Below are 57072 nucleotides of genomic sequence, written 5' to 3' on the forward strand. Positions count from 1 at the left end.
GCTGAGTGCAGAGCACTAGACTGGAAGCGGCCGCGTTCCGATTCTGCGACGGGGACGTTCTCACGCCGACCACGCGGTTCAGCTCTGACGACGCTCAAGGAGGATTCGTCGTGGATATCACCCCGATCATCGACAAACTGGGCACCGGGCTATTCATCGGCGGCAGTTGGCGTGAGGCCGAAGGCGGCAAGACCATCGACGTCCGCAATCCCGCAACCGGTGAGGTCATCACCACCGTGGCCGACGGTTCCACTGCCGATGCCCAAGAGGCCATCACGGTCGCCGGTGAGGCACAGGCCGGCTGGGCGGCCACGTCGCCGCGCGAGCGGTCCGAGATCCTGCGCCGGACCTTCGAACTGCTGCTCCATCGTGCCGACGACATCGCCGCTGTGATGACCGCTGAGATGGGCAAGCCCTTCGCCGAGTCCAAGGGTGAGGTCACCTATGGCGCCGAATTCTTCCGTTGGTTCTCCGAAGAGGCGGTGCGCATCGAAGGCGACTATTCCCAGTCGCCGGACGGCAAGAACCGCATGCTCATCTCTCGCGAACCCGTCGGGCCCTGCATTCTCATCACCCCGTGGAACTTCCCGCTGGCCATGGGCGCGCGCAAGATCGGTCCCGCCATCGCCGCCGGCTGCACCATGGTGTTCAAACCTGCGAAGCTGACCCCGCTGACGTCACTCATGCTCGTCGACGTCCTCGTCGAAGCCGGCCTTCCTGCCGGTGCGCTCAACCTCGTCACCTCCGAGTCCGCGCGCCGCGTCGTCACTCCGTGGATGGAGTCCGGCATCGCCCGCAAGGTCACGTTCACCGGGTCCACCGAAGTCGGAGTGGGACTGCTCAAGCAGGCCGCCGACAATGTCATGAAGACGTCGATGGAGCTCGGCGGCAATGCCCCATTCGTCGTCTTCGCCGATGCCGACATCGACAAGGCCGTCGAGGGTGCGGTTATCGCGAAGATGCGAAACGGCGGTGAGGCCTGCACCGCAGCGAACCGCTTCTTCGTCCATTCCTCGCTGGCCGAGGAATTCTCCTCGCGGCTGGCCGTGCGCATCGGTGCGATGAAGGTCGGCAACGGCCTCGACGAGGGCACCGAAATGGGTCCGCTCGTCGATCAGGATTCCCTCGACAAGGTCGCCGGCCTCGTCGATGAGGCCGTCGCCAAGGGGGCGAACATTCTCACCGGAGGTTCCCGGATCGACGGCGACGGCTTCTTCTACACCCCGACGGTGATGACCGACATACCCGATGACGCCGAGATCCGGACGACGGAGATCTTCGGACCCGTGGCTCCGATCGTCACCTTCGACACAGACGAAGACGGCATCGCCTTGGCCAATGAGACCGAGTTCGGACTCGTCGGCTACCTGTTCAGCGAGAACGTCGAACGCGCCCTCAGTCTGGCCGACGAACTGGAGGTCGGCATGGTCGGCCTCAACACCGGACTGGTCTCGAATCCGGCGGCACCCTTCGGCGGAGTGAAGATGTCCGGCCTCGGCAGGGAGGGCGGCAGCGTCGGCATCGACGAGTTCCTCGAGATCAAATATGTGGCCATGCCCCGCAGCTGATGTGAAATCGGGGTTCGGTCAACCCCGCAGATCCACCCACTGCTTGACCCCGGGCCGATGACCGGCATCGACGCCGAGGAGTTCGGGCGCGTCGTCGAGTGGGCGTCCCGGCCCGACGATCGCCTCGGTCGGAAGCGTCCCCAGCATCGCGACCGCGGTCGCCATGTCCTGCGGGTGTTCGTAGATGAATGAGCCCCGAATGCTCAGCTGCCGCTGGACGATGTCGAAGCTCGACGCGCCGAGGCGGTCCTGGTCCTCCCCGACGACCGTGACCTTTGCGAACGGAGCGAGGTGGTCGACGACGACGGCGAGTCCCTCCGGGACGCCTACCGCGTCGATGACGATCCGAGGTGCCGGGCCGGCGCCGGGGACGAAGGCGCGGGCTCCGAGTTCGACAGCCAATCGCAGCCGAGCCTCGTTCGGCTCGCTCATCCAGGGACGGTAACCGAGATCGACGAGGACGAGGGTCGCCAACAGGCCCTGGGCTCCAGCACCGACGACGAGGACCTCCTCCCCGCCCTCCAGTTCGGTCCGGCGGATCGCCGAGGCGGCCACGGTCAGCGGTTCGGCGCACACCGCGCGCTCCACAGGTATCCCGGTCGGCAGGCGGTGGCAGAATCCGCCGGGATGGTCGACCGCCTCGGCGAGGAATCCGGGCTGGGTAAGCACGCCGGCACTCAGTCGCGAGGCACATGCCGAGGTCACGCCTCGGCGACAGTACTCGCATTGCCCACAGGTGATGTTCGGTTCGAGCGCGACCCGGTCACCGATCGCCCATTCCCCGACCCCGGGTCCCACCTCGGTGATCTCTCCGACGCCTTCGTGCCCGAGCCGCCACGGAAGCTCGGGAGGCGTCCGCGAACCGGACGCCAGGCTGAGGTCGGTGCCGCAGATTCCCACCGCGAGCATCCGCACCCGCACATGCCCCGCCGAGGGGCGGCCCTGCGGACCCGGGCGGGTGACGACCTCGACGCGACCGGGCGCGGTGATCTCGACCGAACGGACCGATCCGATTGCGCCATGGGTCTCAGAGGTCGGCATGGCGGCGGCGAAGGAGGGGCGGCGAACCATCAGGCGGACACGACCTGTGCGGATTCGCCGGTGGAGCGTTCGGCACGGCGGCCGATCTGCCACTTGCGTACGAGGTGCATGGCGATCGAGATCGAGATGAGGCAGCCGCCGCCGAGGTAAGCGGCCACGAGGTACCAGGTCCCGTTGCCGAGTCCGACGAGGAACGTCGCGATGAACGGGGTGAAGCCGCCGGCGATGGCGCTGGCCAGCTGGTATCCGACGCCGGCTCCGCTGTAGCGGAATTCGGGGCTGAACATCTCAGCAAACAGCGGCTGCTGGACGCTGACGACGGCATCGTGGGCGATGTTGATAAGCAGCACGGCGAAGATGACGATGCCGACGATGTTGCCGGCTTCGAGGAAGAGGAAGAACGGCACGGAGCTGACGAGGCCGATGACCCCGCCGGTCAGATAGACGCGCAGTCGTCCGTAGCGGTCGGAGAGATAGGCGAAGGCTGGGATCGTGATGATGCCGAGACCGCCGACGAGGAGGGTGATGTTGAGCATGATCTGCCGGTCGAGACCGAGCTGCTCGGTCGAATACGACAGGGCGAACGTGGTGACGATGTACATGGTCAGCAGCTCGATGAAGCGCAGACCGACGATCTGGAAGATCTGCGCGGGATAGCGCTTGAAGGCTTCGAGAATCGGCAGCTTCGCGGTCTTGTCGGTCTTCGCGTTCTTCACGCGCTCGACGTACTCTTCGGATTCCTCGACGCCCGCGCGGATCCACAGTCCGACGAGGACGAGAACGGCGCTGAAGAAGAACGGAATGCGCCAACCCCAGGCGAGGAAATCCTCGGCGGAGAAGTTGCTGCTGAGCAGGGCCACGAGCCCGGTGGCCAGCAGCAGCCCGAAGGAATAGCCGATCTGGACTCCGCTGGAGAAGAAGGCCCGCAGCTTCGGCGGTGCGCTTTCGACGGCCATGAGGGCGGCACCTCCCCATTCGCCGCCGACGGCAATGCCCTGGATGCAGCGCAGCAGCACCAGCAGTGCGGGAGCGAGCCAGCCGACGGTCTGGTAGGTCGGCAGGAATCCGATGAGGGCGGTGGCCACACCCATGATCGTCATCGTCCACACGAGCATGGACTTCCGGCCGAGGCGGTCGCCGAAGTGCCCGAAGATGATGCCGCCGAGGGGGCGGAAGATGAAACCGACGCCGAAGGTCGCGAACGCGGCCAACGTTCCGGCGTGGGAGCTGTAGTCGGGGAAGAAGAGCTCCCCGAAGACGAGTGCGGCGACGATTCCGTAGAGGAGGAAGTCGTACCATTCGACGACTGCGCCGATGAACGATCCGATTGCCGCACGGCGGGCGCGCCGTGCCCCTCCCGGTTCGACTGTCGCCTGGTCTTCGATTCGGGCCATCGGATTCTCCCCTGAACTCGTCTTCAGCCTTCTGTCCACCGCCCTCCCGGGGTCGACGCAGAGCAATCTAGCACGGTCGAATACCGCCGAGTCGCCCATGTCCACCAGAGAATACGCACGCGCCAGCCGAATTCCGGGCAAGGACATCGGTGAGTTCAAGACAGACAGCTCCAGACAGGCGCGGCCCTGAATCGAACACTAGAATCGACAACTGTGAATGCCCGATTGCGCCACTATCTGCAGCTGCCGTCCGCAGCCGGTCGATTCCGATGATCCTGCCGGAGGTCCGTGATCCTCGCCTGATCACGATTCGCCGAGGCGGCTCCCTCACTGATCCCGACCACCATCTGCTTGCGCTGTGGGCCGCCGACTGCGCCGAACACGTTCTGCCGTTCTTCGAATCCGTCTGCCCCGAGGATGAGCGCCCCCGCGACGCCATTGCCGCCGCCCGCGCGTGGGCGGCCGGTGAGAGGCCGATGATGGAGGCCCGTGTCCTCGGCGGTCATGCCATGGGTGCCGCACGGCCGCTGCGTGGACCCGCCCGGTTCGCCGCCTATGCGGCGGGTCAGGCAGCCTGCGTCGGACACGTCGCCGAGCACGATCTCGGGGCGGCGGCCTACGCGATCAAAGCCGCTCGCGGAGCCGCCGGGAAGGACATTGCGGCCGGTCGTGCCGAACGCGACTGGCAACGCGACCGTGTGCCGCCCGGCGTCCGCGACCTCGTACTGGAGGACCAGGCACGCCGCGATGCGATCTGCTGGTTCGTCTTCAGCGCTTGATCGACGGCGGCCCACTCCACGACAGATAGCCCATGTTTGAACCCGTGCTATCTGTCGTGGAGTGGGCCGCTGGCAACTCACCTCTCGCAGAAACCGTCGCCCGGACGCGCAGAAGCCCCGCACGTCTTGTGCGGGGCTTCTGCGTCTGCGTTGCGAAGGCCGAGTGGACCTCGAGTCAGCTGCTGCGGGGCATCAGGCGCGGCGGCGTGCGAGGACGTCGTTGACGGCGCCGAGGTCGGCGGCCTTCGTCGTCCGGATCGCCTTGCGCCCGTGGCCGAGCGGACCTTCCTCGCGGGCGGAATCGCTGAGCTCCGGACGGTAGCCGAGTTCTTCGGCGAACTGAGCCGCGATGTCCTCACGGCTGCGGGCCTCGGTCTCGTACGAGCTGGCATCGGCCGCAGTCGCTGCGGGCACCGAGTGTTCGGCTTCGGGTGCATCAACGTAGCTGGGCACCGGCAGCGGAGTCGGCGACCAGCCGTCACGCGACTTCAGTCGCTGCATGAACGGATCGTCGACCTTGCTGGCCGAGGCGTCCAGCGCAGCGCGCACATCCGCATCGGCGTGCTCCCGATCGGTTGACTCCGTGTCGGTCTCAGCCACGAGATCGGCTCCGAGCGAGACCGGAGCCTGAGTGGATGCGGTCTGGGTCTTCTCCGCAGGCTCGGTCTTCTCTGCTGACTTCGCAGAATCGGCCGAAGCGTCGACCTCACGTTCGTTCGAGGTGCCCTTCGACTCGAGCCGCGTCTCAGCCGTCTGCGCCGAAGCCGCTGTGTCAGCGGTGTTCGTGGTCGATGCGCCCTCGGAGTCGGCGGTCGCCTCGGCGGCGGAGCCACCGTCTGCGGCGGCGTTCTCCTTCACGACCGGGATCGGTCCGGTGAGGAGGACCTGACGCGTGGTGTGGCCCTCGGCGGTTTCCTTGCGGATGCGCACGAGTGGGATCTCACCGGTGTCGGCCTCTTCGCGGGACTTCTTCGCCTCGGCGGAGCGGTTCATCGCGGCGCGTGCCTGGGCGGCCTTCGCCGCTGCGCTCGTGCCCTGTGCCGCCGCGGCGATCCGTGCAGCGGTTCCGCTCGAGGTCGGTGCAGGTGCCGTGCGCGGCTGCTGCTTGACCGGAACGGTCTGCGACTTCGTACCCACCCGAGCCGTTGACCGTGCTTCGGCTGCAGGCGCAGCGCTCGTCTTCGAACTGGTTGTGGCGGCAGGTGTGGCCGCTGTCGCCGACCGTTCGGTCGGCGCAGGCTTGGCAGCACGTTCCGGCTGAGTGACTCGCTCAGGCTTGGCAGCAGATTCAGGCTTCGCCGCTGACCGTGACCGCGTGGTCTCCTGCAGTCCTCGCAGCTTCTTCTTCGTGTCCCGCTTACGCAGGTTGAGCGTGCGCACGAGGAACAGAGTGACCACGGCGAGTCCGAGGAAGACGCCGGCCAGGGCGATGTGCACGACCGAGAAGGCCGCGAGCACGCTGGACACAAGAATGCCGAGGACCGAGGCGAGGAAGACCAGGGAGAAGCCCCTGACCATAGTGTTCAGCGACTTCAGTGACTCCCGCAGGGTCGTGGCTTGCTCAGTCATCGCATGTTCCTCATCGGTTCCGATGGTCGGATTGGAATTCTTCTGGTTGTGTCCGTCTGTGGTGGGCATCCCTTCGCCGAGGCGGCCGCCGCGTCCCGTCCGGGACTGGCCCTCGCGTGGTCCGCCTCCTTGAGGGGCTGGACCAGCGCTGCTCGAAGCTGTCCGGGTCATCGACGCGCTGCGGCCGGTGCCGTTCGCGTGCGGCGGGTGCGCCTGAGGCAGACGGCCCTGTCGGTCCGCCTGCCCGGCGGAGCGGCCGCTGTCGTTGAAGACGGCGTGGACCGCGGGGTGGAGCGGCCGCACATTGTCGATGACGGCGCCTGCTCGCACGCCCGTGTCAGTGCCGACTCCTACGCTGGATCCGACGACGCTGCGGCCGGCAGCCGCATGGTCGCTGGACAGGGAGGAGTGTGTTTCACCGACCGCAATGGGAAGGACGTTGAGCTGTGCGTGGTCGGCAGCCTCGGTGATGGTGGGCGATTCGGCGTGACCGTCGATGACGGCGAACTCGGGAGTGGAGGCCGAGAGACTCAGCTTCGGGGCCTCGGCTTCCTGTGAGATGTTCGGGGTCGGCACCGACGGTGCCTTCCGGGGTTTGTCGTGGAAGACCTGGATGCGCTCCGAATGGTCGTGCCCGGGGATGGCTGTCTCGGCGGAGACGACAGCGGCCTTGTCCGGAACCGTGTCGATTTCGACGCGCGAGAGATCCGTCGCGGACTTCCGAATCATTGCGGGCACAGCAACGGCGAAGACCACGACGATGGCGATGACGACGATGATGCTGGTGTCCACAATGCCACCCTAAGTTGCGGCCATCGGGGAAGACGTGAAGGCGCAAGGTGTGTCGGTCAGTTAGGGACGAAGTTCACCGAATTCCCAGGTGGTGGCTGAGCCTCCCGGACTGTCGCGCCTACCCCGCGCTGGTGCCATGTCGGTATGCGGCGAGCAGACCCTGCGGCACCTCGTCGGCGAGCAGGGCGAACGTGCGGTGGTCGCACCACTGCCCGTCGATATGCATGTACTTCTCGCGCAGCCCCTCGTCGCGCAGCCCGAGCTTCTCGACCACGCGCAGGCTCGCTGTGTTCTCAGGGCGGATGTTGATCTCGACGCGGTGCAGTCCGAGACCGAAGAAGCAGTGGTCGGCGGCCATGGCCACGGCAATGGGGGTGATTCCTCGCCCGGCCACGCGCGAATCGATCCAGTACCCGATCTGTCCGGACAGGATCGAGCCCCAGCTCAGTCCCGATACGGTGATCTGGCCGCGGAAATTCCCGTCGACCTCGATGGCGAACGGCACGGTCTGTCCGCGTTTGGCCTGCTTGTCCTGCATCCGCACCATCGTGCGGAACCCCGGCAGCTCCTGGCCAGGCGCAGGCAGAGTCGCATCCCATGGTCGCAGCCAGTCGCGGTTGAATCGGCGGACTTCTCGCCAGGCCTCTTCGTCGCGGCGGCGCAGCGGTCGCAGCACGATATCGGACTGTCGATCAGTCAGGATGACAGGCCACACGCGGCTGCCCTCGCTCTCGGGTTCAAGATCGGTCCGCCCTGACGGGCTGAATCGATGAGGTCAGCTCAGTCCAGCGTCGGCACGAAGTCGCGCAGCCACGCCTTGAGATCGTCGCCGAGGTCGTCGCGGTCGCACGCAATCTGCACGACCGCTTTGAGGTAGTCGAGCTTGTCACCCGTGTCGTAGCGGGCGCCCTTGAACACGACTCCGTACACCCCGTGGCCGTCGTCGTCTCCGGCGAGTTCCTGCAGGGCGTCGGTGAGCTGGATTTCGTTGCCGCGTCCCGGGTCGGTGGTCTCGAGAACGTCGAAGATCTCCGGAGCCAGCACATAGCGGCCGATCACGGCGAAGTTCGAGGGAGCATCCTCGGTGGCGGGCTTTTCGACGAGGTCGGTGATCTTGACGACTTCGTCATCCGCTGTGGTCTCGACGGCCGCGCACCCGTAGAGGTGGATCGCCTCGGGCGGGACCTCCATGAGCGCGACGACGCTGCCGCCGGTGTTCTCCGCAACCTCGATCATCTTCGGCAGGATCGGGCTGCGCTCATCGATGAGGTCATCGCCGAGGAGGACGGCGAACGGTTCGTTGCCCACATGCTGACGCCCCTTGAGCACGGCGTGCCCAAGTCCCTTGGGATCACCCTGGCGCACGTAGTGGATATCGGCCAGTTCCGAGGGATGGCGCACAGCGGCGAGCTTCTTGTCGTCGCCCTTCTGCGCGAGCGCTGCCTCAAGCCCGTCGACTCGGTCGAAATGATCCTCCAGCGGCCGCTTGTTCCGGCCGGTGATCATGAGGACGTCCTGCAGGCCGGCATCGACGGCTTCCTCGATGACGTACTGGATCGCCGGCTTGTCGACGACGGGGAGCATCTCTTTCGGGGTGGCCTTCGTTGCGGGGAGGAACCGAGTTCCGAGACCGGCGACGGGGATCACGGCCTTGCGAACGGTGCGCTGCGCTTCATCACTCATGAAGTCATCTTAACGAATCCGCCGACCCCGGTTAGTCTGAATTGCGTGGACCCACAATCTTCGAAGGCGCAGCTGCGGTCCCGCATCCGCGCCGCGCGCACAGACCGCTCCCTCGCCGCGGCGACTCCCGCCTCACCGTCGTCCGTGACGTCAGCATCACCGCAGGTCACCCCCACCGAGGCGACCTCGACCACTGCCTCGCGCGTGGACCCCGCAGAGTCCGAGGGCTCCGTGGCTGCCGCCGCGTGGGACCTCATCTGTCAGACGCCGGTTCGCTCCCTCCTCGCCTATGCGGCGCTGCCCGGAGAGCCGGACCTCGATCCTGCGTTGGACCGGTTCCTCGCAGCCGGCGGCACCGTCTACCTGCCGGTCGTCACGACGGTGGGTCAGCCCCTTATGTTCGGTCAGGTCACCGGTTCGATGGCCAGCCTGACGCCGCAGGGCAGATGGGGAATCCGCGAACCGGCCCAGGATGACGACCTGCTCACCGCTGCCCAGCTGCTCTCCCCCACGGTCGGCCTCGACCTCATCTTCGTCCCCGCACTGGGGTTCGGCGCCGATGGCGCCCGCCTGGGCAACGGCGGCGGCTTCTATGACCGAACCTTCGGCCCGCACGGGGCGCAGCCTCTCGGCTCGGGATCTCGAGAGTCGGGGCCCCAAGGCTCAGGGCACCGTGCAGCGGAGCCGCGGGTCGTCGGGGTGTGCTTCGCCCAGGAACTCGGTCTGAGCGGCCTCGTCGCCGAGGACTGGGATCTGCGCATTCCCGCGGCCGTCACCGAGAACGGAACTCACACCTTCACCAACTGACTCAGGCCGTCTTCGCGGGCCGGCTCACTTCTTCACTGACTGTTCATCGGGAATCGGCACGCACTCGCGCGTGTTGATATGTGGATAACCTTGTGCATATCGCGGACCGGTGCTCCGGGGAGGTTCCGGTGTGCACTATAATCTTGTCGTCGAAGAAAGGTCTCGAATGCCCGTCTACTCCTACGCCTGCAAGAGCTGTGGTCATGCCTTTGATATTCATCAGGACTTCAGCGATGACTCACTCACCGTCTGCCCGGAATGCCAGGGCCGCCTGAAGAAGGTATTCGGCGCTGTGGGCATCAGCTTCAAGGGATCCGGCTTCTACGCCACCGACTCCCGCTCGAGCAAGTCGAGCACCGTCAGCTCCTCGAGTTCTGACTCCTCTTCGAAGGAATCCTCGAGTTCGTCGGCGAAGGAAACCTCAAGCACCTCCTCGTCGAATTCGTCATCGAGCACCTCCTCGGCGGCGAGCACTCCAGCCGCCAGCTGATCGATTCGGTTCCCCGAACCGGCTCTCTTCACTCAGACACTGATCGCCTGTGGACGACACGAATCGTCCACAGGCGGCTTTCGCGACCTTGCTGCCGGCCATGCAGCGCCGCAAGCTCGGCACATGGGCATCTTCCACCGCATTCGAACCTCGTCTCCGAGCTGGGCACGACCGTCTCGCATTCGGCCTCAGCGCATCCTCGCTGCCATCTGCCTTGCCTGCGCCTGTGCTCTCGCCGTCTGGATGCTCACGCCGAGCAGTGCGGGAACGGCGATCGTCGTCGCGAAGTCGGACCTGGCGCCTGGAACCGAGCTCACGGCACAGGACCTCACGCTCACTCAGTTCCCTCCCGATCTGGTTCCCGACAAGGCGTTCAGGTCGGTTGATGAGGTGACGGGTCGGGCCACCTCGGCGGGGCTGTCGAAGGGGTCACCGCTGACCTCGTCGATCGTCCTCGACCAGCAGGCGCTGCCGAAGGGCAGCCGTGATCTGCTCATGCCGATCCGCTTGGCCGATGATGCCTCGGCGGCGCTTCTCCAACCGGGGCAGAAGATCCGTCTCTTCTCATCCCTCCCAGACGGAGGGTCTGAAGTCGTGGTCGAAAAGGTGACGATCGCCCGCCTTGTCGACAAACCCGAAGGAATAGCTTCGGAGTCAGGACAACTTGTATCCGTGATCCTCTCCGCAGCGGATGCCGAGCATGTCGCCGAATTCGCCGGACTTCCGATCAGCTTTGCGATCCTCCCTCAATAACCTCTCTGCCAACGGCGGGTCATCAGACCAGCTGAACGGCTGTGGGCGGAGATTCTTGCGCTCACAGAGCCTGCTTTCTACATTGCTTTTCGGCACTGCGGATCATCAATACCATGGTCAGACTCGCAGAACATTTCTGCTGACAATGTGGTAGCCATGTGTACTATTGGAACGTAATTGAACAATTCGATAACAGCATTTCAGTGAACACACACCGAAAGGGTCTCTCTAATGCTTAAGGGATTCAGAGACTTCATTCTCCAGGGGAATGTCGTCGAACTGGCAACAGCGGTCATCATCGGCGGCGCATTCACCGCCATCGTCACCGCCTTCTCCGACAAGATCATCAACCCGCTCATCGCCGCCGTCGGTGGCGCTGAGGGCCCGGCCCTGCAGATCCCGCTCAAGGAAGGTGTCCCTGAGGCAACCCTTGATATCGGTGCAGTCATCACTGCGGCCATCAACTTCCTCATCGTTGCCGCCATCGTCTACTTCATCATCATCGTGCCGATGAACAAGCTCAATGAGCTGCGCAAGCGCGGAGTTCCCGAGGAAGAAGTTCCTCCGACCACCGAGGATCTGCTCGGCGACATCCGCGAAATCCTGCGCAACCAGACCGCTTCGGCTGCTGGTCCTGCTCAGGGTCCCGCTACCGACGGACCAGTCGATCCGAATCAGCCTCCGCGGCACTGATCTTCAGCCGATCGCACAGAAGGCCCGCTCTCATCTGAGAGCGGGCCTTCTTCGTATCTCGAACCCGTCGAGCGCTGGGAACAGCTGGATCAGCAGCTGCAACAAGATATGTCGGATTCTCGAACCGGGGCGGGTCCTATGACCAGTGCGGGGGTTTCTGAGAACGGTAGTAGTCTTCGCTGAAGCCACCGCCACCGATCTCGGCTTCATTGCGCAGAGTGGCGCGGTATCGACGTTTCGCCGCTTCGATCCGGGCTTTCCGAGCCTCCTCGGACTCGTCGGCGCCTTGCGCCGGTCCGTCTGGATCAGTGCCAGGCTCGCCAGTACTGGGCTTGCCGGCCCCTCCCTCGTCAGGACCGACCGCCTCGCGGTCCTGGTCGGCATCCTCGGCGTCGGACGGCCGCTCAGGCATCGTCGTTCTTCGACCCCGACTTCGCCGAGGCGGTCCCGCCCGACTCGGTCTCAGCCGAATCCGTGTCGACCGTAGATTCCGTCCCGGCCGAACCATTGACAGCCGAATCCGTGCCGGCCGTGGAATCCGTGCCTGCCGAACCCGCGCCAATCGAGTCCTCACCGACTGAAACGGCGGTGCCCGAGTCCTCACCGACCGCGTCGGCGCCGGCGGAGTCGTCGTCCGCCTCGGCGACCTGATCGTTGCTTGCGGTCTGGACGAGGCCGGCGGACCGGAGCTCATCGGCGCGGATCTTGCCGGTGTCGAAGGTCGGAAGGATGTCGTCTTCGACTGGCCCGGCGGAGTTAGACCGTGGGATGAACACCTCGGAGCCCGTGACCTTCTTCGCCTGTGCATGGCGTTCGCGGTAACGGTCCACGGCCGCCTGCAGCTGGGAATCGCCCCGGCTCGAACTGCCCTTCTGCGCCAGCGCGGTGCGCAGCAGATCCTTGATCTCACCATCGCCGCGCACCACCGCATCCGACTGGATCCAGTCGATCATCTGGTCGAGGCCTTCGGCAGAGTACTTGTGCATCGGCAGACCGGGCACGAGCTTCGGGCGGCTGCCGGTGCGACCGACGACCACGGAGGCGGCACGCGCCGCGTTGAGCACGGCCTGAGGGCTCATCGTCTCCACGGTGGCGCGCCAGGCTTCGAAGATCTTCTCGGTCTCGGTCTGCGGGTCGACGAACGCATCCGTCGACCATACGCGCATGAACTTCCAACCACGACGGCTCAGCTGTTCGGGCAGCACCCGATCGCGCTGGCGCAGGCTGCGCATGGACGCGTATTCGGGTCCGTCGCCGGCGACGGCGATGATCATTCCGTGCTCGTCCTCGGTCGAGTTCGCCACGGCCAGATCGATGCCGTTGTAATGCTCGTGGGCGACGACGCCGAGCTGCAGCAGTCGGTCGGCGATGTCGCCCATCAGCGGATCGTAGATCTCACCGTGCGGTCCGGGCTGGTGGACTCCCCCGGTCGCGACCTCTTCGAGCAGGCGCGGCAGCATGACCGCTCCCCCGTTGAGTTTGCTCCGGTCGAAGTCCTCGGCCTCGATGCTCGAGACCAGGGTCAGCCGCTTCCGGGCCCGCGTCATCGTGGCGGCGAGAATACGGCGCCCGTCCGGGCCGGACAGCGGACCGAAATCGTGGATGACGCGACCGTGGACGGTGCGGCCAAAGCCGAGGGTGAAGATCACGGCGTCGCGCGACATGCCCTGGACGCGTTCGGCGTCGGTGACGACGAACGGCTCCTTCGACGAATCGCTGAAGAACGCGGCCACATACGGCAGATCCTTCATCGCCCGCGAGATCGCGGTGGCCACCCGCTGAGCGTGATGCGGGGTGAGCGTGACGACGGCCAGCGACTCCCGCGACCGGTTCCGCGCGTGCTTGAGCACCAAGTCGACGACCCGTTTGACCTCGGCGTCGGGGCTTTCGACCCGACCGGTGCCGATGTCCGTGGGGCCTCTGCCGTCGGCGACATAGGAGAATTCGAGACCGCTGCCCTCACCCGTGTGGGCGGTCGGCAGCGTCGAGATCGTCGAATCGTAGAAGTGCCGGTTGGCCAGGTCGATGAGCCCGACCGGGGACAGCCGGTAGGAGTTCGACAGCCGCATCCGCGGCAGGAACTCGCCGAGGCGGTCCTGCACCGATCGCGGATGTTTCCCGTCGTCCATGCCGAAGCGATCGACGGCGATCGAGAACGGGCGCGGACCGAGCAGTCGCGAGTCGCCGAGCGAGATGACCTGCCGGGCGCGGGTGATGCCGGGAACGACATCGGCGACCGAAAGTCGTCCGGCATCGGCGATGACGACCGCGTCGAAGAGCGGCAGGGCCGAGAAGAGTTCGGGCACCGTGTACGGGCTGCCCATCCACACAGGGGCCAGAGTCGTCAGCAGTTCGGGGGCCTGAGTGGAGATCCGCTTCGTCGAGGTGTGCTTCGACAGAAGCTCCTGTTTGATCACCCCGGCGGCAATCGGGTCGGAGTCGATTCCGCGCTTCCATGCCTGCGCGTGGTTGTAACGCAGGCGGGAGGCACCGGCGGCGACGAAGGCGCGATCGTTCTCGCGGAAGCCTTCGGCGACCTGGTGGAGAGCGGCACCGTCGTGACGGCCGATCGCCGGATCTTCGCCGGCCATGGTCTGCAGCACGGAGGCCCAATAGGCGAGGTCGAATTCGGGGCCGACGAGTGATTCGTCGACCTTGCGGCGACGCAGGTCGGCCATGAGGTCGCCGAGGCCCTCACCGTCGAGTTCACGCTGCAGGCGGGAGCGTTCGGGCAGTTCGGCGAGGTTCTCGGAGTCGCTGCCCATCGCTTCGGTGCGTGCCTGGAGTTCCTCGATGAGCATCGATCCGAGGTCACCGCCGTCCGGGGTGGTCTCGAGGATCGGCTTGAGCTTGGCGATGTCGGCTTCGACGCTCTGGAGGATCTCGTCGGATTCGAGGACGCCGCGCGGAATCTGCGGGCGGCCGTCGTGTCCGGCAAGGTCCGCGAGGATAACGCGCTGGGCGCGGACGTCGATGAGGGCGTCGTGGAGGTCGGTCACCTCGGCGCCGGGGCGGAGGAATTCCGCGGCCGACTTCTTCAGGCGACGGCGCTGCATCATGCCCATCTCGACTCCGACATCGGCCCGGTACTCGGGTGTGCCGGTGGCGGCGATGAGGTCGTCGAGTCGGTGGTCGTAGATGTCGGGCGCGAAATTGTCGAGTGTCTTGCGCACGCGCAGGAGCACGCGGATGGCGCGGGACCAATCGTCGATATTGCGACGCGGGTTGAGCTTCGCCTTCTGCAGCACCGGTTCGGTCGCAGAGACGAGGTCGGGGATCATCCGACCGATGCGCTCGGCCACCGTGCGTGCAGCTTCGGCTTCCTCGACGGATTTGAGGTCGGCCCCGAACCAGACGGTGTCTTCGACATCGAGGGTGAAGGCGCCGAGTCGAGCGAGTTCGCCGAGCTTGCCGCGCAGGATGTTCCGGCGGTCTTCGCTGGCGCCGAGGATGTCGTCATCGAAGCGCACCGGAGTCTGCGGGGAGTTGTCGCCGGAGGTGAGTTCGGCGAGGTGCTGCATGGTTTCGTAGACAGAGACGTCCCACGGCTTGCGCCTGCGGTGCAGGGACGAGACGTGATCGGCCAGGGTCGCGCGCTGTTCGTTGAGTTCGGTCAGCAGGCGGGAGAGGTCCGGGCGTTCGGATTTCTCTGCCGAAGCGATGAGACCGATGAGCTGCTTGCGGATGTCTTCCGAGCCGGCCCGGGTGTCGACGGCGAAGTCGGAGAGTCCCACCTCGCCGAGACGTGCGGAGAAATCGTCGAGGGCATCGGAGGTCTGCGCAAGGAAGAGCACGCTCTTGCCGGTGTGTGCCAGGGTGGTGGCCACTGCGACGGCGACCTGGGTGGCGCCGGTTCCGGGCGGGGTGTCAACGACGACGGAGTGACCGGACACGGCGGCGTCGACGACGGCCTGCTGGTCACCGTCGACATCGATGACGAGGAATTCTTCCTGCGGCTTCCGGTCGGGAAGCGGCGTGATCGGTTCCTGGAGAGCAGCGGGAACGACGTCGTCACCGTCGGCTTCAGCCGCGGGTGCTGTCTTCTCAGACGTGGTCGCCGATCCGGCTTCGGCATCGGTCGACGTCTTCTCGTCGTCGGTGGTCGTCTCGACGACGGACTCGGCGGCAGTGACCGGCTCTGCGGCATCGAGTGGTTCGTCGGTGATCGGCACGGTCGGCTGACCGTAGTCCTCATCGGCATCGGCATCCGCTGCATCAGCGGAACCGGCAGCTGCCTTCGACGAAGCATTCTCGGCCGCAGGCTTCTCGGACGCAGCCTTCTCATCGGTCTTCTCGCCGCTGGTTGCCGACTCATCAGCGGACTCAGCAGCATCCTCGGCGGGGTCGCCTTCTGCCGTTTCCGCAGTCTTCGTCTCAGCTCCGGACTTCGCTGCGTCCGCGGAGGTCGCTTCCGGCGCTGACCTTTCATCGCCTGCGGGTTCGGTGTCCTTGTCTGCGGATTCGGCGGCGGCGACACCGGCGACTCTCTTAGCTTCAGCACGCTTCTGCTCGGCTTCGGCTTTCTCTGCCGCTGCGATCTTCTCATCCGGGAGCACTCCCGGCTGCGGAACATAGGAAGGACCGCCGAGCGAGGCGCGCACGTCTTCGTCGCCGGCCAACGCCCGCAGCACAGGGTGCTGGGTGGGCAGGTAGTCGGTCGAGAACGGGCGCGCGATATTCGCGAACGTCGAGATGATCAGGCGGTGATTGATCCGCAGGCCGGGTACGCTCTGCCCCAGATCGCGCAGACGGTCGAGAGCCGGACCCGGGTCGAAGCCGTGCGGGCCGCCGGTTGAGTCGACCCATTCGTCGACAGGCACGTCGAGGTCGTATTCCTCACGGAGGTGCTGGACGAGTGCCGGGTTGATCGTGATCTCGTTGTCGAGCACGATCTCGTAGTCTTCGACGCGGGATCCGCGAGGCACCAGCGTGATGTGGCGCATGACGACGGGGGCGTTGAACTTGAACTTCGAATCCTTCTCCGTCCACGAGGCGAAACCGATCGCCAGGTGGGCGGTGCGGATGCCGCGTTCATTGTCGAGCTGCTCGGCCTTCGACCGGATGGATTTCGCTCGACGGCGCGCATCGGCGAGGATGTCGTGGTCGCGGATCAGGCTGGAGAGTCGGGTGGCGCGACCGGCCAGCAGCTGTGCCAGGCCGGAGGGGTGGGCGCCGGAGAGGTCGATGCTGCCGTCACGGGAGTCCCGGAAATGAAGCATGGTGTCGCGACCGCCCAGATGGGCAGCCTGCCTTTTCCACTCGGCGAAGACATCTCCGAGTTCTGGGAACTGTTCGTCTCTAACGGAATCCGACACAATTCGACCCTAACGAGAAACTGTCCATAATAGGTGCTGGCACACCGTGGAACAGTGAGGTTTCTTCTACGCTACACTGGGTGATCGTGGTTGAGGACGACCACCTGGCCCCCGTAGCTCAGGGGATAGAGCACCGCTCTCCTAAAGCGGGTGTCGGCAGTTCGAATCTGCCCGGGGGCGCCAGAACCACTTATCCGAGCAAGATCCACTTGCCGACGTCGCACCGACCCACCATCACCGAGGCGGCCGATCGATTCGATCGGCCGCCTCGGTGATGGTCTTCCGGCCCGAAGGAATGATTCGAGCCGTGGGCCCGGGAGTCCCGGGCTCAGTCGGGGTCTAGAGCCCTGGTTCCGCCGGAGCCTCGTTCTGCTTGCGGCGACCGTGATCTCGGGCGACGCGGACGACCATCGTCGGGCACTGCGAGTACGGCAGCACCGACTGCGACGTCGAACCGAGCAGCAGACCGGCGAATCCGCCGCGTCCGCGCGAACCGATGACGAGCACTTCGGCCGTGTCAGAGGCTCTGACGAGCACCTCAGCAGGCTGACCGTCGAAGAGCGTCCAGGTGACGTCGAGGTCCGGGAACTCCTCGGCCAGGCGCTGCTTGGCGACGACGAGCTTGTCCGCTCCCTCGTTGACGAGCCGCTCGAGATCGGCGGTGCTCGGCAGCCATTCGGGTCCGATGACCGTCGTGGTGATCACGGCGACGATGTGCAGCGGTGAACCACGGCGCACGGCCAATCGGGCCGCCTTCCACAGCGCCGGGGAGTCCGCACCGAGTGAGTCGACGCCGACGACGACCTTGCCGTCGAAGCGCAGACCTTCGATCGACTCGGCATTGGGATCAGGGGTTTCGACTTCGACACCGTCCTGTCGGATCGGCCGTGATGAGGTCGGGTGCGCGGGACGCTCGGCCTGGTTGTCCCAGCACGCGGGGACGACGACCGTCGGGCATGCGGAGTGCGCCGGCAGAGCACTCGACACCGTTCCGAGGAGGCGACCGGCGAAGCCGCCGCGACCGCGGGATCCGACGACGGTGAGGCTGCCGGACTTCGATTCGTCGATGAGCACGCCGGCGGCGTCACCGATTTCGATGACGGCTTCGACGGGGACTCCGGCCGCTTTGACCTCGGCAGCTGCTTCCTTGAGCGTGTTCGTCACGGCCGCGCGGATCGAGCTGTCGTCGATCGGCACATAGGACACGTCGATGGCGGCGGCTGCCACGCTCGGGATCGTGTAGGCGCCGACCAGGCGGATCGGACGGTCCAGGGAGCGCGCTTCTTGGATTGCCCAGGCCAGGGCGTTGCGGCTCGGCGGCGAACCGTCGATTCCGACGATGACGGCTTCGGCCTCACCGGCCGGGGCCGGGTCGGCGTTCTGGGGGCGATCCTGCTCACTCATGGCAAGCTCCTCGGGTCGAAGAGAACTTCTGTTTCGTCCACCCTAAATCACATTGCCGGTGAGAACTTCACCTATGTCACATCGTTATCCGAATTGCACCAACATTCGGACAACACCGTCCCCTATCTGGGACGATGCCGAATCTCGGCCGTGGAAACCGGAGTCCGGAACCGCCTCGGCGATCAGGCGGCGCTGGAGTATTCGAGGAACGGGCGCCACTTCTCGACGGGCTTGTCGATCCCGCGCATCCACAGTTGTCCCAGACGGGGCTCCTGCGGGAGGAAGCTGAGCTTCCATCCGAGTTCGCTGAGGGTGCGGCTGCCTTTGCGGTTGTTGCATTCGCGGCAGCAGGCGACGAGGTTCTCCCAGGTGTTCGCTCCCCCGCGAGAGCGTGGGACGACGTGGTCGACGGTGTACGCCGGCTTGGAGCAGTAGGCGCAGCGGTGTCCGTCCCGGCGCAGGACTCCCCGACGGGAGAGCGAGACGCGGCGGTTGCTCGGCGGGCGCACATAGCGGGTGAGCAGGATGACGGAGGGCTGATCGAGACTCATGTGCTCGGATCTCACCGGAATGTCCTCTGCGGCCAGGACTGTCGCCTTCCCGGTCAGCACGAGCACCACGGCCCGTGTGAACGGAACGATCGACAGCGGTTCGTAACCGGCGTTCAGCACGAGAGTCTTCATATCTCGCCCCTCATCTTCTTCTCTTCTGGGCCGAAACCGGCTGCCCCGGCCCCAGGGAACACAAAAGGCGCCGTGCTCATGGGCACGACGCCTGGGAAAGAGGGCACGGAGACAGATATGTACTCCGCACCAGAGACTGGAGCGGCTATTCGAATTATTCGACTATGCCCCATCTGCTTCCCTTCGAATCAGAGGTCGACGCCACCTGGCGCCAACCGTTCATGGAACTCAATCCTCTCCAGAGTAACGCCGCGCGCGCCCGTGACCCAATTCATACGGCTCGCGTCATGGAAACTTCGGCTTGCGTTCACCGAATCAGGTATCCGCGGGCGGACGCGCGGGTGGGGTGGGCCGCATCGGCGAGGTTACGGGGCCGCCAGGCACTGTCGAGGGCCGCCACGATACTTTCGGGCCTACAAAAAGCTCCCCGTGCGACTCGAGGACCGTCGAGTCGTGCGGGGAGCTTTTCGGTGAAGAAGATCAGAGAACGCGGATGAAGGTGACGTCGCCCATCCAGCTGTAGCTGCGCTTCGAGGTTCCGGATCCGGGCGATCCGGCGTCGTACATCTGTCCGCCACCGGCGTAGATGCCGACGTGGCCGGGGTGCCAGACGAGGTCACCGGGCTTGGCTTCGGACTGCGAGACGACCTGGCCTGCGGCCTTCTGAGCACCGGAGGTGCGGGGCAGGCTCACGCCGACATGGTCGTAGACCCACGAGGTGTAGCCGGAGCAGTCCCAGCCGCTCTGACTGGTGCCGCCGTAGACATAGGGAGTGCCGACGCCCTTGGCTGCCCAGGCGAGGACCTGCTCGGCCTTGGATCCGTCGATGGATCCCGAGTCCTTGGAGTCGGACTCACCCGAGTCGGACGATCCGCTGTTGGCGGTGTCATCGGAGGTTCCGGCCGGCTCGTCGGAGTCAGCGGAGGAGGTTTCGGCCGGCTCAGGCCTGGGCTCGGGCTTCGGAGCAGCCTCAGCAGTGATGGTCTGGTTCTCGACGCTGAAGGAGTCGGACTTCTTGTCGTCCTTCTTGCTGTTCGAGTCGTCGCCGATGGTGACGGTCTGGTTCTCGAAGTCGACCTTCTGGGTGGTCTCGGCTTCTGCGGAGACCTTGCTCTGGTCGTCGGCTCCCTGGCCGGCGGCCGGCATCACTGCGGCGGTCAGCAGACCACCGCTGGCAGCCACAACTGCTGCACGACGGCCGAAGACGCCCGAGTTGGCGTTCAGAAGTTCAGTGAGTTCGGTCAGTGGAGTCTTGACCTTGGCATCGGCGGCGCGGCGGCCATGCTGCTTAGTTGCCACGTTTTCCCTCTCGTTCCTATTGGCAACTCTGTGCCAACCGCCGCTATCGGTCCTTGGTATCTCACAGCGAGCGCGGCGCTCGGATCTCGTTGTGAAGTCGTCTTTTCGTGAACGACCTCAATAACTGTAACCAATCGGTGACTGATTGTCACGTTTTTGTCACAACCACCGGAGGGAAACCGTGATGTTTTCCATAAAGACCCAGGTCAGAGGCTCAGAATGGCTTGAAATCTTCGTAACATTTTCTCGTTATACGACGTGACCCAGGGGGTGGACAGCCACTCCCTGGGTCAGAGATCACAGCGATTTGTAACGAATCGGGGTTCAGGCACCCGCTCTTTCGTTACCGCTGCTCGGCCTTGCCGTTACCAAGCCATAGCCCCGCCGTTATCGAGCCACAGCCGGTTCGTTACTGAGCGGAGACTCTTCGTCGTGACCGAGCGGAGACTTCTGCGCGTCTCAGGCTCGATAAGCGAAGACGTGCGAGGCGGTCTCGATCGGCAGATCGAGCACGTCCTGTGCGCCGGGCACCTGCACGGTGATGTATTCGCCGTTGCGCGAGATCTCGACGTCGCTGCCCGGCAGGACGCCGGCGACCTGGAACTGCTGAAGCAGATGGATATCGACCTGCAGCGGTTCGGCCAGCCAGGCGATCGTCAGCTTCTTCGCGCCGTCCCGGCCGACTGCCGTGGCGAGGTCGATGACGTCGGCGGTCTTCGAGGCTTCGCCGCCGATGACGTCGAGTCCGGGGATCGGGTTGCCGTAGGGCCCGGTGGAGGTTTCGGAGAGCAGCGTCACGAGCTTGCGTTCGACCTGCTCGCTCATCACGTGCTCCCAGCGGCAGGCTTCGTCGTGGACGAGTTCCCATTCGAGTCCGACGACATCGGAGAGGAGACGCTCGGCAAGACGATGCTTGCGCATCACGTCGGTGGCGATCCGTCGGCCCTCCGGAGTGAGCTCGAGATGGCGGTCGTTGCCGACGTGGAGCAGTCCGTCGCGCTCCATCCGCGCCACCGTCTGTGACACGGTGGGGCCGGAGTGATCCAGGCGCTCGGCGATGCGGGCACGCAATGGCACGATCGACTGTTCCTCGAGTTCGATGATCGATTTGAGGTACATCTCGGTTGTATCAATGAGGTCGTTCACTTCTGACCAGCCACTCCACTCTTCGTCTTCAGGTCGTTTCGACCGTTACAGGCGTTGTCACCATTTCGGGTCGTTCCGACCCTGCCCCGCCCCGCACAGGCGAACCCGTTCGCGGCCGTTGCGATCTGCCCCAATCCTATCGTGCGTTCAGCAATTCCCGTGATTCGAGGATTCGCCCCGTCCCGGAGGAGACCTCGGTCAGCGCCCGACGGCTCGACCGGGGTGTGCATCTGCCCGCTCGGGAGGAATTCGCACCGCCCGGCTCAGCCCGCGTTCGTGTAGGTCGTCTTGTGCACTGTGAAGAACTCGCGTGCCGCCCGAGCCTGTTCGCGGGGACCATAGCTCGACCCTTTCCGTCCGCCGAAGGACACGTGATAGTCCACTCCTGCCGTCGGAGCATTGACCATGACCATCCCGGAATCGGCGTAACGCTTGAAGTGGGTCGAATATTTCAGGGAGGTCGTGAAGATGCCCGCGGACAGTCCGAACTCGGTGTCATTGGCCACGGCCAACGCTTCGTCGTAGTCGGCGACCTCGATCACCGAGGCGACCGGCCCGAAGACCTCTTTGACGTTGATTGTGTCGCCCGGTTTCGTGCCCGTGATGAGTGCGGGGGCGAGGAAGTACCCGTCCGTGTCCGAGTCGATGAGCTCACCGCCGGTGACCTCCCCGCCTTCGGTTCGGGCCTTGGCGATGTAATCGAGGTCCTGGTCAAGCTGGGTCCGGGAGACCACGGGTCCGATGGCGACGCCCTCGGCGCGGGCGTCTCCGACGGTCAGCGCCGCCATCTTCTCCTTGAGCAGCGCGACGAATTCGTCGTGGACATCGGAGGTGACGATGAGGCGGGAGGACGCGGTGCAGCGCTGGCCGGTGGAGAAGAAGGCTCCGTTGATCGCGGCCTCGGCGGCCGCTTCGAGGTCGGCGTCGCCGAGCACGACGAGCGGATTCTTCCCGCCCATTTCGCACTGCACTCTGATCTGGTGGGCCGCAGCCGATGCGATGACGGACCGTCCGACGGCGACGGATCCGGTGAAGGTCACGGCGTCGACCTTCGCCGAGGTGGTCAGTGCGTCCCCGACCACGGAGCCCGGCCCCATGACGAGGTTGAGGACCCCATCGGGCAGTCCCGCCTCGGCGAGGATATCGACCAGTGCGTACGCACTGGCGGGGACGAGTTCGGCAGGTTTGAACACGATCGTGTTGCCGAAGGCCAGAGCCGGGGCGATCTTCCAGGCCGGGATGGCGATCGGAAAGTTCCACGGGGTGATGATGCCGATGACGCCGATGGGCTCGTGCGTCATCTCGGCGATGAGCCCGGGGCGGACCGAGTCGACGACCTCACCGGTGTTGCGGATGGTCTCGCCGGCGAAGAACTTGAAGATCTGGGAGGCGCGCAGCACCTCGCCCTTGGCTTCGGCGAGCTGTTTGCCCTCTTCCCGGGCGAGCAGATCGCCGAGTTCGTCGGCGCGTTCGGCGATGAGGCTGCCGGCCTTGTCGAGGATCGCGAATCGGTGCTGTGAGCCGAGGTCCACCCAGGCCGGGGCGGCAGCGCGGGCGGCATCGATCGCCGAGGCGACCGTGGCGGCATCCGCGCGGGCGTAGCGGCCGATCACATCGGAAGGATCGGACGGGTTCGTATTCGTCGACCGATCATCGCTGGGCTCCCGTGCGCCGCCGATGAGGTTGTCGAACACTGCGTCAGGTCCGTACTGGATACTGGAAGTGGTCATGGGTGCTCCTTTGCATCGTCTGCGCCCGGATGCGGCGCGCATGTTGTGACCATTCTGCTGGGTGGCCGGCACCCTGTGCTGATTCGTTCTGCAACACGGAAGGTCAGTGCCCTGGCGCAGAACCTCAGGAGTGGGGCAGTGCCTCAGGGGTAGAGGCGGACGACCCCCCAGGCAGAGGCATCGTCGAGGTCGGCCGTTTCGTGGCTGCCGTCGGCGCGGCGGAAAACCCAGCGGTCGTGGAACCGGTTCTGCTGGCCCTGCCAGAATTCGATCTCGAAGACGCGCACGCGGAACCCGCCCCAATGATCGGGCCGCGGCACGTCCCGACCCTCGAATTCGGCGGCTGCGGCATCGTATTCGCTCTGCATCTGCTCCCGGCTGGTCACCGGTTGGGATTGCTTGGACACGGTCGCCCCGATCTGCGATCCACGGGGGCGCACGGCGAAGTACGCGTCCGAGTCCTCGGGGGCGGCCGCCTCGGCGAGGCCGCGGATGCGGACCTGTCGTTCCATGTCCTGCCAGGGGAAGTTCACGGCGATGCGGGGGTCGGCCTGCAGCTGGCGGCCCTTCGCGGAGTCGTAGTCGGTGAAGAAGAGGAGTCCGCGTTCGTCGAGGCCTTTGAGCAGGACGATCCGCGAGCTCGGGCCCCACTCGTCCAGGGTCGAGACGGTCATCGCATTCGGTTCGCGGACATGCTCGGCCGCCTCGTCGTACCACTGGCGCAGCAGGTCCAGGGGTGCGGTGTCCGGATGTTCGAAGACGGCAGAATCATAGGACTTCCGGGTCTGCGGGAGGCGATCGACGGGCTCACTCATGCCTTCACTCTACGACGCGGCACGGACGTAGAGAATGTGAGAGACGGGTTTCGGTGTGGCCCAGGCACTGACTGCCCCACCCAGGTGGTGTCTTTCTCGTGATCAGTCCATTGGGAACTCTGTCACCTACCGAAGAGAACCAGCCGGTGGGGACATGACCTCATAGGAGCGTGACTCCGTAGCAGCGGAGTCTCGTCTACGTCCTGTCTGCCCGACCGACTGGCCCTCGCCCCACCAGTCCAATGGAAGAAGCAGACACCCTCATGACAGCACCAGGACCGAATGTGTACGCCGGCATCGACACTCATCAGAACACAAACCACGTCGGCATCAGCAACGAAGTCGGCAAGAAACTCGGTGACAAAGAATTCCCCACCACGAGCACCGGCTACAAAGCACTATTGGACTTCGTCCTCGGCTTCGGGACGATCATTGCTATCGGCATCGAAGGCACCGCCTCCTAGGGTGCTGGGATCACCGCCTACCTGCGCACCCAGAGAGTGCTCGTCAAGGAAGTCATCCGACCGAACCGGCAGACCCGTCGCGGTGGGAAGTCCGACCCCATCGACGCCTGCTCAGCTGCCAAGACCGTCGCCGCCGACACTGATGACCTCCCAGTCCCGAAGCTCCTCGGCGAAGAGCATCGGCCCGATCTCCGCCGCGAAGCTACTCGTCACCGCGGGAGAGAACCCGGAACGGATCACGTCGAAGGCCGCGTTCGCGGCCCTGTGTGGGCCCAGTCCACTGCAGGCATCGTCAGGGAAAACGAATCGCCACAGACTCAACCGGGGCGGTGACAGGCAGGCCAACAGCGCGCTGTGCGACATCGCGAAGTCCAGAATGAGCTATGACCGACGCACGAAGGAATATGTGGCTCGTCGGACAGCAGAGGGGAAGTCCAAGAAAGAGATCATGCGTTGCCTGAAACGGTACGTCGCCGACGAGGTGTATTCGCTGATCACCAATCCACCGGCCGTGCCGTCCATCGACGATCTCAGGCCATTTCGGAAGTCGTTGAAGATGACGCTCAAGACCGCAGCTGAGCATTTCAGTACCTGGGAGACTACGATCTCACGACTCGAGCGCGGGCTGACTCGTAATGACGAACTCGCTGATGAGTACCGCAAATATCTACTCGAAGCCGCTTGACACCTATAGGCGCATCACGAGTCAGCCGCGTGCTTCCGTCACATGACGGACCGGTCCCGGACGCCGATAGGGCCCGCCGTAGAATATCGAGCGTGACTGCGACGAATATTGAGATCCCGAACGACCTTCTGCCCGCCGACGGACGCTTCGGCTCCGGCCCGGCCCGCATCCGCCCCGCCCAGATCGAGGCGCTGACCTCGGCCGCGACCGAGGTGCTCGGCACCAGCCACCGCCAGGCGCCGGTGAAGAACCTCGTCGGCCGCATCCGCTCCGGACTGGCCGAGCTGTTCAGCCTGCCCGAGGGCTACGAAGTGGTGCTCGGCAACGGCGGGTCCACCGTGTTCTGGGACGTCGCGGCCTTCGGCCTCGTCCGCGAGCGGGCCGCGCACGCGACCTTCGGCGAGTTCGGTCAGAAGTTCGCGAAGGCCACCGACACTGCCCCGCATCTGGCTTCCTCCCTTATCCTCAATGCCGAACCGGGCACGGCTGCGATCCCCACTCCGGAGGCCCTGGCTGCCGCTGGTCTCGTCTCCTCCCCCGCCGGGGCGACCACCGGCGCTTCCGCCGCCGACGTCTTCGCATGGCCCCACAATGAGACGTCGACCGGCGTCGCCACCCAGATCACACGTCCGGCCGGGATCGCCGAGGATGCCCTCGTTGTCATCGACGCTACCTCCGGTGCCGGCGGGCTGGCTGTCGACATCGCCGAGACCGACGTCTATTACTTCGCCCCGCAGAAGAACATGGGCTCCGACGGCGGCCTGTGGGTGGCGATTATGTCGCCGCGCGCGATCGCCCGCGCGCAGGAGATCAAGGACTCAGGGCGCTGGATCCCGACCTCGCTCGATCTGGTCACCGCGATCGAGAACTCGGCCAAGGACCAGACCTACAACACCCCGGCCGTGGCGACCCTGCTGCTGCTCGCCGAACAGATCGAGTGGATCAACGGCAACGGCGGCCTGTCGTGGGCGGCCGAGCGGACCGCGGAGTCCTCCGGGCTCGTCTACGACTGGGTTGAATCCGCCGAGGCGGCACACCCCTATGTCGCCGAGCCGGCCGACCGCTCATCGGTCGTCGCCACCGTCGACTTCGATGAGTCGGTCGACGCGGCGGCCGTGGCCAAGGTGCTGCGAGCCAATGGCGTCGTCGACGTCGAGCCCTACCGCAAGCTCGGCCGCAATCAGCTGCGCATCGCGACCTTCGTCTCCGTCGACCCCGACGATGTGCGGGCCCTGCTGGCCTGCATCGACTTCGTCATCGACGCACTCAAGTAACGCGACCGACATGCCTGCACACACCGTCGACAGTTCCGCCCGCGTCGGCATCATCGGCAGCGGAATCGCCGGGGCCAGTGTTGCCTTCGGCCTCGCCTCCCGCGGGGTCGACGTCACCATCGTCGACGATGCCATGGCCGGGCAGGCGACAGCTGCCAGCGCGGGGATCATCGCACCGTGGGTGTCGACGAGCACCGGTGCCTACTACGAGACGTACGCGGCGGGAGGGAACTTCTATCCGGCGTTCCTCGAGGCGCTGCGTACACTCGGCATCCCCGACCTCGGCTATCGCAGGTCCGGTGCCCTCGTCGTCAACAACGACCCGGGGACCCTCGCCGAGGCGGCTGCGACCATCCGTTCTCGTGTCGCGCCCGCGGGGACCGTCGCGGGCGAGGTCCATGACCTCGATGCTGCGGAGCTTCGCGAGATCTTTCCGCCGATCGCTCCGGACATGACCGGACTCCTCATCACCGGAGGCGGCCGTGTCGACGGCCGGGTTCTGCGCGATGCGATCCTCACCGGAGCGCGCCTGCATGGCGCCAGAACGGTCAAAGATTCTGCACAGAATGTCACCACATCGAGCGCGGGCACATGGTCGGTACGCACCACCTCGGCGACGGAGGACTTCGACGCCCTCGTCATCGCAGGTGGGGCGCGGAGTGCCGAGCTCCTCGGACGGCTCGGCCACGCTGTGGGGATCGTCCCTCAACGTGGTCAGCTGCTCCATCTGGAGCTGCGCGGAGTCAACACATCGCCGTGGCCGACGATTCACCCTCTCGACCATCACTACATCACACCCTTCGACGGAGGCCGCATCGTCGCAGGCGCCACCAGGGAGGACGGGGTCGGCTTCGACGTCCGCGCCACTGCCGCCGGAACGCAGCAGGTCCTCGACGACGCGCTGCGGATCGCCCCGGGCCTCGCACAGGCTGCCGTTCTCGAGACCCGCGTCGGAGTGCGCCCCATGTCGACGCGCGAGGGGGCACTCCCGTACGCGGGTGCGGTGCAGGGCGCGGACGGACTGTGGCTGGCTTCGGGATTCGGCGCCGGCGGACTCACGATGGGCCCACTCATCGGCGATGGTGTGGCCAGACTGATCCTCGGCGAAGAGGCACCGGAGATCGCCCACCTGGCTCCGTGAGCGGTGCTCTGCCGGTGATAGTGAAGGGTCCCAGCTGCCCTCAGCCGAAGAAGTGGATGAGCACGCCGATGCCGAAGGTGATGGCGGCGAGCATGGCGAGGATGAACTCGATGGCAGCGCCGAGGCCGATCGCCTTGATCGATTCCCAGCTGGAGTTCCACGCCGTCTTCCCGTCCTTGAGGCGGGCATACTCGGCGAGGTAGAGGCCGCCGACGAAGCCGATGGGCAGGCCGAGCACGGGGATGACGAAGAAGCCGATGATGGCGAGCACCCCGCCCAGCAGCACGGAGGAGTTCGGCACCTGCATGGACTTGAGTTTGCGACCGGTGAGCACGAGTGAGGCGCTCATTCCGGCCGCGACGAACACCGCGACGATGGCGAAGATGATCCACGCGGCCGGTCCGCCGATGATGATCGCCCAGATGAGCACCGCGATGGCGATGAGGATCGACCCGGGCAGCACCGGCACGATGATGCCCAGGCAGCCGACGAGGATCGCCAGGCCCACGAGCGCCGAGGTGATGATGTCAGTTGTCACAGTCCGTCCGTTTCCTTTGGGCGACCCTCGAATCCCTCGCCGAGGCGGTCGACCGAAATTCTATGACACGAACCTCCGGGTCCGCCGAGTGCGGACCCATTCCGAGCACCGCCGTCCACACAGACCTGACCCTGCCGAACGCCTCCCAGCGGACAAGCTGCCCGCCAGGCCTCGTCAGTGCCCGGTGCCGCCCGGTGGTCGGCCCTGATAGCTCATGTGCAGACGGATCCGCGACTTCGGATCCCGGTGGAGGCGCAGATCCTTGGCCGTGATCATCCACAGCAGCCCCACCGCGAAGGCGATGATCCCCGAGGCGGCTCCGACGACCAGCGCCATCCGCGGTCCGAAGGCATCGGCGACCCATCCGGCCAGGGGTGCCCCGATCGGGGTGCCGCCCATGACGACGGCCGCGTAGATCGCCATCACCCGGCCACGGTAGTTCGGGGCCGTGGTCGTCTGCACATAGGCGTTCGCCGAGGTCATCATCGTCAGTGAAGCGAAGCCGACGAACATCAGCGAGGCGGCGAAGAGATAGTAGTTCGGCATCAGCGATGCCACTCCGACGGCCACGCCGAATCCGCCGGCGGCTCCGAAGATGAACCGCAGCCGGGGCTTCTCCCGCCTGGCCGAGGCGAGCGCGCCGGTCACGGACCCGATGGCCATGACGGAGTTGAGCAGGCCGAAGCCGCTGGCGTCCTTGCCGAACTCGATCTTCGCCATCGTCGCCGTGTAGATGTTGAAGTTGAATCCGAAGGTCGCGACGATGAAGAGCACGACGAGTACGACCGTGATGTCCGGGCGCCTGCGCAGGTATCTGAGTCCTCCGAGGACTCCGCCCGTGCCGCGCCGTCCGGAGGGATGCAGCTGCGACTTGTCGAGGCGGATGAGCACCGTGAGCGTCGCCGCGGAGCCGAGGCCGCTGATGAGGAACACGGGGCCGGGGCCGATGACCGCGGTGAGCACACCGGCGACGGCTGGGCCGATCATGCGGGCGCCGTTGAAGGACGCCGAGTTGAGGCTGACCGCATTCGGCAGCAGCTTCTCACCGACGAGTTCGGAGACGAAGGCCTGCCGGGCCGGGTTGTCCAGGGTGGTGAGCATGCCGAGCGTGAACGCGAGCACGTAGACGTGCCAGAGGACGATGACGTCGGTGATGGTGAGGACGAAGAGGACGAGTCCGATGACTCCCAGCAGCGCCTGGGTGACCATGAGCAGCCGCCGTTTGTCGAACTTGTCGACGAGGTTGCCCGCGAACGGGAACATGATCAGCTGCGGTCCCAGCTGCAGAGCCATGGTGAGGCCCAACGCCGAAGCGTTGTTGTCCGTGAGCATGGTCAGGACGATCCAGTCCTGCGCCGTGCGCTGCATCCATGTCCCGGTGTTGGAGATCAGGGCACCGGCGAACCAGTGCCGGTAGTTCGGCTCCGACAGCGACCGGAACATCTGGGACATCGAGTGTGTCAGCCCTCCTGGAACTCGAGTTCGCCGGAGTAGTCGTCGACGACGGCTTCAGCGGGTTCGTGATCGGGCTTGCGCACGTCCGTCTCCGAGTGCGCCCCGCAGCCGGATTGGAGTCCGACCACGCGACCGTCGAACGGTGACCACGCATTGGCGCAGACACCGAACTTCTGTCGCAGCGATCCGGCGATCGGCATGAGGTAGCCGCAGCTGCCGCAGTTCGCCGATGCCCGGGAGGCGAATTCGCCGTCGGGTCCGGCGTCCGAATCGGCCCAGCGGCTGGCCGCGGCGCTCAGCCCGTCGGAGGAGAGCACGCGTTCACGACCGACACCGAACTCGAAGTTCGCGATCTGGTCGACGTTCTCAGCCGAGTTGTCCTCGGTCTGTTGGAAGCCCGGCTGCAGGTTCGGGTCCTGGTCGAGCTTCGGCAGGGTGTCACGCGGACCCATGTCACCGGGTTCGAGTCGTTCCTCCCACGGCACCCATTCGGGGGCGACGAGGGCGTCGGGTCCGGGCAGCAGCGCGGTTTCGCAGACCGTGACCTTCTTCGCGCGCGGGGCGCGGGCGAGCACGGCCACCCACCGCCAACCGCGGTAGGTCGGGTCGGTGCACACGAAGTAGTGAGTGACCAGGCGGGTCGCCTCGGCCACCGTTCCCAGGTGTTCGCCGACGACGGCAGTGCCGGCCACCTCGGTGATGGCGGTGCGGGCGATGTCGATCGCCGCCGCCAGCTGGGTGTCGAGGACGACCTTCTCCGTGCTCGACCGGCCACGGCCGGTCTTCGATTCCTTCGCCGAGGCGGTCGTGCCGGAATCCTCAGCGACCGCACTTGCAGCGGCGGTCGTTTCACCCGCGGCGGCGGGCGCGTCAACGCCCGGGGTCGCCTCGGTGGTCTGTTCGGCGTCGCTCTCGGCGGGCGCGGCGGTCTGCCGGGCCAGCCAATCACTGAACAGTGATGACATCAGGACTCCAAATCGTCGGCAATCGCCCGCAGCAGGCTGGCGACCTTGTTCCCATGGGTGGGGTCCGGATAACGGCCGTGCTGCAGTCCGTTGTTGAGGTCATCCAATACTTTGATGACATCTTCAACCATAACTGCCATGTCCACGGCCGGACGTCGGCGGGCCTTGGCAACCTTGGCCGGAGTGTTCAGGGGGCGGGCCTTGAGCACCTGCGCTCCGCGGCGGGAATCGACGACATCGTATTCGAGTCGGGTGCCCTTGGTGACTTCGAGTCCTTCGGGCAGCACGGAGGAATGGAGGAAGGCCTGTGAGCCGTCCTCGGCGATGACGAAGCCGAAGCCCTTGTCGGCATCGAACCATTTCACGCGTCCGGTGGGCATGATGTCCTTTCTGTCTGGTCGTACCCGCGGTGGCGGGCTGATCGTACGGTGCCCGCTGCTGCGGGCGGTATTGTGCGTGGGGCCGAGCGCCGTCGTGGTCGCGCGGCCATGCAATCCTGGATCTCGTTCATCCGGGTAGGCCGTGAACACCGTGGGCGGGGTTGAACTCACTATCGGTGGCGGGAGATCACGGGCACGTGCGTGCTGGGGTGGTCGGCCGCCTCGGCGAGGTGGGGATCCGCACCGCTTGGATCACGCTGTGCGGGAGTGGCTCATGCCAGTCCCCGAACCTGCGAAGGTGAGGCATGAGTGGTGGTTTCAGCGGTGGCCCACCCCGGTCTGTCTGCGTCGGATGGCGGCTCGGATCATGGCCACGCAGGCGAGGATGACGGCAATGGGCACGAGGATCATGGGCAGGTAGGTCAGCAGCGGACTGGGCGTCAGTCCCATCCAGGCCTGGCCGAGGACGCCGATGAGGCCGAGCGCCCCGATGGCTGCGGCGGCAACCGCGGCGACGACGATGGTCGTGTCGACTCGAGTGGCTGACAATGCGCGTCCTTCCGACTGATCTCTGATCCTGTTCTGCCCCTCCATTGTACCCCTCGCGATAGACTGATCTGCGATGTCAATGACCTTCAGCCAGTGGCTGTCCCACAGTGCAGATGCCGACTTCGAGTCCTTCGTCCGGACCCGACGCGACCTCCTCCAACCCGAGTCCCCGACGATGGCGGCCCTGGCCGCGGCCGCGTCCTCACGCATCGGGGTCTCCCGCGGCATCGAAGCCCTCGATGCGCAGACGCTCGAGGTCTTCATCTCTTTGGCCAAGGCGGCCCGGACGACGCCGGAGATCGAGATCACGGGCATTCCGCACATCGACCCCTCCCTCGCCGAGGCGGCACTCCCCCGCCTGCGCGACCTCGGCCTGGCGTGGCCGGCAGATGAGAGCACAGGCGGTGCCGGGACTGCTGGGAATAGCGGGTCTGGCGGGGCTGGTGAGGCTGGGACTGCTGGAGCTGCGGTTGCGGGCGTGTGGAAGATCCAGTCGGAAGCCATCACCCTGCTGCCGACTTCGGCGGCCGAATCCGCCCGGGCCTACCCGTGGCAGATCGACGGGTCCGCGATCGATTCGTCCACGGCCACGATCGGCCAGCCGCTCATCCACAACAGCGAACAGGCCGCCGTGGCCGAGGTGATCTCGTCCCTGCGCGGACTCGTCGATGAACTCGCCGCATCCCCGGTCTCCCGGCTGACCAGCGGCGGCATCTCGAAACGGGATGTCTCCCGCCTCGCCCGCAGCCTCGAGCTCAATCTCGAGCAGACGATCACCCTGCTGCTGGCAGCGAAGTCGCTGCACCTCATCGGGGTCCTCGACGATGCCCTCGATCCGCAATGGACGGCCGCCGATGACGCCGATTCCGCCCTCGCCGGAGACCGTGCCGAACTGTGGGCGGCACTGGTCGGGGCCTGGCTGCGCGAACTGCTCGATGTCACTCAGCTGGCGGCAGGCGCGAGCGAGAACGAACGCCTCACCGTGCTCGCCGCCCCGAAGAAGTCCCTGTTCAAGGGGTACGGGCTGTCGGTGCCGGCAATGCCGCTGCTACGCTTCGCCGTGCTCTCGGTGCTCCACGACATCGGTCTGGGATCGGCACGGTCGGCCGGATGGATCCACGCCGAGGTGCTCCGACGCCACCCGCTGCTGCCGGCACACGAGTTCGCGATGACCGAGGCCGTTCTCCACACCTGCGTCACCTTCGGCCTGGCGACGACACCGCTGCAGCAGCCGGATCATTTCGGGCCGAGCCGGTTCGGCCTCCGCCTGGCCGCCGGATTGGATCGGGCGATGGCCGAGCACGCCAAACAGGACCCCTCGATCCTGCCCCTGGGTGTGTCAGTCGAAGCCCTGACCGTGCCCGGGGACGTCATCGCCGCGGTCACCGAGGGGCTCGGCGCCGAAGTCGACACCGTGCTCATCCAGTCCGATCTCACCGCCGTGGCCACCGGCCCGATCGAACCGCGGGTCCACCAAATTCTGCGCAAGTATGCGGTCGTCGAGGCTCGTGGTCAGGGCACCGTCTATCGCATCGACGCAGAGACCATCGAGGACACGATGCAGGCCGGTCTCACTCCGGAGGAGGCCTTGGCCGAGCTCGCCGAGATCAGTGCCGAAGAGCTGCCGTCGACGCTGGAGTTCCTCGTGCAGAACACGGCGTCGAAGCTGCGCCGGGTGCGGGTGGCAGGGGCTCGGGCGGTGCTCATCGTCGACGATCCGGTCGACCTCGATGTCATTCTCTCCGATCAGGCGATGATGCCGGCCGGACTCGAACGCCTGGCCCCGACGGTCGCGATCGCCCAACTCGGACCGGAGCGGACGATGCATCTGCTCGAAGCCGGGGATCATCATGCTCTGTTGCATTCGGCGGCCGGACCCGTGCGCAAGCGTCGGGTGATCACGGAATCGGAACCCGAGGTCAGCGTCAGGCGACGTCCGCGGGTCAGTGACGGCCACCTCGGCGAGTACATGCGGATCCTGCGTTCGGCACCGGCCGCGGCGGCCGCGCAGGTGAGCACGGATGAGCCCTTGGGGCATATGGACCGGCTGCGGGAGGCCGCGGAGGCGAAGCAGCGCGTGCTCATCCGGATCGCCGATTCGCAGGGCAAGGAGCGGACGATCGAGATGCTGCCGGCCACCCTCAACGCCGGCCGCGTCCGCGGAGTGGTGACGACCACCGGAGCCGAGGCCTCCCTGGCCGTCGCCCGCATCGTCTCCGTAACCCCCTCCCCCTAATTGCTACCTGACGGCGTCCCAGCAACCTGGCGCCAGGTATCTGGGCCCCCGTCAGGTAGCTCGGAGCGGGAACAATCGGGGTGATGGACGTGTTGTGTCCTCTGGTGTCATCACACTTCGGGAAGGGAAGTATTGAATGAATGGTCCGTTGATCGTGCAGTCCGATCGGACTGTGCTGCTGGAATCGGGACATCCCCTCGCCGTCGAGGCGGCCGTGGCGATCGCCCCGTTTGCGCAGCTGTCGCGGACCCCGGAGTACATCCACACCTACGAGATCACTCCGCTGGGACTGTGGAACGCACGCGCCAGCGGTCATGATGCCGAATCCGTCGTCGACGTGCTCCTCGAATTCGCGAAGTACCCGGTCCCGCACGAACTCCTCGTCGACATCGTCGACATCATGGACCGTTTCGGTGTGCTCACGCTCATCGACCATCCGATCCACGGGCTGACCCTGACCGCAACGGAGACGGGACTGCTCGACGAGCTCGTCGGCCAGCCCGATCTCGTCGGAAAGTTCGGCAAACGCATCGATGCCGAATCCGTCCTGGTCCACCCGTCCGAGCGCGGCGAACTCAAGCACGCGCTGCTGCAGCTGGGGCATCCGGTCTCCGACCATGCCGGCTATGTCGACGGCGAGGCCCACGAGATCTCACTGTCCGATGATGCCCACGGCGGTCAGTGGCATCTGCGCGACTACCAGAAGCAGGCCATCGACCAGTCGCTGTCCGGTGAGTCCGGGGTCGTCGTTCTGCCCTGCGGTGCCGGGAAGACGATCGTCGGTGTCGCCACCATGTCTCGCGTGCAGACGACGACTCTCATCCTCGTGACGAACTCGGTCTCGGCCAAGCAGTGGAAGGACGAGATCCTGCGCCGCACAACCCTGACCGAGGACGAGGTCGGCGAATATTCGGGATCGACGAAGGAGATCCGCCCGATCACCATCGCCACCTACCAGGTGCTCACCACCCGGCGGAAAGGCTCGTACCTCCACCTCGAGCTCCTCGATGCCAAGGACTGGGGTCTGGTCATCTATGACGAGGTGCACCTGCTGCCGGCACCGATCTTCCGGCTGACGGCAAGCCTCCAGGCTCGTCGTCGCCTCGGACTGACCGCGACGCTGGTCCGTGAGGACGGTCGCGAGGACGAGGTGTTCTCCCTCATCGGACCCAAGCAGTACGAGGTGCCGTGGAAGGAACTCGAACGGCTCGGGTACATCGCCTCAGCCGCCTGTCATGAAGTCCGCGTCCGCCTCGACGGCGGAACCCGAACCGCGTATGCCCGCGCCGACGGCGAAGACCGGTACCGGCTGGCGGCGACGTCGGATGCGAAGCTGCCGATCGTGTCCGAGCTCGTCGCCGATCATCCGGATGCTCAGATCCTCGTCATCGGGCAGTATCTCGATCAGCTCGAGGAGATCGGAGCCGAACTCGGTGCGCCCGTGCTCACCGGGCAGACTCCCGAGTCGGTGCGCCAGGAGCTCTTCCGTGAGTTCCGGTCCGGGGAGATCCCGGTGCTCGTGGTCTCGAAGGTCGCGAACTTCTCCGTGGACCTGCCGGCCGCCTCGGTGGCGATCCAGGTCTCCGGAGCCTTCGGATCCCGGCAGGAGGAGGCCCAGCGCCTCGGACGGATCCTGCGGCCGAAGGAAGACCAGGGCTCGGCCACGTTCTACACCGTCGTCGCCGCCGACACCGTCGATGAGCACTTCGCCGCTCAGCGCCGCCGCTTCCTCACTGAACAGGGCTACAGCTACAGCATCGAAGTCCGCTGACTCCCCTTATTGCTACCTGACGGGGGCCCGGCAACCTTGCGCCAGGTTGCTTGGCCCCCGTCAGGTAGTAATTAGGTGGTGATGAGGGAGGGTTCGGACTTGGCGACGACCTCGCGGCGAGCGACTCGGCGGGCAAGGCGGGACTCGCCCCACTTGATGAAGCCGACGCCGCCGAGGATGAATACTCCGCCGAAGAGCTGGATCGGCGCGGGCATCTCGAAGAGAACCAACCAGGCGACGATGACGGAGAACGGGACCTCGACGAGGTTGACGAACGACCCGACGGTCGCCCCGACATAGCGCAGACCGAGGATCCCGGTGATGTAGGCGCCGACGGTGAATATGACGATCATCGCCATCGGCACGACCCACGACATCGACACCCCTCCGAAGTCGACATCCGCAGTCACCGCGTTCCACGGCATGACGCCGGCGAGCACGATGACCGACATCGCCAGCGCCCCGATGCCCATGCCCAGACCGGTCAGAGCCACCGGCGGAATCGTGATCGTGTCCTTCGCCGAGACGAGGAAGTAGCTAGCCAAGCAGACCGCGGCGGCCATGGCCATGACCACGCCGAAGATGCTGATCGACGATCCGCGCAGGTTGAGCACGAGCAGGAGCCCGATCATCGAGACGACGACTCCGATGAAGGTCACGGTCGCCGGCCGGGTCCGGGTCCGCGCCCAGATCCAGAAGACGATGAGCATCGGCGCGGTCATCTCCAGCAGCAGCGCCACGGCCACGGTGAGGTGTTCGACGGCGACGAAGTAGAACCCCTGGACGCCGGCCATCGAGACCAGGCCGTAGGTGACGACGGTGCGCCAGTGCGCGAGCACTTCGCCCCAGCGTCCGCGCAGGGCGGTGAGGGTGGGGATGAGCAGCAGGACCGCGGAGCCGGCCAGGCGGATGAGCACGACCGCGCCCGGCGTCCACCCGATCGCGTACATCGTCTTCGCGATCGGCCCCGACACCGCGAAGAAGAACGCGGAGGCAAGAGTGAGCAGGAACCCTGCGATGACGGTGCGATTCATTCCTGGCCTCCTGATGTGGTGAAACGTCGAGTGGCGTACGGGGACACACGTCCCCGAGGCGGTGGTGCTGCGGTGGTTGATGATGCGGAGTTGATGGTTCGGTGTCGGATCATGACCTCGCCGAGGCAGCCCGACGAAAGCCCGTTCCCTTCGCCGAGGCGGCTCGACGTTGACATCGGCATGACCGTTTCGTCGTTCCGCCGAGCCGGCTCATCGTCGGGTGGTGCAGGATCTCAGCGGGTCCTGCGGAATGTCCGGTTTCAGTATCGACCCTGAAATTGAAATGGGTCAAGTGCATTTTGGTCCTTACATCCTGTGGCAGAATGGCTTCCGCCATGGCTTTCACCTACGACATTCGCGCGAACCTCACGATGCTCGTCGACCTCCTCAACACCTCAGGCGACATCGCCGGCGACGACGATGAGCTGACGACAACCGCGAAACTCCGCGGATTCGCGGCCCGACACGACTTCTCCGGACCCTTGACCGCCACCAGAAGCGACGTCGACGAGACCCTGGAACTGCGTCGACGATTCACCGCAGCCCTGGACGCGAGCATCGACGCCGAGACCGATGACGAGCTCGAAGCCGGCACGATTGCAGTCGTCGATGAGATCAATCTCACACTCAGCGATTCGGGTTCCGTGCCGCAGCTGGTCAAACACGACCATTGGGACTGGCACCTGCACGCAACCGGCAATCAAGCCAGCCTCGCCGACCGAGTGGCCGCCGATGTCGCCCTCGTCCTCATCGACCTCATCCGTTCGGGCGACCTCGATCGCCTTGGTCGCTGCGCTGTCGAGGACTGCCGTGCCTACCTCGCCGACTTCAGCCGCAATCGCTCGAAGCGCTTCTGCGATACTGGCAGCTGTGCGACCCGCACGCATGTCGCAGCCTTCCGCGCCCGCCACTCCGACACAGACTCCCACAACTGACCCGAGGACCGCCCATGTCACTTCAGCGGTTGGAGATTTCAGCCTGGGCACGGCTATCCGCGAAGCTCGCCGGAGTGTTTACGCTGACCAGTGTCTGCCCGGGCGCCCTCGTTGCGGCGCTGGTCTTCCTACCGCTCGACTTCCGAGAATCAGCGACAGAGAGATTCACTTATCTCACTGCCTCGCTCATCAGCACCGCGGTGCTCATCGTTGTCTGCCAACGGCTCATCCGCGGTTCCCTTGGCCGCTTCCGGACGAGCAGCAGCCTCACGCGCTTCCTTCGCTACCAGCTGGGAGCGCTCGGCTGCGGCGCAGGCCTGGGCATCGGCTTCCTGCCAGTGATACTCGAAACAGCCCCGTCCCCAGATCATGCAACTCCTGCCCAATGGGTGTCCTCCATCTGCGCGGGGCTCGGACTCCTCGTCGTGTCCCTTCTTACCTTCCGCGGCGACCGCCGCAGCCCGTTGACGGCACCGGCCCACCCCAGCATGAGCCTCACCGAAGGCATCGTCGTCGACTACTGGTCGGACAAACTCCCCAGCGGCGCAACACCGAGTCTCGCGGTGATCCGCTTCGCCGACGAGTCCGGCCGAGCCAGGTCCGCCCGCCACCTCGTCAGGCGAAGCACGACGACGCTCGGCACAATGGGACGGGCGCAGTACGATCTCCGTCGACCAGACAAGGTCCTGGGCTTCACCTCTGGGCGGCCGCCTTTCGCAAAGCATCCTTCGCGTACCCGCCGCCAGAAGTTCGTTCCCTGACCGAAACCGACCCTTTGACCGCCCGCTGACCTGAGGAACAGACCATGTCACTTCAGCCCTTGCGCATCACCGCCGGGCGCAAGCTCGCCGCCGGCTTCGCGGGCATCATCACCATGTCGGTCACACTGCCGTCGGGCTTCGCCACCTCAGCGATGGCCTTCCTCCCCATCAGTCCTGCAGATCCGCTCGGTCAGAAGCTCCTCTTCGGCACCCTCGCAGTAATCGTGGCCGCCATCTCCATCGCCGTCAGCTTTCTGCTCGTACGCGTCGCGCTCGGCCGCATCCGCACCGGAGGCAGCCTGTCCCGATTCTTCCGATACCAGCTGGCTGCGCTCGGAGCCGGCGCCGGGCTCGGCCTCGGCTTCGTTCCAGCCATGGCCGAGGCCGCTCCGGTCTGGTGGGTGGCTTCGATTACCGCTGGCCTCGGACTCATCGCCGTCTCCCTGCTCGCCTTCCGCAAGGCTCGCTATCCGATTCTCAGCAGGCCCCCGTATCCGCACATCGGTTTGGCCGAAGGCCGCGTCATCGACGACTGGTCAAATGGCCAATCGAGGAGTCCGAGCCTGACCGTTGTTCATTTCGTCGACGACAAGGGGCGCGGACGGTGGGTCCGTCACCTCGTTCAGCAGAGTCCGTCACTGCGGGGAACCGTCGGCCAGGTGGTCTATGACCGTCGTCGTCCCGAAAAGGTCCGACGCTTCGCTGTTGCCCAACAGCTCTTCGATATCCGCCCGCCCCGCGAGATCCAGGAGAATTCGGTACCTCAACCACGCACCATCTACCCGATGCCTCCCGGCTCTCGCCCGCAGCGTCCACGCTGAGCTGAACCCACCACCTGAGCAGAACTCACCAACACCCACTACCGCCTCGACGAAAGCGAAGACAGTCGAACGCCCTCGCGTAGCTGGACCCGCCTCGGCGAGCATTTCTGAACGCGAGCTGGTCGCAGCCGCATATTTCACTGAAATCGGCCTTTCTTTCCTGAGAACGAATGCCCGACCCGGGGTCCAAATGGACTTTCCTGAGAGCCTTTCAGTGACGCATGTCACATTCGCATTCAGGCAACCCCCAGCCCACTCCCAGAAATGGGCTCCAGACTGGATTCATGACTACAGCACAGAACGACACCGACATCGAAGCCACCCTGCTCGTTGTCGATGATGAGCCCAATATCCGCGAACTCCTGTCCACCAGTCTCCGCTTCGCCGGATTCGACGTCGTCTCCGCCGCCAACGGTGCCGAGGCGCTGCGTCTGGCCGAACAGACCGACATCGACCTCCTCGTCCTCGACGTCATGCTCCCGGACATGGACGGCTTCACCGTCACCCGCCGTCTGCGCCAGATCGGCATGAACGCCCCCGTCGTGTTCCTCACCGCCCGTGATGACACCTCGGACAAGATCACCGGTCTGACCGTCGGCGGCGACGACTATGTGACGAAGCCCTTCAGCCTCGAAGAGGTCGTCGCACGCATCCGCGCGGTCCTCCGCCGCACCCGCAACCTCGAAGACGAGGAGAACGCCGTCATCGTGGCGGGCGACCTCGAACTCGACGACGACACCCATGAGGTCCGTCGCTCCGGCATCCTCATCGACCTCTCCCCCACCGAGTTCAAGCTGCTGCGCTACCTCATGCTCAACACGAACCGTGTCCTGTCGAAGTCCCAGATCCTCGACCATGTGTGGGAGTACGATTTCGGCGGCGACACCGGAATCGTCGAGTCCTATATCTCCTACCTGCGCCGCAAGATCGACGTCACGCCGGAGACGGATGCCGCCGGCCACCCCGTCGAGATGGAGTGGACGCCGATGATCCAGACCAAGCGCGGGGTCGGCTACATGCTGCGCACACCGGAAGCCAAGTAGTCGTCCATGCAAGGGCGATAGATTACATACGTGGCAATAGAATCCCGTCCCTCCCGTCCCGGCTTCTGGGAAGAATGGTCTCTGACCACCAAGCTGCTGGCCATCATGATGCTGCTCATGCTGCTCGTCCTCACGGGGACGAGCGCTTGGGTGTTGGAGAACCTGCGCGACAGCCTCGTCCAGCGCACCGATGAACGACTCATCAGCGCCTCGGAGACACTGGCGAAGCAGGCCTACCAAGATGTGTTCCAACCAGCCGAGCTCCAGTCCGGGGACGATGACGCCGAGGAGTCGCCGTCGTCGACGACGATCGATTCGAATTCCTGGGATCAGCTCAAGAGTCTCCTGCCGGGAGGCTTCTATGTGCAGTTCTACGACACGAACGGGGACCCGATCCGCGATCCCGTCGCCCCGGAGCCGCAGAACCATCCGATCCTGCCGAAGATCGATGAGAAGGAAGTCTATTCCCGCGGCGGCGAGCCCTTCACCGTCGCTGGAACGAGTTCGCAGTGGCGGGCGCGGGCGATGAAGGTGAAGAACACCGACGTGCTCGTGTCCATCGCAGTGCCGTTCGACCGCGAGGTCGACAACATCAACGAGCGAGCGCGGAACACGATGATCGGCATCGGCCTGCTGGCCCTGGCGATGGTCGCCGGAGTCGGCTATTGGGCGATCAACAACACGTTCCGGCCGCTGCGCGATATCGAGAAGACCGCTTCCCGCATCGCCGCCGGTGACCTGTCCCAACGTGTGCCCAGCTATCCGCGCAATACCGAGCTCGGGCGTCTGTCGGCGGCGCTGAATACGATGCTCGGACGCATCGAGGACTCCTTCGACGGGCAGACCCGGTCGGAGAAGCGCATCCGCCAGTTCGTCTCCGACGCCTCCCACGAGCTGCGCACTCCCCTGGTCACGATCCGCGGTTACGCGGAGCTGTACCGGCAGGGCGCGATCACGAAGTCCGAGGACGTTGCCAATGCGATGGAGCGGATGGAGTCCGAGGCCAAACGCATGGGCGTCCTCGTCGACGATCTCGTCGTCCTCGCCCGACTCGACGAGCAGCGCGCCGCCGAGATCGGTCCGATCGACCTGCACAAGGTCGTCCGAGACGCCGCTGCCGATGCCGCGGCACAGGCACCGGACCGCGATATCAGCTTCATCGGACTCCACGGTGAGGACGCCCAGCCGGTGCCGATGATCCGCGGTTCCGAGTCGAAGATCCGCCAGGTCATCGTCAACCTCGCCGGCAACGCCGTGCGCCACACTCCCGAGCACACCGCGATCGAATTCGCCGTCGGCGTCGTCGGTCTGCCCGAGTCGGTCGACCCTGATTCCGCTGATACCGGCGAGATCCGTGAGGGCGGTGCCCGCGGTCAGAACGGCCGCAACGGCAAGAGCGGGGCGAAGGACAAACCGCGTGAGCGCGGGTTCGTCACCGGTGGAGTCCGCATCTTCCGCCGAGGCGACTCTGCCGGAAACGACCAAGCCGACACCCATCCGAACCCCCGGTCCGCGGCTCAGGCCGACACCCAACCCGACCGTCAGTTGGAACCCGAGGAGACCACCCCGGACGCGGGGCAGGGGAACGGGCAGCACAACGGGCAGCTGCAGACCCCCTCAGGAGATCGGTCCGGAGCCCAGCCAGGATCACAGTCCGGCGCTCAAGCAGAGGCATCGGCCGATTCGCAGACCCCGTCGCAATCCGGTCCGGCGACCGATCCCCAGTCCGGCTCCACGGCCAAGACCCCAGAGCCGGCGAACATCGTCCCCGATGTCACGGCTGCCGGATCCATCACGGTCGATGAGTCTCTGCGCGGATTCCCCAACGGTCGGGTCCGCTTCGAGGTCAGAGACCACGGAGACGGAATCGACCCCGAGGTGGTTCCGCGCATCTTCGAGCGCTTCTACCGCCTCGACGTGTCCCGGACCAGGGACACCGGCGGTTCCGGGCTCGGACTGTCGATCGTCAAGGCGATCGTGGAGAACCACCATGGTGCGATCTCCGTCCACGAAACTCCGGGAGGCGGTGCGACGTTCCGCATCGACCTGCCCATCTCCGACAACGGCGAAACCACTGCGGACACGCGAAAGGATGAGCGATGAACGAGAACAACGACTCCCAGAATCCGGATGAGGTGTCCCGCAGCTCCCGATCGGACGACCAGACTCCGCACCCAACGGCGGATCAGGACGGAGCTTCTACCACCGAGGGACGTCGCGGCCCCTCCGCCGGAGGCTACCGCGGATCCGGCGCCGAGGTTCCGCGCACCTTCCCCTCTCAGTCCAACGGCCCGGCCCGAGTCAGTCCACCCGTCGCACCGCCCGAGCGTCGCCCCGACGTTGCGCCGACTCGCGCGCAGAACCCTGTGGACGGTTCCCCTCACCGAGGCGGCTCCCCCTCCCAGCAGCCCTCCCCCTACCAGCCCGGTGGGCAACAGGGCGGTCAAGCCGGCGGTCAGGCCAACGGGCGCCAGGACGGACAGCCAGCTCAGCCCGGTCAGCCGGGCGGCCAATCGGGACAACCCCAGCATCCATCGCCGTATCAGTATCAGCAGAATGGGCAGCAGTCCTCTTCGTATCAGCCGGGCAACCAGCAGCAAGGTGGCCAGCAGCCGGGCGGCCAGCCCGGCTATCAAGGAAACCAGAACGCCCAAAACACCTTCGGCAACCAGCCGCAGCCGGGCCGGCAGACCGCTCAGACGAATCAGGCCCAGCATCCGTCCCCGTACGGTCAGCCTCAGCAGAACGGTTCGCAGTCGCATCCGGGGCAGAATGCCAACGGACGGAACGGCCAAGGCGCATCGGCCACCGGAGCCGGTGCCGCGGCAGGTGCCGGAGCGGCAGCGGCCGGTGCCGGTGCGCATCACGCCGGATCGCACTCTCAGCAGACAGGTTCCGCCGGTTATCCGGGACAGCAGAACGCGCCCGGCCAGCAACCCGGTTCCAACGCCTATGCGGCGGCACCCGGTTCGGGGCCCTATTCCTCGGAATTCTCGGCCGTCGGTTCTCAGCCCGGACCAGGAGGTCCCGGCGGGCCCGGTGGACCATACGGGCCGGACGGGTTCGGTCCGTACGGAGCTCAACAGCCGCCTCGGCGAGAGAAGAAGGGACCCGGTTGGGGCGCGACGATCGCGATCGGACTGGTGGCTGCCCTCCTCGGTGGGGCTCTCGCGTTCGGCGGAAACTATGCCCTCTCGGCGCTGCAGAATGAGGAGCCGCGCAAGGTCGCCGAGGAGACGATCGAGACTCCCGACTGGACGCAAGTCGCAGAGAAGACCTCGGACAGCGTGATGTCGATCCAGGTCGGCACGCGCGGTCAGGTCCAAGGGGTCGGCTCGGGGGCGCTGTACGACGATCAGGGCCACGTCATCACGAACAACCACGTCGTCGCTCCGGCGGACACCCCCGACGGCGAGATCGCCGTGACCATGAAGAACGGTGAGACGACGGAGGCGAAGATCGTCGGCCGCGACCCCTCGACCGATATCGCCGTCATCAAACTCGATCAGGTGCCCGACGGTGTGAAGCCGCTGGTCATCGGTGATTCGAAGAAGCTGACCGTGGGCGATCCGGTGATGGCCCTGGGCAATCCGCTCGGCCTGGCCAACACCGTGACCACCGGTATTGTCTCCGCGCTCGACCGCCCGGTGTCGACGGAGAACATCGGCGAGGATGCATCCTCGCAGGAGAAGGAGATGACGATCACGAACGCCATCCAGACGGATGCGGCGATCAACCCCGGCAACTCGGGTGGACCGCTGGTCAACGGTGATGGCGAGTTCATCGGCGTGAACTCGGCGGCGGCTTCGCTGAGTCAGGGCGAGGGTGGACAGTCCGGATCGATCGGCATCGGGTTCGCGATCCCCGCGAACCAGGCCGTGATGATCGCCGACCAGCTCATCTCCTCCGGCAAGGCCCAGCATCCGTTCCTCGGAATCACGCTCACCGACGGGCACATCAACAGCGGCGGAATCAGCCGCGGCAGCGCCAAGGTGCAGTCCGTGGCCAGCGGATCCCCCGCTGCCAAGGCCGGAATCAAAGACGGAGACGACATCATCGAGGTGGCCGGGACCAAGGTCAACAACGCCATCGCCCTGCGCGCCCTCGTCCGGGCTCAGCCGGTGAACACTCCGGTCGAGGTCACCGTGGTCCGCGGCGGGAAGGAACAGAAGCTCGACGTCACGCTCGTGCTGCAGTAGATCCGCGACTCACGCGTGAGAGCCTGGGGACGTTGCCGCGACTCAGCCACCTGGAGGGTGTGGACAGCCGAACGCTGTCCACACCCTCTTTCCGTGCTCTTCCGCTCACCATCCTTGACCGTCGACACTGATCTCGTCTCGCCCGACCGTGGCGGAACGTCTCTGACCACAAGGAGTGATGATGAGTTTCGAAGTCGACGCCGAACGTGTCCAATCTGCTGCCACCGCCGCCGCCAACACCTCCCGCAACCTCGCGTCCGAATCCGACACGATGACGCGCAATCTGCTCGCTCTCCAAGAATGCTGGCGCGGCAGTGCGTCACAGAACTTCCAGGCCGTGGTCAACCAGTGGGAGCGTGCCCAGAAGCAGCTCATGGAATCGCTCGACTCCGTCCACGGTGCGCTCCACACAGCCGCCCGGCAGTACTCCGAAGTCGAAGCGGCGAACTCGCGCCTCTTCGCTCCCTGAACCGACCGAGTCCCACCCGCCAAGTGTCACAGACTCCGGCTGCGGATCCCGAGATACCGCGGCCGGGATCTGTTCGTACTCGTAGTCGGCGTCTGGCAAACTATCAGCCTTTCTCAGTAGACTTGAGAGCGATAGTTCGCGGCGGTGTTGGCCAAGAATCTCCGGACCGGAGTGGATCGGGTTGGCAGCGTCGGGTCAAACCAATGCAGGAGTCGACTACGGATGAGTATCTTCCAACGGATCGCGACGATCTTCGGTGCCAAGGCCAACAAAGCTCTGGACAAGGCCGAGAACCCCAACGAAACCCTTGACTATTCGTACCAGAAGCAGCTTGAACTGCTGCAGAAGGTCCGCCGCGGTGTTGCCGATGTCGCCACCAGCCGCAAACGCCTCGAGCTGCAGATCAACCAGCTCGAGCAGCAGCAGAACAAGCTCTCCGGTCAGGCCGAGAAGGCCATGCAGATCGGCCGCGAGGAGCTCGCCCGTGAGGCTCTGACCCGCAAGTCCGGCCTGACCCAGCAGATCACCGATCTGCAGACTCAGCACGAAGGACTGCAGGGTGAGGAGCAGAAGCTCACTCTCGCCTCGCAGCGCCTGCAGGCAAAGGTCGACGCCTTCCGCACTAAGAAGGAGACCCTCAAGGCCACGTACAATGCCGCCGACGCGCAGACCAAGATCGGCGAAGCGTTCTCGGGCATCTCGGAAGAGCTCGGCGACGTCGGGCTCGCCGTCCAGCGTGCCGAGGACAAGACCGCCTCGCTGCAGGCCCGCGCCGGTGCCGTCGATGAGCTCCTCGCTTCCGGTGCTCTCGACGATGTCACGGGTACCCAGAAGGACGACATCACCGCTCAGCTCGATTCCCTCTCCAGCGAGAACGACGTGGAGATGGAACTTCAGCGGATGCGTGAGTCCCTGCCTGCCGGTTCCGAGAAGCAGGACCAGAAGTCGCTCGAAGGTGAGGATAAGCAATGATCATCCGCATCATGGGCGAAGGGCAGTTCGACGTTCTGAACGTCGACCAGAACCTGCTCCAGAAGTACGACAACCAGGTCGAGGATGCCGTCAATGCGGGCAATGAGGAAGCCGCCCGCACCGCACTGAGTGCCCTCCACGACTACGTCACGGCCAACGGGCAGCCGGTTGCCGATGACTACCTCGGATCCTCCGATGTCGTCATCCCCTTCGTCGACGCCACCTTGGCCGAGATCGCCGAACTGCTCACCGGCGAGGGCTTCATCCCGGATCCGGCCTGAAACCACAGAGCACCGAAATGCACCCGGCCCATTGTCTTCGACAGTGGGCCGGTTCTGCCACTGCCAGAGAGGAACCACGATGAAGAATCGCTTCGTCAGAGACAACGGACTGACCATGCGGATGGGATGGACGATCTTCCTCAACGGCCTGATCTATGTCGTGCTCATCCTCGCGATCTGGTGGATCGTCGGCCAGAGCGTCGGCGGCGTCATCGTCGCCGTCCTCATCAGTGCCGGCGCGTTCTTCTTCCAGTGGTACTTCTCCGACAAGATCGCCATGCGCGCGATGGGCGGTAGGGAGGTCTCCCCCGAGGAGGCTCCAGAGCTGCATACGATCGTCGACCGACTCTGCCAGCTGGCCGATTCGACGAAGCCCCGCGTGGCCGTCTCGAATTCTTCCATCCCCAATGCCTTCGCCACCGGCCGCTCCCCCGAACGCTCGGTGGTGTGCGTGACCCGTGGTCTGCTCGAGAAGCTCGATCGTGATGAAGTCGAGGTCGTGCTCGCCCACGAGCTCTCCCACGTGGCCCACCGCGACGTGACCGTGATGACCGTCGCCGGTGTCACCGGTGTCGTCGCCGCACTGATGATGCGCGCCGGGTACTACATGAGCTTCGGACGGTCGAACAACAATAACAACGGCATCCCGATCCAGCTGCTGTTCATCCTCGTCGGAGCCGTCGTCTACGGGCTTTCATTCGTCCTCATCCGCGCTCTCTCCCGGTATCGTGAGCTTGCCGCCGACCGTGCCGCTGCCATCCTCACCGGTGCACCGTCGACTCTGGCGTCGGCACTGACGAAGCTGAGCGGGGACATGGCCAAGATCCCGGAGAAGGACCTGCGGTCGTCCGCCTCGGCGAACCACCTGGCTCTCATCCCCGCCATCAGCGGAAAGGCCGCATTCGGCCAGCTCTTCTCCACCCACCCCTCACTCGAGAAGCGCCTGGAGCAGCTGGCGAAGATCTCCGCCCAGCTCTCCCGCCCCGAGTGAGCATCCGCCACACGCTTGAACTGCGCACCACCGAATTAGGAGCTCTATGGGATTCTTCGACGCACTGCTCGGCCGGTCCAAACCGAAACGGGCCAACCTCGACGACCTCTTCGCCCTGCCCCCGGCAGCATTGACACTGCAGGCCGCGACCGGCTTCACGCCCACGGGCATCGGGGCCGTCGCCTTCCGTCAGGTCGAGGGCGCCGCTTTCCAAACTGCTGAGTCCGAAAGCGTCGCCCTCATCGGCTCCGACCCGGCCGCCTCGGTGAGGCAGGAGAACGACGGCTTCGGGTTCACCTGGCAGGTCGTTGCCGATGAGAACGCCGAGGTGGTCAACCTCGTCACGAACATCCACGCCGTGAACTCGGCGCTGGTCAATCAGGGATTCGACACCATGCTGCTGTGCACGACCGTGTACTTCGTCCACCCCGATGGACGTCGGATGGCATTGGTCTACCAGTACAAGCGCGGAACCTTCTATCCGTTCGTGCAGTCGGCACCGAAGCAGCGTGACAACCCCCTGGAGATCCAGGTCAAGGGCGTGCTCTCCAATGAACTGCCGTTCGAAGAGGATACGTCGAACTGGTCGGCTCTGTGGGACGCCCCGGGTATGAATGACACCCCGGGCGCTCCCGAGCTGCAGTAGGCGCACCTGGCCCGAAGGGTGGGCCAGCCCGAAGGCGTGTACCCGTCCGGGCTGAAGGGCAGACAGATGGAGGGCGTCCCTGCGGGGACGCCCTCCATTATCTGTTCGCGTTCGTTTCGGTCGAGACCGGATCAGTCTTCCTCGGCAGTCACGATCAGCCGTGCTCGGCAGCCACCTCGATGACTTCGCCGAGGGCTTCGATGCGGTCGCCGGGACGGATCGTGGCGCCTCGACGGGTCTCGACCTCGCCGTTGACGCTGACCTCACCGTCGGCGATCATGTCCTTGGCCATAGCACCGTGTTCGGCGATGCCGTGCAGTTTGAGCAGCTGACCGAGTCTGATCGACTCGCCGCGGATTTCGATCGTGTCCATCAGAACATGTCTCCGAATCCGTCGAACAGGCCGCCGCCGTCACCGCCGTCGCCTCCGAAGAAGCCACCGCCGTCGCCGCCCATGTCTCCGCCTGCGTCTCCACCGGCGTCGCCCATGTCGCCTCCGTAGGCGCCGTCCCAGCCGCCGCCCATTCCGCCGAACATCATGGCACCCATGAGGACGCCGGGCAACAGGCCGGAACCTGCATAGGAGTTGAAGTAGCCGCGGTTGTATTCGGCGTAGGCCGGTCCGGCCTCCCAGTAGGCGCGGCGGGTGTGTCCGTCACCGGTGACGACCTTGCGCACCAGCGGGTCGGCTCCGACAGCGACGCGTTCGGCGTCGGCGGCACACACGGGCACCGGGCGCAGCTGGCCGCCGGCCGGGGCCCAGTCGATGTCTTCGACCGAGGGACCGTGCTGGGGGTTGAAGAAGCAGGGCGGACGACGCACCGGCAGGGGTTCGCCTTCGACCCGGGCGCGAACGCATTTGGCAGCGTAGCGGCCGTCTTCGAGCGCCTCGGTGACGTGGCGGATGTCAGTGGGTTCGGAGACCTTCTCGAGAGTCTCCTTGGCAACGTCGTACGAATCGAGCGCCTGCTTGTAGTCCTGCGCTCCGCCCGTGTCGAGATCGATTCCCGCAGTGATGACGTCGAGTTCGGCGACTTCTTCGCCGAATGAGGTGACGTCTTCTTCAGCGGTCTTCTTCACCTGCTGAAGTTCAGCGGCGTGCAATTCCCGCTGCCGCTTCTTCTCCTTGCGGTGGCCGATGAAGAAAACGGCCCCGAGAACTACGAGCAGCAACAGAAATACTTCAGTCACGATCCATGCCTCCCAGGCTAGCTTTGTCCTCGAACAGTATGCCCGATGAAACTGACAGGCGTCTGAGCCTGTGCCCCACATCCGCTCAGTCCTCGGCCGCCGATGACCGGTGTGCGCAGGTCATCCAAGATCGTCGTTCGTCCGGTGTGCGCAGGCCAGTCCTCGGCCGTCAATGGCCGATACACGCAGGTCATGCATGACCGTCGCTTGCTCCGTGAACGACCGCCTTAGACGAGAGTCTGGAGGCCTTTGACCAAGGCCGCGATTCCGCCGCCGAAGGCGAGGACGAGCATCCCGATCCGCGCTACGCCCACGTCTATATGACGGGCGAGCCAGTCACCACCTGCGAGGCCAGCCACGAGGACGAGACCGAGCCCGATCCAGACCCCGGCCTCCAGATGCGGCCAGGTCCCTCCGTCGATGATCACCTTCATCACCACCGCTGAGGCGGTCCCGACGACGAGGAACGGCTGCAGGGTTGCCGCGAACGACCGCTGCTCCCAATTCGTCAGCACAGCGTAGGCGCTCACCGCCGGACCCCCGGCTCCAGCCGCGGCCGACATCGCCCCGGAGAAGAGTCCGGCCGTCAGCCGTGTGCCGAGGTTCGCGGGAATCGTCCGCCCCAGCTTCCCCAAGGTCAGTGAGCTGATGAGGGAGACGACGATCAGGACGCCGATGAGGATCTGCAGAGGTGCGGTGGGCAGCGCAGCCGAAAGCAATGCGCCGGGGATGGTGCCAAGCACGGCACCCAAGGCAAGGTGTCGGAACGGCGGCCATTCCACCTCGGCGAAGGTGCGGACGAAGACGGAGAATGAGGCGACGATTCCGCAGATGTTGACGAGGATGACTCCGCTGAACGGGTCGAGGAGGAGGACGAGGAAGGGGCCGCTGACCAGGCCGAATCCCATCCCGGTGACGCGTTGGGACAATGCACCGAGGAACACTGCGAAGAGGATGAGCACGACGACGGGTTCCACCCGGCCGAGTTTACTCGAGTCCGATTCCCGGCTGATCCTCAGTCTCACCGCTGACGGCGGGGTTAGAGTATTCACCATGAACGCCAGCCCCCTCTGGTCGCGGTTCAGCGCAGATCCGCGCTCGTATGGGCAGGTCCGGGCCTCTGATGCCGATCGCGCGGTCGTCAGTGATGTCCTCTCGGAGGCTTACGCCCTCGGTCAGCTCGACGTGGAGGAGTTCGATGAACGCACCGAGGCTGCCGCGAAGATCAAAACGCTCGGTGAGGTCCCAGCACTGATCGAGGACCTCGTCCTCACTGATCCTGCAGAGACCGAACCCAGCCAACTCGATGATGCGGGGCGCGCACAGGCGCTGGCTCGCCTCGAGGAGGATCGGGTGCCGATCACGCCGGAGCAGATCGATGCCGCGGCGCAGAAGTACTACGAGGATCGGGTGCGCCGGTCGCTGCTCGGCGCAGTCGCGGGCCCGGTCGGGATCGTGCTGGCGATCTGGGCGTTCTCGTCGATCGCCTCTGGCCAGTTCATCTTCTTCTGGCCGATCTTCGTCATCGTGCCCACACTGCTCGGCGGTTTGGGACGCATCGCCCACAAGGACGAGATCATCCGCAATCGGAAGAAGGAGCTCACGCGCCGGGCCCGGGCCCACCTCGGCGATGCCGAGGCTCAACGGCAAATCGAACAGGGTGAGACTCCCGAGCGGGATTTTGAAGCTGACTTCGGTACGGGGCTGCAGCCGCCGCATCCGTCCCACCCGCCCTACTCGCCCGGTCAGATCTCACGCCGGGAGGAACGGGACCGGCGCCGTTCGCACCGCCGCCATAACCGCGACAATCCCTGGGACTGAGGGCATGCTCCGCGTCCGGGCGGTGCTGCTGCGCCTCAGACCTGGAAGATTCGGATCTGTCCGAAGTCCTGGGCTTTGTGAGTGGTGAACCACATGGTGTGCGAGAAGTGTCGCAGGTCGTCGCCGTCGGCCTCGGATTGCCAGTAGCCCCACGCCGCCGCGGCCTTGCCGTGAGTGATCGCCGCTTCGAGGTGGCCGACCTCCGGCGAATGAGCGGACAGTTTCAGCAGCGCTTCGACGACGGCCTCCCGCCCGGTGTGGGTCTCGACGGCGGAGGCATGAACGATCTGGAGGACGCAGTCGTCGGCGATCACCTCGGCGAGGGCCTCTTTGTCCCCGTTGAAGAGATTCTCTTCGAACGTCGCGACGAAGACGTTCTTCGGACTGTTTCCGCAAGCATCGGTGCCGGTGAAAGTCATACCGCCAGCCTAGGCGGGCGGAGGCGGCGGGACAACGGGTCGGTGGGCCGCCTCGGCGAAGGTGGGGTTATCGGGAGAAGAATCGGATACGGCTGCTCCGGACCGTCGGGCACGAAAACGGCCGTGCCGGCGCCCTTGCGGGCACCGGCACGGCCGATCGGACAAGCGGGGGCTATCAGAAGCCCATGCCGCCCATTCCACCCATGCCGTCCATTCCGGCAGCTGCGTCTGCACCTGCGGCGGCCTTTTCGGGCTTGTCGGCGACGACCGACTCGGTGGTGAGGAACAGACCGGCGATCGAGGCGGCGTTCTGCAGAGCAGAGCGGGTCACCTTGACCGGGTCATTGATGCCGGCGGCCAGCAGGTCCTCGTACTCACCGGTTGCGGCGTTGAGACCGAATCCGGCTTCGAGGTTGGCGACCTTGTCGGCAACCACACCGGCTTCGAGGCCGGCGTTCGTGGCGATCTGCTTCAGCGGGGCTTCGATGGCAACCTTGACGATGTTGGCACCGGTGGCCTCGTCTCCCTCGAGTGCGAGGTCGGCGAATGCGGCCTTGCCCGCCTGGATGAGCGAGACGCCGCCACCGGCGACGATTCCCTCTTCCACAGCAGCCTTGGCATTGCGCACGGCATCTTCGATGCGGTGCTTGGTTTCCTTGAGCTCAACCTCGGTGGCGGCTCCGGCCTTGATGACTGCAACGCCGCCGGCCAGCTTGGCCAGACGTTCCTGCAGCTTCTCACGGTCGTAGTCGGAGTCCGAGTTCTCGATCTCGGCGCGGATCTGGGCGACCCGTCCGGCGATCTCCTCGGCGTCTCCCGCGCCCTCGACGATAGTGGTCTCGTCCTTGGTGATGACGACCTTGCGGGCGGTACCCAGCAGGTCGGTGGTCACGCTGTCGAGCTTGAGCCCGACTTCCTCGGACACGACCTGGCCACCGGTGAGGATGGCGATGTCGGCGAGCTGAGCCTTGCGACGGTCACCGAAGCCCGGAGCCTTGACGGCCACGGACTTGAAGGTGCCCTTGAGCTTGTTCAGCACCAGGACGGCCAGGGCTTCGCCCTCGACGTCTTCGGCGATGATGAACAGCGGCTTGTTGGACTGCTGGACCTTCTCGAGGACGGGCAGCAGATCCTTCACGTTCGAGATCTTGGAGTTGACGATGAGGATGTAGGGATCCTCAAGGACAGCTTCCTGGCGATCGGTGTCGGTGACGAAGTAACCCGAGATGTAGCCCTTGTCGAAGCGCATACCCTCGGTCAGTTCGAGCTCGAGTCCGAAGGTGTTGGACTCCTCGACGGTGACGACGCCTTCCTTGCCGACCTTGTCGATGGCCTCGGCGATCAGTTCACCGATTGCGGGATCCCCAGCGGAGATTCCAGCGGTAGCGGCGATCTGTTCCTTGGTCTCGATATCGATGGCGTTGCCCAGCAGAACGTTCGTGACGGCCTCAACGGCCTTCTCGATGCCGCGCTTGAGGCTGAGCGGATCAGCACCGGCTGCCACGTTGCGCAGGCCTTCGCGGACGAGAGCCTGTGCGAGCACGGTAGCGGTGGTGGTTCCGTCGCCTGCGACGTCGTCAGTCTTCTTGGCGACTTCCTTGACGAGCTCGGCGCCGATCTTCTCGTAGGGGTCCTCGAGTTCGATCTCCTTGGCAATGGAGACGCCATCGTTGGTGATGGTCGGTGCGCCCCACTGCTTTTCGAGCACGACATTGCGACCGCGGGGTCCAAGGGTCACCTTGACCGCGTCCGCAAGCTGGTTGAGGCCAGCTTCGAGTCCTCGACGAGCTTCTTCGTCGAATGCAATCATCTTTGCCATAGTGGCTTAGATCCTCCCTGATGGAGTGGAGTGGGAATCCAGAGCAGTCATCAACGCCCGCGACGGCAGAGAGTGTGTCCGCATGTTCCATTCCACATATGGACCACGCTCTCGAGACGACTGGTGGGTACCCATCGGTTTTCACCAGTACTAGATTTAGCACTCTCCCCATGCGAGTGCAAATATTCGTGGTCCGTCATGACGGTTGCGGAGGGCCGCGTTCCGCGAGTTCTCGCCGCACGGTCACGGCGCAGGGGCAGTTCGGCCCAGCGCGAAACGTCTGCCGACGGTGAAGCACGCCGGGTCAGATGACGCTCCCAGGTTCGAGCGGGCCGGAGCAGGCCCACTTGCGACGGCCGCGTGCGGGTCGACAGACGCCGGAATCAACGCGCGGGCGAAGTGGCACAGTCAAACACCCACGTCGCGGTCGCAATCGGCACGGTTTAGGGTGAACAGCCCTGTTTCAAACACGTGCTATTCAACTCAAACTGGGCCGATTCGAAGTTCGTACACACACGCGCGCAGCTCGAGTGAGCCCGCACCCTCTCAGCACCAAATCTTCAACTTTTGGTGCACCTCGTTCTGAAAGACACACAGAAGAACGTGTGCAACTCGGAACAAAGTGCACCAAAACGCGGGATGCCCCGACCACGCGGGCACTGAAAAGCGCCGAGCAGTTGCCTGCTCGGCGCTTTCGCCGTGCGGTCGGTGCCGGTCGGCCCGAAGGCCATTCCGACGACCCGCCGCAGCGGATCAGAAAACTGTGCTGACAGCAGCCAGTCTCAGAGGAGGGTGACGGACTCCGCCTGAGGACCCTTTTGTCCTTCTCCAACTTCGAACTGAACCTGCTGGCCCTCTTCGAGAGAGCGGTAGCCGTCCATCTGGATTGCGCTCCAGTGAACGAACACGTCCTGGTTGTCGCCTTCGAGGGTGATGAATCCATAGCCCTTTTCAGCGTTGAACCACTTGACGGTACCTTGTGCCATTACTTCTCCATACAGTGCAGTGCCATTGAAATCCCGCATCGCGGCCGCGATCAGATGACCTCACCCGAGATACGGAAGCTAGTAAAACTCAACTGACCCCGCGACTTCCCTCATTGACCTCTAGAGAATTATCTCGGTGAAGCACGAATAGAACACAAGGTGCTGTGCTTGCCTAGCTGTTGCAACTCTACCGCAGCCGCGCACCCCGCCTAGAGCGGTTCAGCACTGTTATAGATTCGTTATCTAAGGGTTTCTGCCCTGTTCACAGCGGGGATCGCCGCGAATCAAATCAGACCGTTCGGTCAGAAAGTCGCCGAGGATGCCCGCCGTCGAAGGCCCCGACCGCAACCGAACCGATCCCCCGACTCAATCGCGCTGCGGCACGACCGAATCGCTTCGGGTCAGTCCGAGCCGCCTCCACTGGACTCCGGCCCGCGATCGGCGATGTCCGAACAGATGACGACGGTCACGTCGGCTTCGAAGTCGGACGAGGCCTCCGTGGCCGAGACTCCCAGTGACTTGGCGACGAGCTTCGCCTGCGAAGCGTTCTCTTCGCCGTTGTAGTACACGGTCGAATCAGAGAGGTTCGTCGAATAGTTGCCGACCTGGCCGAGCTTCCAGCCCTTCTCTTCGACAGCCTCGGAGAACTTCTTCGCAGCACCGGAGACTCCCGAGCCGTTGAGCACGTCGACGGTGATCGAGTCGTCGGCGACGCTGACTTCGCTCTCGCTCGGTGAGGGTTCTGCCGACGACGATTCGGAGGCCGGAGGGTCGGCGATCTTCGACTCGGGATTGCCCATCGAGGAGAAGATGATGTTGATGGCGGCCACGACCAGCAGGACGGCGACCAGGGCGAGGATGATGACCAGCGAGATGGCACCGATGTTCGACGACGCCGCGGACTCCTGTCGATGGGCACCGCTGCGCCGGCCGGGCTCGATCTCGTCGAATTCGTCGGTCATGTCTACCTCGAGACGCGGGCTTGGGCGCGCTCGCTCTGCCGCGTGCTGCGGATTCGGCGAAGGCGCTTGACCAGCATGGGATCGCTGGCCAGAGCTGCAGGGTTGTCAAGAAGCGAGTTGAGGATCTGGAAGTAGCTGGTGGCCGACATGTCGAAGCGCTCACGGATCGCGTGGTCCTTGGCGCCTCCGTACTTCCACCACCGCCGCTCGAACTCCAAAACGGCCACCTCGAGCTCGCTCAGTTCTGAGGTGTCGTCGTTCGGCGGCATAGAGGTTGTGCTCCTTCGAGAGGTATCTGTGCTTCTATATTATCGCCCGATCGGCGGTACCGAAATTTCCGGCGCGCCGCTGCGGATGTGAGGTCGCTCCCCGATCCTCCCCGACCAACCGCCTCACCCCGCCGCGCGGCACTGATTCGGTGGCCGTGTCGACGGGGTGAAGGGAACGAATATAGCCGAGGTGGGGCCGCCTCGGCGAACCGAGTGACCCGACCTCGCGGATCGGATCAGCGGATGCGGATGTTGACCTGCTTGATCTGGGTGAACCCTTCGAGCATGCCTTCCAGCGATGCCTCTCGTCCGAAGCCGGAGGTCTTCATGCCGCCGTAGGACTGGCCGGGCAGCTGGCCGCCGCCCTGGTTGACCTGGACCCAGCCGGATTCGATCCGGTTGGCCATGGTCAGGGCCGCGTCGACGTCCTTGGTGAAGACGAAGGCCGCGAGTCCGAAGTCGGAGTCGTTGGCCATGTCGATAACCTCGTCGATGTCCTTCCACGGGATGACCGAGAGGACGGGGCCGAAGATCTCTTCACGGCTGGTCTGCCAGTCGTTCTTCGCCTTCGAGAAGATCACGGGCGCGTGGTAGAAGCCGGGTTCGCCGACTTCCAGCGAATCGGAGCCGTCATAGGCGATCTCGACGCCGTCCATCGCCTTGCCCATCTCGATGTAGCTGGCGACCTGGTCGTACTGCTTCTGGTTGATGATGCAGCCGATGTCGGTGGACTCATCGCGGGGGTCGCCGACCGTCATCTTCGACACCGCGTCGACGAGCTTGGACAGGAAGTCGTCGTAGATGTCTTCGTGGAGGAACAGACGCGAGCCCATGGTGCACGACTGGCCCTGGCGGGCGAAGCGGGTCGACAGCAGCACCTGCTCGAGGGTGTCGTCATCGTTCGAGTCCGGGAAGATGATGTTCGGGGACTTGCCGCCGAGCTCCATCGACGAATGCGCGAGTCGACCACCGGCCAGCTCGGCGACGTGACGGCCGACGCTCGTCGATCCGGTGAATGAGACCTTGTCGACGTCGGGGTGGACGTTGAGGGCCTCACCGATGACCGAGCCCTTGCCGGTGACGACGTTGAGCACACCGGCAGGGAGGATGTCGGCGATGATCTCGGCCATCTTGAGAATGGTCAGCGGTGCATCCTCGGCGCATTTGAGGACGATCGTGTTGCCGGCGGCGATCGCGGCAGGGGTCTTGAAGGCGGCGATCATCAGCGGCGAGTTCCACGGCAGGATGCCGGCGACGACACCCAGGGGCACGCGCTTGGTGTACTGGAGCTGCTTGTCTCCGGCGGGCAGGGTGTTGCCCTTGACCTCACCGGCGACGCCGCCCATGTAGCGGAACAGGTCGGCCAGGATGATCGTCTCCGGGCGAGCCTGGGTGCGGATCGCGTTGCCGGTGTCGATCGCGGTCAGCTGAGCGAGCTCCTCCGAAGCGGCCTCGAGAGCATCGGCGCAGGCCAGAAGCTTCTTCTGGCGCTCCTTGAACGGCAGGGCCGCCCATTCCGGGAAGGCCTTCCGCGCGGCCTTGACGGCACGGTCGGCGTCGGCGTCCTTGCCGTTGGGCACCTTGGCGATGACGACGTTGCGGTCGATCGGGGTGATGACGTCGGTGGTGTCGCCGTCAGCGGCATCGACCCACTCTCCGCCGATGAGCATCTTCCAGTTCTTGGCCTCTGGGAATTCCGACATTTCGGTCCTTTCGTTCAACGATGAACTCCTTAGGCCGAGCATAACGCTTGGCAGTGACGCGCAATACACCGGTTCGGTAGGCGATCGCGCACACCCGATCTGCGCTGGATGCACATGCGCGCAGGGCCCTCACCGAGGCGGTGCTGCCGTTGTCTTCCGTCCTCACCGAGGCGAACGCGCTGTTCCTGTCCGACGTTTCGCTCCCCAGCACGGTGTATGGAGGATTGTTGGGTCGATCCACGGTGATTTCCTCGCTGAAATCACCGTGGATCGACCCAACAATCACGTCCGTGGCGGTTTCGCGGCCATGTCTCCGTCCCCGCCGACAGCC

General features: G+C 65.2%; 51 protein-coding genes, 1 tRNA gene and 2 pseudogenes. 25 read left to right on the plus strand and 29 right to left on the minus strand.

Features of this window, described 5'->3' with window-relative positions:
• Window positions 1–110: 110 nt before the first annotated feature.
• The gene (locus GUY30_RS14375; protein WP_167198984.1) at window positions 111–1568 is read left to right on the plus strand and encodes an NAD-dependent succinate-semialdehyde dehydrogenase; all 1458 of its coding nucleotides are present in this window, start codon (window positions 111–113) and stop codon (window positions 1566–1568) included.
• An 18-nt stretch (window positions 1569–1586) separates the two neighbouring features.
• Here the strand turns inward: GUY30_RS14375 and GUY30_RS14380 are convergent, their stop codons facing one another.
• Together GUY30_RS14380 and shiA are read right to left on the minus strand one after the other, a co-directional pair.
• Window positions 1587–2639: a zinc-dependent alcohol dehydrogenase gene (locus GUY30_RS14380; protein WP_167198986.1), complete on the minus strand. Its 1053-nt coding sequence runs from the start codon at window positions 2637–2639 to the stop codon at window positions 1587–1589.
• Entirely contained in the window at window positions 2639–4003 is a 1365-nt protein-coding gene (gene shiA / locus GUY30_RS14385) for a shikimate transporter (RefSeq protein ID WP_167198989.1), read from the minus strand. Before shiA ends, GUY30_RS14380 begins: the two co-directional genes overlap by 1 nt.
• A gap of 269 nt (window positions 4004–4272) precedes the next feature.
• On the opposite strand from shiA, the gene GUY30_RS14390 reads away from it, so the two are divergent.
• Window positions 4273–4782 (plus strand): putative immunity protein, encoded by a 510-nt coding sequence (locus tag GUY30_RS14390; protein WP_167198992.1) that lies wholly within the window; start codon window positions 4273–4275, stop codon window positions 4780–4782.
• A 192-nt stretch (window positions 4783–4974) separates the two neighbouring features.
• Here the strand turns inward: GUY30_RS14390 and GUY30_RS14395 are convergent, their stop codons facing one another.
• The 3 genes from GUY30_RS14395 to galU all read right to left on the minus strand — a co-directional run bounded on the left by GUY30_RS14395 (window position 4975) and on the right by galU (window position 8826).
• Window positions 4975–7143, minus strand: a complete 2169-nt coding sequence (locus GUY30_RS14395; RefSeq protein WP_167198995.1) for a hypothetical protein — start codon at window positions 7141–7143, stop codon at window positions 4975–4977.
• 118 nt (window positions 7144–7261) lie between these two features.
• Complete coding sequence (locus tag GUY30_RS14400) at window positions 7262–7858, minus strand: GNAT family N-acetyltransferase (RefSeq protein WP_167198999.1); 597 nt, start codon at window positions 7856–7858, stop codon at window positions 7262–7264.
• 65 nt (window positions 7859–7923) lie between these two features.
• Complete coding sequence (gene galU / locus GUY30_RS14405; RefSeq protein ID WP_167199002.1) at window positions 7924–8826, minus strand: UTP--glucose-1-phosphate uridylyltransferase GalU; 903 nt, start codon at window positions 8824–8826, stop codon at window positions 7924–7926.
• A gap of 45 nt (window positions 8827–8871) precedes the next feature.
• Here galU and GUY30_RS14410 point away from each other — a divergent pair, with 45 nt between their 5' ends.
• Window positions 8872–9633: a 5-formyltetrahydrofolate cyclo-ligase gene (locus GUY30_RS14410; protein WP_228281387.1), complete on the plus strand. Its 762-nt coding sequence runs from the start codon at window positions 8872–8874 to the stop codon at window positions 9631–9633.
• Window positions 9634–9799: 166 nt separating this feature from the next.
• A pseudogene (locus GUY30_RS18130) lies at window positions 9800–9940 on the plus strand (FmdB family zinc ribbon protein); the annotation flags it as partial.
• Between the two features lie 14 nt (window positions 9941–9954).
• On the opposite strand, the gene GUY30_RS18135 reads toward GUY30_RS18130, so the two are convergent.
• Window positions 9955–10155 (minus strand): hypothetical protein, encoded by a 201-nt coding sequence (locus GUY30_RS18135; protein ID WP_323127789.1) that lies wholly within the window; start codon window positions 10153–10155, stop codon window positions 9955–9957.
• Between the two features lie 211 nt (window positions 10156–10366).
• On the opposite strand from GUY30_RS18135, the gene GUY30_RS14420 reads away from it, so the two are divergent.
• The gene (locus tag GUY30_RS14420; RefSeq protein WP_228281388.1) at window positions 10367–10876 is read left to right on the plus strand and encodes an SAF domain-containing protein; all 510 of its coding nucleotides are present in this window, start codon (window positions 10367–10369) and stop codon (window positions 10874–10876) included.
• Between the two features lie 231 nt (window positions 10877–11107).
• On the plus strand, window positions 11108–11569 hold the full coding sequence (gene mscL / locus GUY30_RS14425) for a large conductance mechanosensitive channel protein MscL (protein ID WP_167199012.1): 462 nt from the start codon (window positions 11108–11110) through the stop codon (window positions 11567–11569).
• Window positions 11570–11705: 136 nt separating this feature from the next.
• On the opposite strand, the gene GUY30_RS14430 is transcribed toward mscL, so the two are convergent.
• Together GUY30_RS14430 and GUY30_RS14435 are read right to left on the minus strand one after the other, a co-directional pair.
• Window positions 11706–11981, minus strand: a complete 276-nt coding sequence (locus GUY30_RS14430; protein ID WP_167199015.1) for a hypothetical protein — start codon at window positions 11979–11981, stop codon at window positions 11706–11708.
• Complete coding sequence (locus GUY30_RS14435; RefSeq protein WP_228281390.1) at window positions 11974–16884, minus strand: PDDEXK-like endonuclease domain-containing protein; 4911 nt, start codon at window positions 16882–16884, stop codon at window positions 11974–11976. Before GUY30_RS14435 ends, GUY30_RS14430 begins: the two co-directional genes overlap by 8 nt.
• A 107-nt stretch (window positions 16885–16991) precedes the next feature.
• Here GUY30_RS14435 and GUY30_RS14440 point away from each other — a divergent pair.
• Window positions 16992–17067, plus strand: a tRNA-Arg gene (locus GUY30_RS14440).
• A gap of 156 nt (window positions 17068–17223) precedes the next feature.
• Here GUY30_RS14440 and GUY30_RS14445 read toward each other — a convergent pair.
• The 6 genes from GUY30_RS14445 to pdxH form a co-directional block, all read right to left on the minus strand.
• Window positions 17224–18288: a universal stress protein gene (locus GUY30_RS14445; RefSeq protein ID WP_167199018.1), complete on the minus strand. Its 1065-nt coding sequence runs from the start codon at window positions 18286–18288 to the stop codon at window positions 17224–17226.
• 182 nt (window positions 18289–18470) lie between these two features.
• Window positions 18471–18971 carry an HNH endonuclease gene (locus tag GUY30_RS14450; RefSeq protein ID WP_167199021.1) on the minus strand — a complete coding sequence of 167 codons (501 nt, stop codon included), beginning with the start codon at window positions 18969–18971 and terminating at the stop codon, window positions 18471–18473.
• 480 nt (window positions 18972–19451) lie between these two features.
• Window positions 19452–20270 (minus strand): C40 family peptidase, encoded by an 819-nt coding sequence (locus tag GUY30_RS14455; RefSeq protein ID WP_167199024.1) that lies wholly within the window; start codon window positions 20268–20270, stop codon window positions 19452–19454.
• A 459-nt stretch (window positions 20271–20729) separates the two neighbouring features.
• Entirely contained in the window at window positions 20730–21416 is a 687-nt protein-coding gene (locus GUY30_RS14460) for an iron-dependent transcriptional repressor DtxR (protein ID WP_167199027.1), read from the minus strand.
• A 263-nt stretch (window positions 21417–21679) separates the two neighbouring features.
• Window positions 21680–23146 carry an aldehyde dehydrogenase family protein gene (locus GUY30_RS14465; RefSeq protein ID WP_167199030.1) on the minus strand — a complete coding sequence of 489 codons (1467 nt, stop codon included), beginning with the start codon at window positions 23144–23146 and terminating at the stop codon, window positions 21680–21682.
• A gap of 143 nt (window positions 23147–23289) precedes the next feature.
• Window positions 23290–23961, minus strand: a complete 672-nt coding sequence (pdxH, locus tag GUY30_RS14470; protein WP_167199033.1) for a pyridoxamine 5'-phosphate oxidase — start codon at window positions 23959–23961, stop codon at window positions 23290–23292.
• A gap of 263 nt (window positions 23962–24224) precedes the next feature.
• Here pdxH and GUY30_RS17960 point away from each other — a divergent pair, with 263 nt between their 5' ends.
• The 4 genes and pseudogenes from GUY30_RS17960 (at window position 24225) to GUY30_RS14485 (ending at window position 27525) form a co-directional block, all read left to right on the plus strand.
• Entirely contained in the window at window positions 24225–24425 is a 201-nt protein-coding gene (locus GUY30_RS17960) for a hypothetical protein (RefSeq protein ID WP_228281392.1), read from the plus strand.
• Between the two features lie 175 nt (window positions 24426–24600).
• Window positions 24601–24924, plus strand: a pseudogene (locus tag GUY30_RS17965) (transposase); the annotation flags it as partial.
• Window positions 24925–25202: 278 nt separating this feature from the next.
• Window positions 25203–26384, plus strand: a complete 1182-nt coding sequence (gene serC / locus GUY30_RS14480; protein ID WP_167199036.1) for a phosphoserine transaminase — start codon at window positions 25203–25205, stop codon at window positions 26382–26384.
• 10 nt (window positions 26385–26394) lie between these two features.
• Window positions 26395–27525 (plus strand): NAD(P)/FAD-dependent oxidoreductase, encoded by a 1131-nt coding sequence (locus GUY30_RS14485; protein ID WP_167199039.1) that lies wholly within the window; start codon window positions 26395–26397, stop codon window positions 27523–27525.
• Between the two features lie 40 nt (window positions 27526–27565).
• Here the strand turns inward: GUY30_RS14485 and GUY30_RS14490 are convergent, their stop codons facing one another.
• The 5 genes from GUY30_RS14490 to GUY30_RS14510 all read right to left on the minus strand — a co-directional run bounded on the left by GUY30_RS14490 (window position 27566) and on the right by GUY30_RS14510 (window position 31412).
• Window positions 27566–28063 (minus strand): DUF456 domain-containing protein, encoded by a 498-nt coding sequence (locus tag GUY30_RS14490; protein WP_101554599.1) that lies wholly within the window; start codon window positions 28061–28063, stop codon window positions 27566–27568.
• Window positions 28064–28237: 174 nt separating this feature from the next.
• Window positions 28238–29515, minus strand: a complete 1278-nt coding sequence (locus tag GUY30_RS14495; protein WP_167199042.1) for an MFS transporter — start codon at window positions 29513–29515, stop codon at window positions 28238–28240.
• Window positions 29516–29523: 8 nt separating this feature from the next.
• On the minus strand, window positions 29524–30483 hold the full coding sequence (locus GUY30_RS14500) for a DUF3027 domain-containing protein (protein ID WP_167199044.1): 960 nt from the start codon (window positions 30481–30483) through the stop codon (window positions 29524–29526).
• Window positions 30483–30863: a cold-shock protein gene (locus tag GUY30_RS14505; protein WP_167199047.1), complete on the minus strand. Its 381-nt coding sequence runs from the start codon at window positions 30861–30863 to the stop codon at window positions 30483–30485. The genes GUY30_RS14500 and GUY30_RS14505 overlap by 1 nt, the downstream gene beginning before the upstream one ends.
• 318 nt (window positions 30864–31181) lie before the next feature.
• On the minus strand, window positions 31182–31412 hold the full coding sequence (locus GUY30_RS14510; RefSeq protein WP_101543627.1) for a hypothetical protein: 231 nt from the start codon (window positions 31410–31412) through the stop codon (window positions 31182–31184).
• Between the two features lie 79 nt (window positions 31413–31491).
• On the opposite strand from GUY30_RS14510, the gene GUY30_RS14515 reads away from it, so the two are divergent.
• Complete coding sequence (locus GUY30_RS14515) at window positions 31492–33648, plus strand: helicase-associated domain-containing protein (RefSeq protein ID WP_228281393.1); 2157 nt, start codon at window positions 31492–31494, stop codon at window positions 33646–33648.
• Window positions 33649–33784: 136 nt separating this feature from the next.
• On the plus strand, window positions 33785–35419 hold the full coding sequence (locus GUY30_RS14520; protein WP_167199053.1) for a DNA repair helicase XPB: 1635 nt from the start codon (window positions 33785–33787) through the stop codon (window positions 35417–35419).
• Between the two features lie 71 nt (window positions 35420–35490).
• On the opposite strand, the gene GUY30_RS14525 is transcribed toward GUY30_RS14520, so the two are convergent.
• Entirely contained in the window at window positions 35491–36453 is a 963-nt protein-coding gene (locus tag GUY30_RS14525) for an EamA family transporter (protein WP_167199058.1), read from the minus strand.
• A 323-nt stretch (window positions 36454–36776) separates the two neighbouring features.
• Here GUY30_RS14525 and GUY30_RS14530 point away from each other — a divergent pair, with 323 nt between their 5' ends.
• The 11 genes from GUY30_RS14530 (at window position 36777) to pspAB (ending at window position 47571) form a co-directional block, all read left to right on the plus strand.
• Entirely contained in the window at window positions 36777–37388 is a 612-nt protein-coding gene (locus tag GUY30_RS14530; protein ID WP_228281394.1) for a CGNR zinc finger domain-containing protein, read from the plus strand.
• Window positions 37389–37402: 14 nt separating this feature from the next.
• Complete coding sequence (locus GUY30_RS14535) at window positions 37403–38149, plus strand: hypothetical protein (RefSeq protein WP_167199061.1); 747 nt, start codon at window positions 37403–37405, stop codon at window positions 38147–38149.
• Between the two features lie 44 nt (window positions 38150–38193).
• The gene (locus GUY30_RS14540) at window positions 38194–38970 is read left to right on the plus strand and encodes a hypothetical protein (protein ID WP_167199064.1); all 777 of its coding nucleotides are present in this window, start codon (window positions 38194–38196) and stop codon (window positions 38968–38970) included.
• A gap of 284 nt (window positions 38971–39254) precedes the next feature.
• Window positions 39255–40013, plus strand: a complete 759-nt coding sequence (locus GUY30_RS14545; RefSeq protein WP_167199067.1) for a response regulator transcription factor — start codon at window positions 39255–39257, stop codon at window positions 40011–40013.
• A gap of 30 nt (window positions 40014–40043) precedes the next feature.
• Window positions 40044–42116 (plus strand): HAMP domain-containing sensor histidine kinase, encoded by a 2073-nt coding sequence (locus tag GUY30_RS14550; protein WP_228281395.1) that lies wholly within the window; start codon window positions 40044–40046, stop codon window positions 42114–42116.
• Complete coding sequence (locus GUY30_RS14555; RefSeq protein ID WP_167199070.1) at window positions 42113–44212, plus strand: trypsin-like peptidase domain-containing protein; 2100 nt, start codon at window positions 42113–42115, stop codon at window positions 44210–44212. The genes GUY30_RS14550 and GUY30_RS14555 overlap by 4 nt, the downstream gene beginning before the upstream one ends.
• Window positions 44213–44393: 181 nt before the next feature.
• Window positions 44394–44681 carry a WXG100 family type VII secretion target gene (locus GUY30_RS14560; protein WP_167199073.1) on the plus strand — a complete coding sequence of 96 codons (288 nt, stop codon included), beginning with the start codon at window positions 44394–44396 and terminating at the stop codon, window positions 44679–44681.
• A gap of 222 nt (window positions 44682–44903) precedes the next feature.
• Window positions 44904–45653 carry a PspA/IM30 family protein gene (locus GUY30_RS14565; protein WP_167199076.1) on the plus strand — a complete coding sequence of 250 codons (750 nt, stop codon included), beginning with the start codon at window positions 44904–44906 and terminating at the stop codon, window positions 45651–45653.
• Complete coding sequence (gene pspAA, locus GUY30_RS14570) at window positions 45650–45934, plus strand: PspA-associated protein PspAA (protein ID WP_167199079.1); 285 nt, start codon at window positions 45650–45652, stop codon at window positions 45932–45934. Before GUY30_RS14565 ends, pspAA begins: the two co-directional genes overlap by 4 nt.
• Before the next feature lie 79 nt (window positions 45935–46013).
• Window positions 46014–46925 (plus strand): zinc metalloprotease HtpX, encoded by a 912-nt coding sequence (gene htpX, locus GUY30_RS14575; RefSeq protein ID WP_167199082.1) that lies wholly within the window; start codon window positions 46014–46016, stop codon window positions 46923–46925.
• Between the two features lie 46 nt (window positions 46926–46971).
• Complete coding sequence (gene pspAB / locus GUY30_RS14580; RefSeq protein ID WP_167199085.1) at window positions 46972–47571, plus strand: PspA-associated protein PspAB; 600 nt, start codon at window positions 46972–46974, stop codon at window positions 47569–47571.
• 154 nt (window positions 47572–47725) lie between these two features.
• On the opposite strand, the gene GUY30_RS14585 is transcribed toward pspAB, so the two are convergent.
• From GUY30_RS14585 to GUY30_RS14595, 3 genes are all read right to left on the minus strand, one after another.
• Window positions 47726–47944, minus strand: a complete 219-nt coding sequence (locus GUY30_RS14585) for an RNA-binding S4 domain-containing protein (RefSeq protein WP_167199088.1) — start codon at window positions 47942–47944, stop codon at window positions 47726–47728.
• Window positions 47944–48762: a hypothetical protein gene (locus GUY30_RS14590; protein ID WP_167199090.1), complete on the minus strand. Its 819-nt coding sequence runs from the start codon at window positions 48760–48762 to the stop codon at window positions 47944–47946. The genes GUY30_RS14585 and GUY30_RS14590 overlap by 1 nt, the downstream gene beginning before the upstream one ends.
• A gap of 227 nt (window positions 48763–48989) precedes the next feature.
• Window positions 48990–49739, minus strand: a complete 750-nt coding sequence (locus GUY30_RS14595) for a sulfite exporter TauE/SafE family protein (RefSeq protein WP_167199093.1) — start codon at window positions 49737–49739, stop codon at window positions 48990–48992.
• Window positions 49740–49815: 76 nt separating this feature from the next.
• On the opposite strand from GUY30_RS14595, the gene GUY30_RS14600 reads away from it, so the two are divergent.
• On the plus strand, window positions 49816–50583 hold the full coding sequence (locus GUY30_RS14600) for a DUF1707 SHOCT-like domain-containing protein (RefSeq protein WP_167199096.1): 768 nt from the start codon (window positions 49816–49818) through the stop codon (window positions 50581–50583).
• Between the two features lie 35 nt (window positions 50584–50618).
• On the opposite strand, the gene GUY30_RS14605 is transcribed toward GUY30_RS14600, so the two are convergent.
• The 6 genes from GUY30_RS14605 to GUY30_RS14630 all read right to left on the minus strand — a co-directional run bounded on the left by GUY30_RS14605 (window position 50619) and on the right by GUY30_RS14630 (window position 56741).
• A complete protein-coding gene (locus GUY30_RS14605; RefSeq protein ID WP_167199098.1) occupies window positions 50619–51002 on the minus strand; it encodes a nuclear transport factor 2-like protein in 384 nt (127 codons plus the stop codon).
• A gap of 175 nt (window positions 51003–51177) precedes the next feature.
• Window positions 51178–52821: a chaperonin GroEL gene (gene groL / locus GUY30_RS14610; protein ID WP_167199101.1), complete on the minus strand. Its 1644-nt coding sequence runs from the start codon at window positions 52819–52821 to the stop codon at window positions 51178–51180.
• Window positions 52822–53603: 782 nt separating this feature from the next.
• The gene (locus GUY30_RS14615; RefSeq protein ID WP_025780447.1) at window positions 53604–53807 is read right to left on the minus strand and encodes a cold-shock protein; all 204 of its coding nucleotides are present in this window, start codon (window positions 53805–53807) and stop codon (window positions 53604–53606) included.
• Window positions 53808–54208: 401 nt separating this feature from the next.
• Window positions 54209–54769, minus strand: a complete 561-nt coding sequence (locus tag GUY30_RS14620) for a LytR C-terminal domain-containing protein (RefSeq protein WP_167199104.1) — start codon at window positions 54767–54769, stop codon at window positions 54209–54211.
• A 2-nt stretch (window positions 54770–54771) separates the two neighbouring features.
• The gene (locus tag GUY30_RS14625) at window positions 54772–55038 is read right to left on the minus strand and encodes a DUF3263 domain-containing protein (RefSeq protein WP_025780444.1); all 267 of its coding nucleotides are present in this window, start codon (window positions 55036–55038) and stop codon (window positions 54772–54774) included.
• 236 nt (window positions 55039–55274) lie between these two features.
• A complete protein-coding gene (locus GUY30_RS14630) occupies window positions 55275–56741 on the minus strand; it encodes an aldehyde dehydrogenase family protein (protein ID WP_167199107.1) in 1467 nt (488 codons plus the stop codon).
• Between the last annotated feature and the right edge of the window lie 331 nt (window positions 56742–57072).

This window comes from Brevibacterium pigmentatum, from assembly GCF_011617465.1.
GTDB classification, from domain to species: Bacteria; Actinomycetota; Actinomycetes; order Actinomycetales; family Brevibacteriaceae; genus Brevibacterium; species Brevibacterium pigmentatum.

What these genes read in the sequence shown, in the direction of transcription:
- GUY30_RS14380 (WP_167198986.1), bottom strand. Translation starts at nt 2,639, where the DNA reads ATGGTTCGCCGCCCCTCCTTCGCCGCCGCCATGCCGACCTCTGAGACC.
- shiA (WP_167198989.1), bottom strand. Translation starts at nt 4,003, where the DNA reads ATGGCCCGAATCGAAGACCAGGCGACAGTCGAACCGGGAGGGGCACGG.
- GUY30_RS14390 (WP_167198992.1), top strand. Translation starts at nt 4,273, where the DNA reads ATGATCCTGCCGGAGGTCCGTGATCCTCGCCTGATCACGATTCGCCGA.
- galU (WP_167199002.1), bottom strand. Translation starts at nt 8,826, where the DNA reads ATGAGTGATGAAGCGCAGCGCACCGTTCGCAAGGCCGTGATCCCCGTC.
- GUY30_RS14420 (WP_228281388.1), top strand. Translation starts at nt 10,367, where the DNA reads ATGCTCACGCCGAGCAGTGCGGGAACGGCGATCGTCGTCGCGAAGTCG.
- mscL (WP_167199012.1), top strand. Translation starts at nt 11,108, where the DNA reads ATGCTTAAGGGATTCAGAGACTTCATTCTCCAGGGGAATGTCGTCGAA.
- GUY30_RS14430 (WP_167199015.1), bottom strand. Translation starts at nt 11,981, where the DNA reads ATGCCTGAGCGGCCGTCCGACGCCGAGGATGCCGACCAGGACCGCGAG.
- GUY30_RS14445 (WP_167199018.1), bottom strand. Translation starts at nt 18,288, where the DNA reads ATGAGTGAGCAGGATCGCCCCCAGAACGCCGACCCGGCCCCGGCCGGT.
- GUY30_RS14450 (WP_167199021.1), bottom strand. Translation starts at nt 18,971, where the DNA reads ATGAAGACTCTCGTGCTGAACGCCGGTTACGAACCGCTGTCGATCGTT.
- GUY30_RS14465 (WP_167199030.1), bottom strand. Translation starts at nt 23,146, where the DNA reads ATGACCACTTCCAGTATCCAGTACGGACCTGACGCAGTGTTCGACAAC.
- pdxH (WP_167199033.1), bottom strand. Translation starts at nt 23,961, where the DNA reads ATGAGTGAGCCCGTCGATCGCCTCCCGCAGACCCGGAAGTCCTATGAT.
- GUY30_RS17960 (WP_228281392.1), top strand. Translation starts at nt 24,225, where the DNA reads ATGACAGCACCAGGACCGAATGTGTACGCCGGCATCGACACTCATCAG.
- GUY30_RS14485 (WP_167199039.1), top strand. Translation starts at nt 26,395, where the DNA reads ATGCCTGCACACACCGTCGACAGTTCCGCCCGCGTCGGCATCATCGGC.
- GUY30_RS14495 (WP_167199042.1), bottom strand. Translation starts at nt 29,515, where the DNA reads ATGTCCCAGATGTTCCGGTCGCTGTCGGAGCCGAACTACCGGCACTGG.
- GUY30_RS14500 (WP_167199044.1), bottom strand. Translation starts at nt 30,483, where the DNA reads ATGTCATCACTGTTCAGTGATTGGCTGGCCCGGCAGACCGCCGCGCCC.
- GUY30_RS14505 (WP_167199047.1), bottom strand. Translation starts at nt 30,863, where the DNA reads ATGCCCACCGGACGCGTGAAATGGTTCGATGCCGACAAGGGCTTCGGC.
- GUY30_RS14515 (WP_228281393.1), top strand. Translation starts at nt 31,492, where the DNA reads ATGACCTTCAGCCAGTGGCTGTCCCACAGTGCAGATGCCGACTTCGAG.
- GUY30_RS14520 (WP_167199053.1), top strand. Translation starts at nt 33,785, where the DNA reads ATGAATGGTCCGTTGATCGTGCAGTCCGATCGGACTGTGCTGCTGGAA.
- GUY30_RS14525 (WP_167199058.1), bottom strand. Translation starts at nt 36,453, where the DNA reads ATGAATCGCACCGTCATCGCAGGGTTCCTGCTCACTCTTGCCTCCGCG.
- GUY30_RS14530 (WP_228281394.1), top strand. Translation starts at nt 36,777, where the DNA reads ATGGCTTCCGCCATGGCTTTCACCTACGACATTCGCGCGAACCTCACG.
- GUY30_RS14535 (WP_167199061.1), top strand. Translation starts at nt 37,403, where the DNA reads ATGTCACTTCAGCGGTTGGAGATTTCAGCCTGGGCACGGCTATCCGCG.
- GUY30_RS14540 (WP_167199064.1), top strand. Translation starts at nt 38,194, where the DNA reads ATGTCACTTCAGCCCTTGCGCATCACCGCCGGGCGCAAGCTCGCCGCC.
- GUY30_RS14545 (WP_167199067.1), top strand. Translation starts at nt 39,255, where the DNA reads ATGACTACAGCACAGAACGACACCGACATCGAAGCCACCCTGCTCGTT.
- GUY30_RS14555 (WP_167199070.1), top strand. Translation starts at nt 42,113, where the DNA reads ATGAACGAGAACAACGACTCCCAGAATCCGGATGAGGTGTCCCGCAGC.
- GUY30_RS14560 (WP_167199073.1), top strand. Translation starts at nt 44,394, where the DNA reads ATGAGTTTCGAAGTCGACGCCGAACGTGTCCAATCTGCTGCCACCGCC.
- GUY30_RS14565 (WP_167199076.1), top strand. Translation starts at nt 44,904, where the DNA reads ATGAGTATCTTCCAACGGATCGCGACGATCTTCGGTGCCAAGGCCAAC.
- pspAA (WP_167199079.1), top strand. Translation starts at nt 45,650, where the DNA reads ATGATCATCCGCATCATGGGCGAAGGGCAGTTCGACGTTCTGAACGTC.
- htpX (WP_167199082.1), top strand. Translation starts at nt 46,014, where the DNA reads ATGAAGAATCGCTTCGTCAGAGACAACGGACTGACCATGCGGATGGGA.
- pspAB (WP_167199085.1), top strand. Translation starts at nt 46,972, where the DNA reads ATGGGATTCTTCGACGCACTGCTCGGCCGGTCCAAACCGAAACGGGCC.
- GUY30_RS14585 (WP_167199088.1), bottom strand. Translation starts at nt 47,944, where the DNA reads ATGGACACGATCGAAATCCGCGGCGAGTCGATCAGACTCGGTCAGCTG.
- GUY30_RS14600 (WP_167199096.1), top strand. Translation starts at nt 49,816, where the DNA reads ATGAACGCCAGCCCCCTCTGGTCGCGGTTCAGCGCAGATCCGCGCTCG.
- GUY30_RS14605 (WP_167199098.1), bottom strand. Translation starts at nt 51,002, where the DNA reads ATGACTTTCACCGGCACCGATGCTTGCGGAAACAGTCCGAAGAACGTC.
- groL (WP_167199101.1), bottom strand. Translation starts at nt 52,821, where the DNA reads ATGGCAAAGATGATTGCATTCGACGAAGAAGCTCGTCGAGGACTCGAA.
- GUY30_RS14615 (WP_025780447.1), bottom strand. Translation starts at nt 53,807, where the DNA reads ATGGCACAAGGTACCGTCAAGTGGTTCAACGCTGAAAAGGGCTATGGA.
- GUY30_RS14620 (WP_167199104.1), bottom strand. Translation starts at nt 54,769, where the DNA reads ATGACCGACGAATTCGACGAGATCGAGCCCGGCCGGCGCAGCGGTGCC.
- GUY30_RS14625 (WP_025780444.1), bottom strand. Translation starts at nt 55,038, where the DNA reads ATGCCGCCGAACGACGACACCTCAGAACTGAGCGAGCTCGAGGTGGCC.
- GUY30_RS14630 (WP_167199107.1), bottom strand. Translation starts at nt 56,741, where the DNA reads ATGTCGGAATTCCCAGAGGCCAAGAACTGGAAGATGCTCATCGGCGGA.